Origin of the sequence: Achromobacter ruhlandii (assembly GCF_002082135.1) — a bacterium.
In the GTDB taxonomy this organism is placed as follows: Bacteria; Pseudomonadota; Gammaproteobacteria; order Burkholderiales; family Burkholderiaceae_B; genus Achromobacter; species Achromobacter ruhlandii.
In genome coordinates this window covers 5,010,048-5,066,209 of record NZ_CP017433.1, presented here as the reverse complement: position 1 = coordinate 5,066,209, position 56,162 = coordinate 5,010,048, and the positions used below count along the sequence as shown (strand labels likewise).

Annotated in this window: 51 protein-coding genes and 2 tRNA genes (1 of these 53 only partly in view); 29 read left to right on the top strand and 24 right to left on the bottom strand. The window is 67.2% G+C overall.

All coding sequences use genetic code 11. From position 1 onward, the window contains the following. The first annotated feature begins 159 nt into the window (after positions 1-159). The gene (locus AruCF_RS22920) at positions 160-549 is read left to right on the top strand and encodes a hypothetical protein (protein ID WP_144419168.1); all 390 of its coding nucleotides are present in this window, start codon (positions 160-162) and stop codon (positions 547-549) included. A gap of 197 nt (positions 550-746) precedes the next feature. Here the strand turns inward: AruCF_RS22920 and AruCF_RS22915 are convergent, their stop codons facing one another. The 3 genes from AruCF_RS22915 to AruCF_RS22905 form a co-directional block, all read right to left on the bottom strand. After that, the gene (locus tag AruCF_RS22915; RefSeq protein ID WP_080977498.1) at positions 747-938 is read right to left on the bottom strand and encodes a helix-turn-helix transcriptional regulator; all 192 of its coding nucleotides are present in this window, start codon (positions 936-938) and stop codon (positions 747-749) included. 397 nt (positions 939-1,335) lie between these two features. Continuing rightward, positions 1,336-1,420 (bottom strand) — tRNA-Leu (locus AruCF_RS22910). Positions 1,421-1,538: 118 nt separating this feature from the next. Further along, positions 1,539-2,930, bottom strand: a complete 1,392-nt coding sequence (locus tag AruCF_RS22905) for a nucleobase:cation symporter-2 family protein (RefSeq protein WP_049076423.1) — start codon at positions 2,928-2,930, stop codon at positions 1,539-1,541. Between the two features lie 149 nt (positions 2,931-3,079). Between AruCF_RS22905 and AruCF_RS22900 the strand changes: the two genes are divergently transcribed. From AruCF_RS22900 to AruCF_RS22880, 5 genes are all read left to right on the top strand, one after another. Then, positions 3,080-4,486, top strand: coding sequence for a DKNYY domain-containing protein (locus AruCF_RS22900; RefSeq protein WP_049076421.1), 1,407 nt, complete (start codon positions 3,080-3,082; stop codon positions 4,484-4,486). Between the two features lie 294 nt (positions 4,487-4,780). Continuing rightward, entirely contained in the window at positions 4,781-6,670 is a 1,890-nt protein-coding gene (gene htpG, locus AruCF_RS22895; RefSeq protein WP_049076419.1) for a molecular chaperone HtpG, read from the top strand. 93 nt (positions 6,671-6,763) lie between these two features. Next, positions 6,764-7,021, top strand: coding sequence for a type II toxin-antitoxin system Y4mF family antitoxin (locus tag AruCF_RS22890; RefSeq protein ID WP_049076418.1), 258 nt, complete (start codon positions 6,764-6,766; stop codon positions 7,019-7,021). 111 nt (positions 7,022-7,132) lie between these two features. Further along, a complete protein-coding gene (locus AruCF_RS22885; RefSeq protein WP_156524566.1) occupies positions 7,133-7,420 on the top strand; it encodes a HipA domain-containing protein in 288 nt (95 codons plus the stop codon). Positions 7,421-7,615: 195 nt separating this feature from the next. Next, on the top strand, positions 7,616-8,815 hold the full coding sequence (locus AruCF_RS22880) for an MFS transporter (RefSeq protein WP_049076414.1): 1,200 nt from the start codon (positions 7,616-7,618) through the stop codon (positions 8,813-8,815). Between the two features lie 33 nt (positions 8,816-8,848). On the opposite strand, the gene AruCF_RS22875 is transcribed toward AruCF_RS22880, so the two are convergent. The 8 genes from AruCF_RS22875 to AruCF_RS22840 all read right to left on the bottom strand — a co-directional run bounded on the left by AruCF_RS22875 (position 8,849) and on the right by AruCF_RS22840 (position 19,024). Beyond that, positions 8,849-11,032: a TonB-dependent receptor gene (locus tag AruCF_RS22875; RefSeq protein ID WP_063568609.1), complete on the bottom strand. Its 2,184-nt coding sequence runs from the start codon at positions 11,030-11,032 to the stop codon at positions 8,849-8,851. A 40-nt stretch (positions 11,033-11,072) separates the two neighbouring features. Then, the gene (locus tag AruCF_RS22870) at positions 11,073-12,533 is read right to left on the bottom strand and encodes an ABC transporter permease subunit (RefSeq protein WP_049076412.1); all 1,461 of its coding nucleotides are present in this window, start codon (positions 12,531-12,533) and stop codon (positions 11,073-11,075) included. A gap of 10 nt (positions 12,534-12,543) precedes the next feature. Continuing rightward, positions 12,544-13,932, bottom strand: a complete 1,389-nt coding sequence (locus AruCF_RS22865; protein WP_049076410.1) for an ABC transporter permease subunit — start codon at positions 13,930-13,932, stop codon at positions 12,544-12,546. Continuing rightward, the gene (locus tag AruCF_RS22860) at positions 13,929-14,639 is read right to left on the bottom strand and encodes an ABC transporter ATP-binding protein (protein WP_049076408.1); all 711 of its coding nucleotides are present in this window, start codon (positions 14,637-14,639) and stop codon (positions 13,929-13,931) included. Before AruCF_RS22860 ends, AruCF_RS22865 begins: the two co-directional genes overlap by 4 nt. A 230-nt stretch (positions 14,640-14,869) precedes the next feature. Continuing rightward, entirely contained in the window at positions 14,870-16,180 is a 1,311-nt protein-coding gene (locus AruCF_RS22855; RefSeq protein ID WP_049076406.1) for an MFS transporter, read from the bottom strand. 32 nt (positions 16,181-16,212) lie between these two features. Then, on the bottom strand, positions 16,213-17,361 hold the full coding sequence (gene dgoD, locus AruCF_RS22850) for a galactonate dehydratase (RefSeq protein ID WP_006391563.1): 1,149 nt from the start codon (positions 17,359-17,361) through the stop codon (positions 16,213-16,215). After that, a complete protein-coding gene (locus tag AruCF_RS22845; protein WP_049076405.1) occupies positions 17,358-18,011 on the bottom strand; it encodes a 2-dehydro-3-deoxy-6-phosphogalactonate aldolase in 654 nt (217 codons plus the stop codon). The genes dgoD and AruCF_RS22845 overlap by 4 nt, the downstream gene beginning before the upstream one ends. After that, the gene (locus AruCF_RS22840) at positions 18,008-19,024 is read right to left on the bottom strand and encodes a 2-dehydro-3-deoxygalactonokinase (RefSeq protein ID WP_049076402.1); all 1,017 of its coding nucleotides are present in this window, start codon (positions 19,022-19,024) and stop codon (positions 18,008-18,010) included. The genes AruCF_RS22845 and AruCF_RS22840 overlap by 4 nt, the downstream gene beginning before the upstream one ends. 395 nt (positions 19,025-19,419) lie before the next feature. On the opposite strand from AruCF_RS22840, the gene AruCF_RS22835 reads away from it, so the two are divergent. The 11 genes from AruCF_RS22835 to AruCF_RS22785 all read left to right on the top strand — a co-directional run bounded on the left by AruCF_RS22835 (position 19,420) and on the right by AruCF_RS22785 (position 33,538). Further along, a complete protein-coding gene (locus AruCF_RS22835; RefSeq protein WP_049076401.1) occupies positions 19,420-20,259 on the top strand; it encodes an IclR family transcriptional regulator in 840 nt (279 codons plus the stop codon). A gap of 191 nt (positions 20,260-20,450) precedes the next feature. Next, positions 20,451-20,960 carry an RNA polymerase sigma factor gene (locus AruCF_RS22830; protein WP_049076399.1) on the top strand — a complete coding sequence of 170 codons (510 nt, stop codon included), beginning with the start codon at positions 20,451-20,453 and terminating at the stop codon, positions 20,958-20,960. Between the two features lie 70 nt (positions 20,961-21,030). Next, positions 21,031-22,050 carry a FecR family protein gene (locus tag AruCF_RS22825; protein WP_049076397.1) on the top strand — a complete coding sequence of 340 codons (1,020 nt, stop codon included), beginning with the start codon at positions 21,031-21,033 and terminating at the stop codon, positions 22,048-22,050. Positions 22,051-22,184: 134 nt separating this feature from the next. Next, positions 22,185-22,445, top strand: a complete 261-nt coding sequence (locus tag AruCF_RS22820; protein WP_049076396.1) for a helix-turn-helix domain-containing protein — start codon at positions 22,185-22,187, stop codon at positions 22,443-22,445. Between the two features lie 3 nt (positions 22,446-22,448). Then, positions 22,449-23,804, top strand: coding sequence for a type II toxin-antitoxin system HipA family toxin (locus AruCF_RS22815; protein ID WP_049076394.1), 1,356 nt, complete (start codon positions 22,449-22,451; stop codon positions 23,802-23,804). Between the two features lie 197 nt (positions 23,805-24,001). After that, complete coding sequence (locus tag AruCF_RS22810) at positions 24,002-27,178, top strand: TonB-dependent hemoglobin/transferrin/lactoferrin family receptor (protein WP_235432704.1); 3,177 nt, start codon at positions 24,002-24,004, stop codon at positions 27,176-27,178. A gap of 142 nt (positions 27,179-27,320) precedes the next feature. After that, on the top strand, positions 27,321-27,917 hold the full coding sequence (locus AruCF_RS22805; protein WP_049076392.1) for a heme acquisition protein HasA: 597 nt from the start codon (positions 27,321-27,323) through the stop codon (positions 27,915-27,917). Between the two features lie 247 nt (positions 27,918-28,164). Beyond that, complete coding sequence (locus tag AruCF_RS22800; protein WP_049076390.1) at positions 28,165-28,776, top strand: heme acquisition protein HasA; 612 nt, start codon at positions 28,165-28,167, stop codon at positions 28,774-28,776. Between the two features lie 135 nt (positions 28,777-28,911). Continuing rightward, a complete protein-coding gene (locus tag AruCF_RS22795) occupies positions 28,912-30,834 on the top strand; it encodes a type I secretion system permease/ATPase (RefSeq protein WP_049076388.1) in 1,923 nt (640 codons plus the stop codon). Next, positions 30,831-32,183, top strand: a complete 1,353-nt coding sequence (locus AruCF_RS22790) for an HlyD family type I secretion periplasmic adaptor subunit (protein ID WP_053086027.1) — start codon at positions 30,831-30,833, stop codon at positions 32,181-32,183. The genes AruCF_RS22795 and AruCF_RS22790 overlap by 4 nt, the downstream gene beginning before the upstream one ends. Further along, a complete protein-coding gene (locus AruCF_RS22785) occupies positions 32,180-33,538 on the top strand; it encodes a TolC family outer membrane protein (RefSeq protein ID WP_049076385.1) in 1,359 nt (452 codons plus the stop codon). The genes AruCF_RS22790 and AruCF_RS22785 overlap by 4 nt, the downstream gene beginning before the upstream one ends. A gap of 157 nt (positions 33,539-33,695) precedes the next feature. On the opposite strand, the gene AruCF_RS22780 is transcribed toward AruCF_RS22785, so the two are convergent. Continuing rightward, positions 33,696-34,637 carry a LysR family transcriptional regulator gene (locus AruCF_RS22780; RefSeq protein ID WP_049076383.1) on the bottom strand — a complete coding sequence of 314 codons (942 nt, stop codon included), beginning with the start codon at positions 34,635-34,637 and terminating at the stop codon, positions 33,696-33,698. A 91-nt stretch (positions 34,638-34,728) separates the two neighbouring features. Here AruCF_RS22780 and AruCF_RS22775 point away from each other — a divergent pair, with 91 nt between their 5' ends. The 3 genes from AruCF_RS22775 (at position 34,729) to AruCF_RS22765 (ending at position 38,423) form a co-directional block, all read left to right on the top strand. Further along, positions 34,729-36,204 carry an aldehyde dehydrogenase gene (locus AruCF_RS22775; RefSeq protein ID WP_049076381.1) on the top strand — a complete coding sequence of 492 codons (1,476 nt, stop codon included), beginning with the start codon at positions 34,729-34,731 and terminating at the stop codon, positions 36,202-36,204. Between the two features lie 5 nt (positions 36,205-36,209). Continuing rightward, complete coding sequence (locus AruCF_RS22770; protein ID WP_049076379.1) at positions 36,210-37,244, top strand: NAD-dependent epimerase/dehydratase family protein; 1,035 nt, start codon at positions 36,210-36,212, stop codon at positions 37,242-37,244. A gap of 219 nt (positions 37,245-37,463) precedes the next feature. Next, positions 37,464-38,423 (top strand): tripartite tricarboxylate transporter substrate binding protein, encoded by a 960-nt coding sequence (locus tag AruCF_RS22765; protein ID WP_049076377.1) that lies wholly within the window; start codon positions 37,464-37,466, stop codon positions 38,421-38,423. A gap of 8 nt (positions 38,424-38,431) precedes the next feature. Here AruCF_RS22765 and AruCF_RS22760 read toward each other — a convergent pair whose 3' ends face one another. From AruCF_RS22760 to AruCF_RS22745, 4 genes are all read right to left on the bottom strand, one after another. Next, entirely contained in the window at positions 38,432-39,052 is a 621-nt protein-coding gene (locus tag AruCF_RS22760; protein ID WP_049076375.1) for a glutathione S-transferase family protein, read from the bottom strand. 18 nt (positions 39,053-39,070) lie between these two features. Then, a complete protein-coding gene (gene ampD, locus AruCF_RS22755) occupies positions 39,071-39,649 on the bottom strand; it encodes a 1,6-anhydro-N-acetylmuramyl-L-alanine amidase AmpD (RefSeq protein WP_083036889.1) in 579 nt (192 codons plus the stop codon). A gap of 264 nt (positions 39,650-39,913) precedes the next feature. Next, positions 39,914-40,180: a PP0621 family protein gene (locus AruCF_RS29280; RefSeq protein WP_049076373.1), complete on the bottom strand. Its 267-nt coding sequence runs from the start codon at positions 40,178-40,180 to the stop codon at positions 39,914-39,916. Position 40,181: 1 nt separating this feature from the next. After that, entirely contained in the window at positions 40,182-41,024 is an 843-nt protein-coding gene (locus AruCF_RS22745; RefSeq protein WP_049076371.1) for a cytochrome C assembly family protein, read from the bottom strand. Between the two features lie 106 nt (positions 41,025-41,130). Here AruCF_RS22745 and ffh point away from each other — a divergent pair, with 106 nt between their 5' ends. After that, the gene (gene ffh, locus AruCF_RS22740; protein ID WP_049076369.1) at positions 41,131-42,537 is read left to right on the top strand and encodes a signal recognition particle protein; all 1,407 of its coding nucleotides are present in this window, start codon (positions 41,131-41,133) and stop codon (positions 42,535-42,537) included. A gap of 181 nt (positions 42,538-42,718) precedes the next feature. Here ffh and lysM read toward each other — a convergent pair whose 3' ends face one another. The 4 genes from lysM to trmB form a co-directional block, all read right to left on the bottom strand. Continuing rightward, complete coding sequence (gene lysM / locus AruCF_RS22735; RefSeq protein WP_006385755.1) at positions 42,719-43,165, bottom strand: peptidoglycan-binding protein LysM; 447 nt, start codon at positions 43,163-43,165, stop codon at positions 42,719-42,721. A gap of 306 nt (positions 43,166-43,471) precedes the next feature. Continuing rightward, positions 43,472-43,672 (bottom strand): sulfur carrier protein ThiS, encoded by a 201-nt coding sequence (gene thiS, locus AruCF_RS22730; protein WP_006391536.1) that lies wholly within the window; start codon positions 43,670-43,672, stop codon positions 43,472-43,474. Between the two features lie 12 nt (positions 43,673-43,684). Beyond that, complete coding sequence (gene pip / locus AruCF_RS22725) at positions 43,685-44,626, bottom strand: prolyl aminopeptidase (protein WP_049076367.1); 942 nt, start codon at positions 44,624-44,626, stop codon at positions 43,685-43,687. After that, entirely contained in the window at positions 44,626-45,396 is a 771-nt protein-coding gene (gene trmB / locus AruCF_RS22720; protein WP_100504879.1) for a tRNA (guanosine(46)-N7)-methyltransferase TrmB, read from the bottom strand. Before trmB ends, pip begins: the two co-directional genes overlap by 1 nt. 178 nt (positions 45,397-45,574) lie before the next feature. Here trmB and AruCF_RS22715 point away from each other — a divergent pair, with 178 nt between their 5' ends. The 5 genes from AruCF_RS22715 to AruCF_RS22695 all read left to right on the top strand — a co-directional run bounded on the left by AruCF_RS22715 (position 45,575) and on the right by AruCF_RS22695 (position 50,092). Continuing rightward, on the top strand, positions 45,575-46,486 hold the full coding sequence (locus tag AruCF_RS22715) for a LysR family transcriptional regulator (protein ID WP_049076363.1): 912 nt from the start codon (positions 45,575-45,577) through the stop codon (positions 46,484-46,486). Between the two features lie 203 nt (positions 46,487-46,689). Continuing rightward, entirely contained in the window at positions 46,690-47,883 is a 1,194-nt protein-coding gene (locus AruCF_RS22710; RefSeq protein WP_049076361.1) for a CaiB/BaiF CoA transferase family protein, read from the top strand. A gap of 40 nt (positions 47,884-47,923) precedes the next feature. Then, a complete protein-coding gene (locus tag AruCF_RS22705; RefSeq protein WP_083036888.1) occupies positions 47,924-48,886 on the top strand; it encodes a hydroxymethylglutaryl-CoA lyase in 963 nt (320 codons plus the stop codon). 66 nt (positions 48,887-48,952) lie between these two features. Beyond that, complete coding sequence (locus tag AruCF_RS22700) at positions 48,953-49,939, top strand: Bug family tripartite tricarboxylate transporter substrate binding protein (protein WP_049076356.1); 987 nt, start codon at positions 48,953-48,955, stop codon at positions 49,937-49,939. A gap of 79 nt (positions 49,940-50,018) precedes the next feature. Next, positions 50,019-50,092: transfer RNA gene (locus AruCF_RS22695), tRNA-Gly, on the top strand. 103 nt (positions 50,093-50,195) lie between these two features. Here AruCF_RS22695 and AruCF_RS22690 read toward each other — a convergent pair. Both AruCF_RS22690 and AruCF_RS30010 read right to left on the bottom strand, forming a co-directional pair. Further along, positions 50,196-51,464, bottom strand: coding sequence for a type II toxin-antitoxin system HipA family toxin (locus AruCF_RS22690; RefSeq protein ID WP_049076354.1), 1,269 nt, complete (start codon positions 51,462-51,464; stop codon positions 50,196-50,198). Then, the gene (locus AruCF_RS30010) at positions 51,461-52,000 is read right to left on the bottom strand and encodes a helix-turn-helix domain-containing protein (protein WP_080977496.1); all 540 of its coding nucleotides are present in this window, start codon (positions 51,998-52,000) and stop codon (positions 51,461-51,463) included. Before AruCF_RS30010 ends, AruCF_RS22690 begins: the two co-directional genes overlap by 4 nt. Before the next feature lie 216 nt (positions 52,001-52,216). Between AruCF_RS30010 and AruCF_RS22680 the strand changes: the two genes are divergently transcribed. Together AruCF_RS22680 and AruCF_RS22675 are read left to right on the top strand one after the other, a co-directional pair. Then, entirely contained in the window at positions 52,217-53,272 is a 1,056-nt protein-coding gene (locus AruCF_RS22680; RefSeq protein WP_049076351.1) for a DUF72 domain-containing protein, read from the top strand. 83 nt (positions 53,273-53,355) lie between these two features. Next, on the top strand, positions 53,356-54,411 hold the full coding sequence (locus AruCF_RS22675; RefSeq protein WP_049076349.1) for an RNA methyltransferase: 1,056 nt from the start codon (positions 53,356-53,358) through the stop codon (positions 54,409-54,411). Between the two features lie 43 nt (positions 54,412-54,454). Here the strand turns inward: AruCF_RS22675 and AruCF_RS22670 are convergent, their stop codons facing one another. Further along, positions 54,455-55,027, bottom strand: a complete 573-nt coding sequence (locus tag AruCF_RS22670) for a GNAT family N-acetyltransferase (protein ID WP_049076347.1) — start codon at positions 55,025-55,027, stop codon at positions 54,455-54,457. 112 nt (positions 55,028-55,139) lie between these two features. Next, positions 55,140-55,916, bottom strand: a complete 777-nt coding sequence (locus AruCF_RS22665; RefSeq protein ID WP_231891503.1) for a Crp/Fnr family transcriptional regulator — start codon at positions 55,914-55,916, stop codon at positions 55,140-55,142. 138 nt (positions 55,917-56,054) lie between these two features. On the opposite strand from AruCF_RS22665, the gene AruCF_RS22660 reads away from it, so the two are divergent. Further along, positions 56,055-56,162, top strand: partial view of an ABC transporter substrate-binding protein gene (locus AruCF_RS22660; protein ID WP_144419167.1) — the start only. 1,116 nt of this gene lie beyond the right edge of the window; 108 of the gene's 1,224 nt are visible here — the first part of the coding sequence; its start codon is at positions 56,055-56,057; its stop codon lies beyond the right edge, outside the window.

The window sequence follows — 56,162 nt, the reverse complement described above, 5'->3', positions numbered from 1 at the left end:
ATTGCCTATTTTGTAATCGGGCACATGCCCAATCACGTATAGGTCGCATTGGCGCCTATCCTTCAGACGCCAATAGCGTGATTCTGCCGCCTCAGGCGATAGCTTCACCACATCAGGCACCGAAAAGTACGCTCCAAGCTTTTTGTCATGGAGTGTCTGATGACCGATTTTCACCCAAAAGCGTTTGATACTGATTGCCTGAGCGAGTCAGCAAAACGAATCCTTCGTACTTTGATCTTGTTGGGCATTCAGCGAGGTACCGGGGGGATTCTTACTGTGTCTATTGAGACGCTGAGTGCTGCCGCTGGCCTCGACCAGTTGGAGAGATCTGCCTCTTCTATTCAGGCTCTGCTGGCCGAGTGCTCGAAGGCGCTTACGTTGCTCAACCCTAATGATGGCGATGGCGAGGAGGCCCCTGAAGCCAGTTGTCCAGTATTTCTGGCTGTTCGGCTCATCGATGACCAGGTCTTTTTTGAATTGGATCGGCCGGTCTACGGCCTTTCAATGCGCGATTTGGACGACCTATTGCCCATGCAGCCGCTTAGTTAGTCTGGCGGGTGGCCGCAAGGTATGTCGCTAGCCCCGCAGGGGTTATGACGGAAGGTAGTCGCATCATCCGTAAGTACGGTGCCCGTCAGAGAAGATTCACACTCAGGTCCGAAGCAGTAGTAGCCGCTTCGGGCTTTTCCATTTCTCGGTTGGGAAGAGGCGTTGGCCAACCGATTCCCACTCACCTGAGCGCGGCGTTACTCTGCATTCTCGCTCAGTGTCGCAACCAGGCGCTCAATGTCACTGCGTCGCCAAGCCGAGGCCCGAGGGCCTATCTTCACTGGCGCCGGATACCGGCCTGCCTGGATACCTACGTACCAGGTCGCCCTGGAAACGGGGATGATCGCCAGTACATCACGGATGCGCAAAAAAGATTCTGTTGTATGCATTACTCACTTCCTTCCCCAAATGTGAAGCCGAAAGATTTTCCTCGATACCTTTATGTATTCCTCTACCAAACGATAGGGGAGCATCGTTGGGTCCGGTGGCGTCCTCTGACGTCCGGCTGAGTATAGGAAGGCAAGGGTAGGATGATGGGGGCAATTGTGGAGAAAGTGCGTCAGTGCCCGAAAGATGCTTGTCCGGGTAAGCAACTGCTTGCGTAGCGAGTAGAGGGTGCGTACCAGGTGAGATGCAATCGAAACTCGCAACCTGGGTGCAGGAATTTGCAAAGGCAAGAATACTGTGCACAGGGCTGTACACAAGCAAAATCTGAGAACAGCGGGAATCTAGCCAGACAGTGAGTGTTGTCTGGAAATTGCCTTGAGAATCAAGGGTTTATTTAAGTGGTGCCCGGGGCCGGAATCGAACCGGCACGCCTTGCGGCGGGGGATTTTGAGTCCCCTGCGTCTACCAATTTCACCACCCGGGCAGGCTGGTCGCGGAGCCGTCCAGGCGACGGTCGCGGGTAAAGCGAAGACCGCGATTATATGCGGTCTGGGGAAAATTGTCAGGCAAGGGGCCGGCGCGGGGCGCGCCGGCCCGCGTGCTTACTTCTTTTCCGGCAGGAACCAGTTCATGACCAGCGCGCAGATGCCGCCGGTGGCCACGCCCGATTCCAGCACGCTTTTCACGGCGTGCGGCAGGTGCGACAGGATTTCCGGCACCTGCGACACGCCCAGGCCCAGGGCCAGCGACACGGCGATGATCAGCAGGGCGCGGCGGTCCAGGTGGATGCCGGCCAGGATGTTGATGCCCGAGGCGGCCACGGCGCCGAACATGACCATGGCGGCGCCGCCCAGCACGGGTTCGGGCACGGCCTGCAGCACGCCGGCGACGGCGGGGAACAGGCCCAGCAGGATCAGCATGCCGGCGATCCACACGCCGACGTGGCGGCTGGCGATGCCGGTCAGCTGGATGACGCCGTTGTTCTGGGCGAAGACCGAGCTGGGGAAGGTGTTGAAGACGCCGGCCAGCAGCGAGTTGGCGCCGTTGACCAGCACGCCGCCCTTGATGCGCTGCATCCACAGCGGGCCTTCGACCGGCTGCTTGGACACCTTGCTGGTGGCGGTGACGTCGCCGATGGCTTCGAGCGAGGTGACCAGGTAGATGATCAGCATCGGCACGAACAGCGCCCACGAGAAGCCCAGGCCGAAGTGCAGCGGCATCGGCACCTGGAACAGGGCGGCTTCGCGCGCGCCGGTGAAGTCCAGGCGGCCCATGTAGGCGGCGGCGATGTAGCCGACAGCCAGCGCCAGCACCAGCGCGGTGCTGCGGATCCACACCACCGGCACGCGGTTCAGCAGGATGATGGTGCCCAGCACCAGGCCCGACAGCGTCAGGTTCTCGGCGCTGGCGAAGGTGCCGTTGGCCATGGCGCCGTAGCCGCCGCCCATGCTGATGAGGCCGACCTTGATCAGCGTCAGGCCGATCAGCAGCACGACGATGCCGGTGACCAGCGGGGTGATGAGGCGCTTGACAAAGGGCAGGATGCGGCTGATGCCCATTTCGACGAAGGAGCCGGCGATGACGACGCCGAAGATCGCGGCCATCACGGCCTCGACCGGCGTGCCCTGCTTGACCATGACCGAGCCGCCGGCGATCAGCGGGCCGACGAAGTTGAAGCTGGTGCCTTGCACGATCAAGAGGCCCGCGCCCAGCGGACCGAAGCGCTTGCACTGCACGTAGGTGGCGATGCCGGAGATGACCAGCGACATTGACACGATCAGGGTGGTGTCGCGGCTGCTCACGCCCAGGGCCTGGCAGATCAGCAGGCCGGGGGTGACGATGGGCACCAGGATGGCCAGCAGGTGCTGCAGGGCGGCGACGAAGGCGACGGGGGCGGCGGGACGGTCGTCGGGGCCGTAGACCAGGTCGTGGCGGGGTTCGGCGTCGTCGGACGCGCCGTGGGAGGCAGGTTGGGTCAGGGAGGCGGGTTGCATGGCAGGGAGCCGGCCGGGGAGGGGTAGGGGAGGAAAGTGCGGCATTTTAGCGGGGAAGGCCCTCGGGCGCAGCGCGTCTGCCTGGGGCGGCGGCAGGGGGCTTGATAGAATCTTGGTCCGCCAACCAGGGGCCGCCGGCCCGGGAATCGATGCACAAGCGCACCCGAGGAATCCTGATCGTCCTGGTCTTGTTGACGGCCATCCTGCCGATGCTGCTGCTGTTCTGGCTGATTGATGGCGGCGACGATTTCGCGGCGATCGACCATGGCGAGTCCTACGGCAGCAGTATCTACAAGCGCTACCAGGGCGAGGTCTACGCGGCCGTGCCCAGCAACGGCTATTACCGGATGCGCGAGGCGGACCCGGCGGGTTTCGAGACCTTCGACACGGGCCGCTACGACGGCCGGCAGGCGGCGCGTGACGGCCGCCACGTGTATTGCGGCAACCTGGTGCTGCCGGGCATGCGGCCCGCATCGACGCGCTATCTGGGCAACAGTTATTTCAGCGACGGCTCGGCCACCTACTTTTGCGACTTCGCCTCCGAGCGCAATCTCGAACTGGGCCGGCTGGATGAACTCTGGCAGCGGATCCTGTACCGCGCCGGCAAGGGCGACAAGCCGCAGACCTACCTGTATCCGTTCCTGGCCCTGCCGGCCAGCGCGCAACCCTACCGGCCGCTGCTCGATCGCCAGTTGGCCACCGACGGCGCCCGCGTCTTTTACGAAGGCCGCGCAATGCCGCAGGCGGATCCGGCGCGGTTGCGTCGTATCGCCGCGATCCAGCGCGGCGAGACGCGGCCGGGCAACGACTTCTTTGCCGATGGCCGCCGGGTCTATTACCGCGAGACGCCGCTGCCGCTGTCGGACGATCCGGCGCTCTACACCTTCATGGTCGGCAATCTCCACAATCAGCCCTATCTGTTCGATCCGCGCGACGGCATGGTGTACCTGGGCGCGCTGGCCTTCGACCCGGCGCATGCGCCGTACCGGCTGCTGGACGAGGCCGGCGGCCATGTGCTCCATGCGCTGTTCGCCAGCAAGGATGGCGTCTATTTCTACAACAGCGAAAAGCGCGCGGTGGAGCGGGCGGGCGACGATCCGTTCGCGGCGGGCGGCTTCACGGCGCTGTCGCCCTACGTGTTCCGGGACGGCCGCCAGGTGCTGTTCTTCCAGAGCAAGGAAGTCTGGAACCGCTCGCGCGGGGGCGGCGGCCTGCTGTCCCGGTCCACCCTGATCCTGCGGCTCAAGGATGCGCCGGCGGGGCCATGGGCCAAGCTGGGCGATGTCTATCACGGCTTCGGTTCGGTCTGGCGCAATGGTGACGCGCTCTATTACCTGGACGAACTGGGGGCGACCCAACTGATCCACAGCCCGATATATCGCATCCTGGATCCGGCCGCGGCGGATTTCCTGCTGCGCTCCCAGGAGACCCGGCAGATCAAGGCGGATGACATCCGCAAGCTGGTGCGCGGCGGCAAGCTGGCGGCGCCCGAATCCGACGCGGTGCTGGAGGCCAAGACGCGTTATCGCAGCGGCATCTGGTCCCTTTTTGATTGAGGCCGGGGCGGCGGTCTGGGCTTGTTTGCGCGCGCGCGGCGGGGCGGGAGCCGTGGCCTTGTTGCCGGGCTGAGCGCGCTTTGGCCGCTTTCGCCCGTTTTCCCGCCGGGCGACTCCGCGCCGGTCGGCCGCACCGCGCGCCGGGCAGGCGCCAGGACGGCCGCCGCATCCCTGCGGGCCTTGAAATATTTCAGATGGCCCCCATCACAACAGGGTTTCCCGGAAAACGCCTGGGCCATGTGCCCCGCGGTCCGGCTTCCTTTTGTCCCTAATTTTCCGACTTTTCATACAACGATGAGCCAGAACGCCACGTCCGAAACCCTGGGATTCCAGGCCGAGGTGAAGCAACTGCTGCACCTGATGATCCATTCGCTGTACAGCAACAAGGAAATCTTCCTGCGCGAGCTGGTGTCGAACGCATCCGACGCCTGCGACAAGCTGCGCTTCGAGGCCATCGACAACCCGGCGCTGCTGGAAGGCGATGGCGAGCTGGCCATCACCGTCAGCTATGACAAGGATGCGCGCACGATCACCATCTCCGACAACGGCATCGGCCTGTCGCGCGAAGAGGCCGTGGCCAACCTGGGCACCATCGCCCGTTCCGGCACGCGCGAGTTCTTCTCGCAGCTGACCGGCGACAAGCAGAAGGATGCGCAACTGATCGGCCAGTTCGGCGTGGGCTTCTATTCCTCGTTCATCGTGGCCGACAAGGTCACGGTGGTCAGCCGCCGCGCCGGCGCCACCGACGCCATCCGCTGGGAGTCCGACGGCCAGGGCGAATTCACCATCGCCGCCGCCGACAAGGCCACGCGCGGCACCGACGTCACGCTGCACCTGCGCGCCGACGAAGACGAGCTGCTCAACGGCTGGAAGCTGCGCGAGATCCTGCGCCGCTACTCCGACCACATCTCGCTGCCGATCCGCATGGCCAAGGAAGAGTGGGATTCGGAAAAGGGCGAGCAGGTCAAGAAGGACGAACTCGAAACGGTCAACCAGGCCAACGCGCTGTGGGCCCGCAACAAGGCGGATGTGACCGAGGAACAGTACCGCGAGTTCTACAAGACGGTGTCGCACGACTACGACGACCCGCTCGCCTGGACCCACAACCGCGTCGAAGGCCGCAGCGAATACACCCAGCTGCTGTACGTGCCCAAGCACGCGCCGATGGACCTGTGGGACCGTGACGGCCGCCGCGGCGTCAAGCTGTACGTCAAGCGTGTCTTCATCATGGACGACGCCGACCAGCTGCTGCCGTCGTACCTGCGCTTCGTGCGCGGCGTGATCGACTCGGCCGACCTGCCGCTGAACGTGTCGCGCGAGATCCTGCAGGAAAGCCGCGACGTGCGCGCCATCCGCGAAGGTTCGGCCAAGCGCATCCTGTCGCTGCTGGAAGACCTGGCCGAGAACAAGCCGGAAGACTACGCCACGTTCTGGTCGGAATTCGGCCAGGTGCTCAAGGAAGGCGCGGGCGAAGACCACGCCAACCTGGAACGCATCGCCAGGCTGATGCGCTTTGCCTCGACGCACACCGGCGACCAGGCCCAGACCGTGTCGTTCGCCGACTACGTGGGCCGCATGAAGGAAGGCCAGGACAAGATCTACTACGTCACGGCCGACACCTTCGCCGCCGCCAGCAACAGCCCGCACCTGGAGATCTTCCGCAAGAAGGGCATCGAGGTGCTGCTGCTGTCCGACCGCGTCGACGAATGGATGCTGTCGTACCTGCGTGAGTTCGACGGCAAGTCGCTGGTCTCGGTGGCCAAGGGCGGCCTCGACCTGGCCGAGCTGGCCGACGAGGAAGAAAAGAAGCACCAGGCCGAAGTGGCCGAGGACTTCAAGCCGCTGGTCGAGCGCCTGCAGAAGACCCTGGAAGACCAGGTCAAGGAAGTGCGCGTCACGCTGCGCCTGGTGGATTCGCCGGCGTGCGTGGTGGTGGGCCAGAACGAACTCAGCCCGCACCTGCTGCGCATGCTGAAGGCCGCCGGCCAGGAAGCGCCCAACGTCAAGCCGATGCTGGAAATCAACCCGGAACACCCGCTGCTGGCCCGCATCCGCGCCGCCGACGACGGCGAGTTCGACCAGTGGGCCCGCCTGCTGCTCGATCAGGCCCTGCTGGCCGAAGGCGCGCAGATCGCCGACCCGGCGGCGTTTGTGAAGCGGCTGAATGCGCTGCTGCTGAAGTAAGCGCGGCGGTACGAAGGCAGGAAAAGGGCGCCCGCGAGGGCGCCTTTTCATTGGCCAGGACGGGACTTCCCGTACGGTAATTCGGAGAGTCCCATGCCCTCGCCACCTTCCGCCGATGCGGCGGCCACCGTCATCCACACCTCTGCCGAACTCGGTGAACTGGTGAAGGAGGTGCGCCGCGCGCAAGGGTTGCTGCAAACAGACCTGGCCGGCTTGTCCGGCACCGGCAATCGCTTCGTGGTGGACCTGGAGCGGGGCAAGCCGACGCTGCAGTTGCAGAAGGTGCTCGACATGCTGGACCTGCTGGGCCTGGAAGTGCGGGTTGGTCCCAAGCGCGTGGGCCGGCCATGAGCATCGACGCGCTCGATCTTTACCAGGCGGATCGCAAGGTCGGCCGCCTGTTCGACGAACGGCCCCTGCGTTTCGTCTATGACGACGCCTGGCTGGGATGGCCCGCGGCGCATGCCATCGCGCAATTTCGCGTTCACCGTGGGGGGCGAGTCCAGGCCCGGCCACATCGGCCGCGGACACCTGGATGCCATGGCCCGGGAGCTGGGCTTCAGTCCCCGCTATGTCGCTGGCGTGGCGCAGGCGCTGGTGACGGCACTGCCGCCGGCGCTGGAAACGGTGCAGGCCGACCTGGCGCGGCAGGCTACGGCGGGGACGGAAAGCACGCTGATCGAGCGTCTGGGCCAGTGGATCCGGGCCAATACCCGCAAACTCGCCAAGCGCTGGGAATTGCCGGGCTGATCCTGCCCGCTTCCTGGAAACCCCACGTCATTCATGACTCCAGGTCAAAAGTCTTTCCCCGTTTTGTCGCTTTTTCCGTAAGGGTATACCCGTCATACTGGCCGCCTGTCTTCCGATCAGACGCGCCCCATGCGCCCGGCCTTTGCCGCGACGCCTCTGGATTCCCTGGTCGGCGCATCCAACCAAGGAACCCGTATGTCCTCCCATGAAACCCCGCCGGTGAAAGCCGGCCTGCCCTTGCTGGCATTGGCCGTCGGCGCCTTCGGCATCGGCGTCACCGAATTCTCGCCCATGGGCCTGCTGCCCGTGATCGCCGACGGCGTGGGGGTATCCATCCCCAGCGCCGGGATGCTGATCAGCGCGTATGCGATCGGCGTGATGGTCGGCGCGCCGCTGATGACGCTGGCGCTGTCGCGCTGGTCGCGCCGCAAGGCGTTGATCGTGCTGATGGCGATCTTCACGCTCGGCAACCTGTTGTCGGCGCTGTCGCCCAACTACACCACGCTGCTGCTGGCGCGTCTGGTGACCAGCCTGAACCATGGCGCCTTCTTCGGTCTGGGCTCGCTGGTGGCCGCCAGCGTGGTGCCGCGCCACAAGCAGGCCAGCGCGGTGGCAACCATGTTCCTGGGGCTGACCATCGCCAACGTCGGCGGCGTGCCGGCGGCGACCTGGCTGGGCCAGGTGATCGGCTGGCGCATGTCGTTCGCCGCGACCTCGGTGCTCGGCCTGGTGGCGATGCTGTCACTGTGGTTCGCGCTGCCGGCGGGCGAAGCCGGGCGGCGCCCGGACATCCGTCACGAACTGGCGGTGCTCAAGACCCCGGTGGTGCTGGTGGCGCTGTTGACCACCGTGCTGGGCGCGGGCGCGATGTTCACGCTGTACACCTACGTGGCGCCGACGCTGGCCGAACTGACCGGCGCGTCGCCCCACTTCGTGACCGCGATGCTGGTGCTGATCGGCATCGGCTTCACCGTCGGCAACACCGCCGGCGGCCGCTTCGCTGACCGCTCGCTGGATGGCAGCCTGATCGCCTTCCTGGTGCTGGTGATCGCCGATCTGCTGGCGTTCCCGTGGCTGGCGCAGACCCCGGTGGGCGCCGCGATCGGCCTGTTGATCTTCGGCTTCGGCACCTTCGCCGTGGTGCCGCCCCTGCAGATGCGCGTGATGCGCGCCGCTACCGACGCGCCCGGTCTGGCCTCGTCGGTGAACGTGGGCGCGTTCAACCTGGGCAATGCGGTAGGCGCGGCCGCCGGTGGCGGCGTGATCTCGGCCGGGATGGGCTATGCCGCGGTGCCGATTGCGGGCGCAATCATCGCCGCGGCGGGGCTTGTGCTGGTGCTGTGGCAGCGCGCCGCCAACCAGCGCCAGCGCAAGCTGGCGGTGCAGGGCTGCTGAGCGTGAAGCGGGGCGACATCGCGATTCGTCCCGTCAGAACTCGAACGTCGCGCCCAGCTCGTAGGTGCGACCCGGCGCCAGCAGCACCTGGCTGGTGGCGCGGCCGCCGTAGTAGGCGTAGAGCTTGTCGGTCAGGTTGCGCACGCGGAAGGTGATCAGCGCCGGCCGGATGCGGTAGCTGATCGCCGCGTCCACCGTGGTGTGGCTGTTGATGCGGATCTGGTTGGCGTTGTCGGTGTAGATCTTGCCGGTGTGGTTCAGGCCGACGAACAGGTCCATCGGCACCTCCTTCAAGCGGTAGGTGGCGTACAGGTTGGCGACTCGCTCGGGCACGTTGGGCGGGGTGTTGCCCACGCGCGAGGTGCCGTCGGCCTCGGTCAGTGAATCGAAGCGTGCGTTCAGCGCGGCGACGTTGCCTGACAGGGTCAGCTGCGGCGTGATGCGCCAGTCGGCCGACAGTTCCACGCCGCGCGAAGACTGGCGGCCGTTGTTGACCGTCACGCGCGGGTCGTTGGCGTCGCGCGTCAGCACGTTCTCCAGTTTGATGTGATAGACCGCCGCGGTCCATTCGACGTCGCCCAGGCTCTGCTTGAAGCCGGCCTCCCATTGTTCTCCCTTGGCCAGGGGGAACGAGGCGTTGGACTGCGACAGCAGGAACAGCGAGCCGACCGGGATGGTGGCGTTGGTGTATTGCGCGTAGACCGAGGACGCCGGCGTCAGGTCATACACCGTGCCCAGGCGCATGGAGTTGGCGCCGTAGCGGGTGCCGAAGGCGGTGTGGGTGCCGGCGTTCAGGTCGGTGATGCTGCGCTCGACGCGGATGCGGTCGTAGCGGTAGCCGCCCACCACGGTCCAGCGATCGGTCAGCTTGAGCGAGTCTTCCAGGAACAGCGCGGCGCCGCGCACGTCGGTGGTGTAGTCGGTGCGGTTGCCGGCGCCGCTCATCAGGGCGGGGTCGTCGTTGTAGTAGCCCACGTCCGGGTTCCACAGCGACACGCGCAGGGCGTCGGCGGTGCTGGCGGCCCGGTTCGAGAAGCGCCGTTCGCTGTCCAGGGTGGTCTTGCTGAGTTCCCCGCCGATGACGAACTTGTTCGACAGGCCGCCGAGGGTGCCGTTGTGGGTCGCGTCGAAGCGGTCGATCAGGTAGCGCTGGTGGTGCGTGATGATGGTCTGGTCGCGGTTGATCGAGCCGGGCGCACTGAAGGTGGCCGACTCCGAGTTCTTCCACAGCCGGTCGACCTTGTTCATTGCCAGCTCATTGCGCAGCGTCCACGATGGCGTCAGCTGGTGGGTAACCCGTGCCCGCACCCAATAGGCCTCGGCCTCGTTGCGATCGTCGAGCACGTTGTAGTTCTTGCCGGCCAGCGCGCGGTCCAGGACGCGGCCATCGGGCGTGCTGACCACGCCGGTGGGGTCCTTGGCCAGTTCGCGCGGAATCAGCGGCGTGCCCCAATAGGCATGGCCGGTGTCGCGCGAGTAGTCGAACGACAGGTCCAGGCGGGTGGCGGGCGCGACGTCAAAAGCCACGCCGGTGGTCAGGTGGTCCAGCTTGTTGCTGTTGCGGGCGATGGTGCCGACGCGGCTGTCGTTGTGGCTGTAGTCGATGCGGTAGGCGCCGGTCTCGCCGAAATTGTCGCCCAGGCCAATGCCGGTGCGCGTGCTGCCATAGCTGCCATACGAGAACATTGCTTCGCGCGAGGGGTTGTCGCGGTCGGGGCGCTTGGTCTGGAAGTTGACGATGCCGCCGATGGCGCTGTCGCCCTGCAGCACCGAGGCCGGGCCTTTCAGGACCTCGATGCGCTCGTAGTTCCAGGTGTCCTCGACCCGGTTGGTCGAGCCGGCGCCCGACATGCGCAGGCCGTCGTACAGATACAGGATGTCGGTGAAGCCGCGCGAGGTCAACGTGGTGGGCGAGGACGGCGGGCCGCCGCCGGCCAGCCCGGTGGCGCCGCGCAGCGCTTCGCTGAGGGTGGCGGCGCCGCGTTCGCGCATGGCCTGCTGCGACACGATCTCGACCGAGGCGGGCGTTTCGCGCAGGGTCAGGCCCAGGCGCGAGGCGCTGCTGCTGCGGCTGTCCAGATGCAGGCTGTCCGCGTCGCTGGCGGCCTCCACGCGGATGCTGGGCAGTTCGGCCTCGCGCGCCTGGGCCTCTTGGGCCTGGACGTTGGGCACGGCGGTGCAAGCCGCGAGCGCGGCGGTGGATACGACTCTTCTCATGACGCTTTCCCGAAACTCGATGGGGGTGAAAAACCTGTGTCTAGACCACGCGATAGCGGCGCAGGCGCCAGCCGGCCAGCGCCAGCAGCAGCGCGGCGGGCGCCAGCAGCTGCAGCAGGGCGCGCAGGGCACGGCCGCGGACGGCGGCGGGGTCCTCTTCCTGCCACTGGAAGACCGGCATGCCGGGGAAGTCCTCGGGCGTGATGGCGCGGCTGGCCTCGATGCGGGGCAGGAAGAAATCCTTCCAGGCCCGGTGATAGGCATCGATCTGACGCATGAAGTGCGCGTGGCGGCGCTGCCCCGTGCCCGCCAGCGCGGTGATGCCTTCATAGGCCACCGCCGCCGGCGACAGCACGCTGTACCGGGCGACCAGCGCCTGCTGGCGCGCCATCTGCGCGTCGAAGCGATCCAGCTCGGGTTGCATCGCCGCGTCCACCTGGCGCTCGACCCGCGCATGGCCCAGCGGGCGGCCGGTGATTTCCAGGTGGCCGTCGCGCGGGATCAGCGCGTCGGGTCTGTCCATGTGCCCATAGTCGGTCGACAGCAGGGCGGCGTTGTCGCGCATGGCCAGCGCCGTGGCCACGCGGGTGCGCGTGGCCAGCTCGGCGCGCGACGGCGCCGGACTGGCATAGGCCGCCACCAGGTTCAGGATCACCGGCACCACCAGCACCAGCAGGACCCAGCCGACCATCAGGATCATGGCGTTGGCGGCCGAGGACTTGCCGTAGGCATTGACCGCCACCACGGCCGCGAACCAGAACAGCGCGTAGGCGCCCACCAGCAGCGCCCACCACAGCGTGGCGCTGGCGGCCTGCAAGGCCTGGGGGCGGGCGATCAGCAGCGCCACCACCGGCAGCAGGACGGCCGCGCCGAGCAGCACCGCCGCGCGCAGGACGATCTTGCCGCTGACCAGCGTCAGCAGCGACAGCGGCTGCGACAGCAGCAGGCGCAGCGTGCCGTCTTCTTTTTCGCCGGACAGCAGGTTGTGACCGAGCGCGAAGATCAGCAGCGGCAGCAGGTAGACCACCACGAACGCCAGGTCAAAGTGTCCGCTGAGCAGGTGCCAGGGATTTTCGATGTCGTTGTTGTGGATGAAGTTGACCTTGCTGTCGTAGGTCACCTTGAACTGCGAAGGGAACAGGTCGGTCTGGCCCAGCGCCACGGGGGCCAGCGGCACGCTGGGCATGATGGCGTAGTGCGCGCCCAGGCCGCCGCCCATGTTGGCGGGGCTGGCCGGGTTGCCGAACGGCGTCGGGGTTTCGCTGCCGTCCATGATGCGCTTTAGCTGGGCCAGCTGGCTGGCGCGGTTCTGCGCATCGGCGCGCGCCAGCGCGGCCTGGGCCTCGTCGCGCAGCGAGGTCTGCAGCAGGCCGTTGAAGACGGCATAGCCCACCAGCAGCAGGAACAGCAGGCCGCACAGCCACAGCGCGCGCTCGCGCGTCAGCAGGCGGAGTTCGTGCCGCAGGACCATCCCGAAGCGGCGAAATTGCGTATCGTGCACCAGGGGTCTCCTACAGGGCGGTCTGGCGGGCCACGGCGCGCCAGGCAAAAAGCAGGCTCAGCAGCAGCGCGGCGCCCAGCATCAACAGGCTCAGGCGCGCCTGGTGCAAGGCCCAGCCGGCCTCGGGCGGCTGGTAGCGGAATGGCGGCACGCGGGCCCACAGCGACGGGCTGGCCTGATATGAGAAGTGCTGGTGTTCCAGCGTGTCGGCGTGCGCCACCAGGTCGGCGCTGACAATGTCCTGGATCACGCGGCGCTGTTGCTCGGCGGCGGTGGTGAAATCGCGGTGATGGGCGAAGTCGGTGCCGGCCATGGCGGCCGACAGCGCGCGCACCGCCAGCAGCGGCATGAGCCAGCCGGCCGATTCCTGCACGGTCTGCTGCCGTTCCCAGGTGTCCCACAGGCGGCCGAAATGGCGGTCGTAGACGGCATAGCTGGATTGGTCGTCCAGCTTGAGCGCCAGGCCCCATTTGTTCAGCGGCACGTCGCGGCTCCAGCGTTCGGTGGTGCCGAAGGCCTGCATCCAGACGCGGTCGGAGGTGGCCTTGAGGTCGTCCTGCAAGGCCTGGTTGAATTCGAGGCGCGTGGGGCTGGGATACAGGCCGCGCGACAGCTCGGCCATGACGCGCGGCGCGATGACGGTATTGGCGATCCACAGCGCCAGCAACACCGTGATCGCCACGCGCGACGAGCGCGCCGTCGCCGACACCCCCAGCGTGACGAAGATGAAGGCCGCCAGGTACATCGCATAGCCACCCGCCAGGACGCCGAACCGCAGCAGCGCGTCGAGCCGTCCTCCCGCCAGCCACACCACGGCAATGGCGACCAGCGCGGCGGGCGCCAGCAGCAGGCCGAGGCTCATGGCCAGGGCCGTGGCCTTGCCCCACAGCAGCCGCCAGGGCGCGACGCCCAGGCTCAGGGTCTGGCGCAGGATGCCTTGCTCGCGTTCGCCCGAAAATGCGTTGAAGCCCAGCACGATCACCAGCAGCGGTCCCAGCGCCTGCAGGATCCACGCCGCGGACAGGTCGCCGAAGCGTTGCAGTCCCGTGGCATCCTGCGCCGGCCGGAATTTGACTTCGCTCTGCCGGTGCGCTTGCAGCCACACCGTGCTGCCGATGTACGGATTGATGCCGGGGTCCAGCAGCGCCAGCGTGGTGTCCGGCTTGAAGACGTGCATGCCCTGGTGCGCGGCGTCGTGCGGGTGGCGCGCGCCCTGGCGCAGCCAGTCGCTGTAGTCGGTGTTCTGGGCGGCCGCCTGTTCGGCCCGCGCTTCCTGCTGATGCAGGTAGCCGACGGCCAGGGCTGTCATCAACAGCACCGCGACGATGCCGCCGGCCCAGTAGAGCCGGCCGTCGCGCAGGCGTTCGCGCAGGTCCTTGAGAGCGATCAGGAGGATCATGCCTCTGTCCTCATGTGCGTCAGGTAGAGGGCCTGCAGGTCGAGGTCGCCGAGCTGGCGGGCGTCCAGGTTTTCGACCAGGCGCCCGCGTTTCATGATGCCGATGCGGGTGGCGGTCTGGCGCGCATGGAACAGGTCGTGCGTGGTGGCGAGAATGGCGACGCCGCGCTCGGCGGCGCGTTGCAGCAGGCGCGTGAACTCCGCGGCGGCGGAGGGATCCAGGCCCGAGGTCGGCTCATCGAGCAGCAGCGCGCGGGCATTCTTGGCCAGCGCCACGGCGATCCACACCTTCTGGCGCATGCCCTTGGAATAGGCGGCCACCCGCTTGTCCGCGGCGGCCTGGTCCAGTCCGACCTCGGCCAGCAGTTCCAGCAGCCGGGCCCGTGGCGGCGCTTCCCCCAGCGCCAGCGCCGCGAAGTAGCGCAGGTTTTCCAGCCCGGTCAGGGTGCCGTACAGATTGACCTGTTCCGGGATGTACGCCACGTGGCGCTTGCTGGCCAGCGGCTCGCGCGCCACGTCCAGCCCATGGATCAGGGCCTGGCCGCCGTCGGGCGCGATGAAGTTCAGGAACAGGTTGATGGTGGTGGTCTTGCCGGCGCCATTGGCGCCCAGCAGGCAATAGATTTCGCCAGGCTCGATGCGCAGGTTCAGCGGGTGGAGGGCGATCTGGTCGCCGTAGCGTTTGGTCAGGCCGATGGCTTCGAGCACTGCAAATCCTTCTTCGTCCGAAGATGCCGGAAATTCAAGGGAGGGGGTGGGGGAGCGGGGGCGCCGGCGCGGGGCTTCCGATCCATTGGGAATTTCTATCGTTGGGGATGATATAACATAACGTGATTATATTGCCATTCCTCGCGCGGAACTCTGGCAAAAACAACGACCCAAAGCAGAAGGGCGCCCACGTGGGCGCCCTTCGTCATTGCGGCAGCGGTGCGCGCCGGTCAGGCCTCGATCCGCTCCACCTTGCCCACCAGCAGGATGTACGACAGCGCGCCCAGCAGCGCCAGCGACGACACATACACGATGGCCGGCGCGAAGCTGTCCTTCGACACCAGGAAGCCGATCACGATCGGCGTGCAGATCGACGACAGGTTGCCCACGAAGTTGAACACCCCGCCGGTCAGCCCCAGCAGCCGCACCGGCGCCAGCGCCGACACCAGCGACCAGGTGATCGACGCCAGGCCGTTGCCGAAAAACGCCACCGCCAGGAAGAAGATCACCCATGGCGTCGAGTCGGTGAAGTTGGCGCCGATCATCGACGTCGAGATCAGCAGCCCCAGGATGATCGGCAGCTTGCGCGCCAGGCCCACGGTGGCGCCGCGGCGGATCAGGAAGTCCGACAGCACCCCCGAGCACAGCACGCCGATGAACGCCGCCAGGAACGGCACCGACGCCAGGAAGCCCGACTTGATGAAGTCCATGCCGCGGTACTTCACCAGATAGGTGGGGAACCACGTCAGGAAGAACCACAGCGTCGAGGTCAGGCAGAACTGGCCCAGGTACACGCCCCACAGCTTGCGCTGGCTCATCACCAGGCCCAGGTCGTTCCAGTTGAAGGGGGCCTTCTTCTCGGTCACACGCTTGTCCAGGTCCACGACGCCGCCGCCTTGCTGGATCAGCTCGATTTCGGCCGCATTGGCGCCCTTGAACTGACGCGGTTCACGGTAGATCAGGTACCACAGCACGCCCCAGACGATGCCCAGCAGGCCGGTGCTGACGAACACCATGTGCCAGCCGTAGTGATGCTGCAGCCAGGCCAGCACCGGCGTCAGGAACGCCAGGCCGACGAACTGGCCCGAGGTGTAGAAGCCGATGGCGGTGGCCCGTTCCTTTTCCGGAAACCAGGTCGTGACGACGCGGTTGTTGATCGGATAGGCGGGCGCTTCCAGCGCGCCCACGGCCAGGCGCAGCACGAACAGGATCACGAAACTGCCGGCAAACCCCATGAAGAACGTCGCCGCCGACCACAGGATCAGCGCGGCCGCGTACAGCACGCGCGGCGACACGCGGTCCACCAGCCAGCCGCCGGGGATCTGCATGGCGGCGTAGGTCCAGCCGAAGGCCGACAGGATCAGGCCTTCGTGCACCGTGTCCAGGCCGAACTCGTCCTTGAGCGCGGGCGCGGCGATGGACAGGTTGCTGCGGTCCAGGTAGTTGATGACGACGGTGATGAACAGCATCACCATGATGAGATAGCGGCTGCGCGTCGGCCGCTGGGCGCTTTGCAGGCCCGGGTGGGTGGCGGTGGTCAAGGGGGTCTCCTCTTTCGCTTTTTTCTACCGGCTTACCACTCGGCGAAGCTGCCGTCGGCGTGGCGCCAGATGGGGTTGCGCCAGCGATGGCCCACCGCCGCGCGTTCTTTCACGTATTCCTCGTTGACCTCGATGCCCAGGCCGGGGCCCTGCGGAATCGCGACCATGCCGTTCTCGTAGGCGAACACTTCGCGGTTGCTGACGTAGTCCAGCAAGTCGTTGGCGGCGTTGTAGTGGATGCCCAGGCTCTGTTCCTGGATGAAGGCGTTGTAGCAACCGGCGTCGATCTGCAGGCAGGTGGCCAGCGCGATCGGGCCCAGCGGGCAGTGCAGCGCCAGCGCCACGTCGTAGGCCTCGGCCATGGCGGCGATCTTGCGCGTTTCGGTGATGCCGCCGGCGTGCGACGGATCGGGCTGGATAATGTCGACGTAGCCGTCGGCCAGCACGCGCTTGAAGTCCCAGCGCGAGAACAGGCGCTCGCCCAGCGCGATCGGCGTGGACGTCAGCGGCGCCAGTTCCTTCAGCGCCTCGTAGTGTTCGCTCAGCACCGGCTCTTCGATGAACATCAGCTTGAACGGGTCCAGTTCCTTCATCAGCACCTTGGCCATCGGCTTGTGCACGCGGCCGTGGAAGTCGACGCCGATGCCGACGTTGGGGCCGACCGCATCGCGCACGGCGGCCACGTTCTCCAGGCACTTCTCGACCTTGTCGAACGAATCGATGTACTGCAGTTCCTCGGTGCCGTTCATCTTGACGGCCGTGAAGCCGCGCTCGACCGCGCCCTTGGCGGCCGCGGCGGTATCGGCCGGCCGGTCGCCGCCGATCCACGAATACACGCGGATGCGGTCACGCACGTTGCCGCCCAGCAGTTGCGACACCGGCACGCCCAGGTCCTTGCCCTTGATGTCCCACAGCGCCTGGTCGATGCCGGCCAGCGCGCTCATGTGGATGGCGCCGCCGCGGTAGAAGCCGCCGCGATACAGCACGGTCCAGTGGTCCTCGATGTTGCGCGGGTCTTTGCCGATCAGGTAGTCCGACAGTTCCTCGACGGCGGCGGCCACGGAATGAGCGCGGCCTTCCACCACGGGTTCACCCCAACCGACGATGCCGGCGTCGGTCTCGATCTTCAGGAAGCACCACCGCGGCGGCACGATGTAGGTAGTGAGCTTGGTGATCTTCATGCTTGGGTCTCCTGGGCGGGATAGGCGCGTTGCCAGGCGGCGATGAAAGCGCGCGCGTTCTGGCCGACTTCGGTGGCCGACAGGCCGGGTTTGTACAAGGCGGAGCCCAGGCCGAAGCCGCTGGCGCCCGCCTGCGCGTAAGTGGAAAGGTTGTCGGGGGTGATGCCGCCCACCGGCACCAGCGCGATCGGCGGGCGCATCACCGCGCGCCAGGCCTTGAGCACGGCCGGGCCGAGCTGTTCGGCAGGGAACATCTTGAGCACGTCGGCGCCGGCGGCCAGCGCGGCGAAGGCTTCGGTCGGCGTGGCCACGCCGGGGCACGAGGCCAGGCCGGCGGCCTTGGCCGCGCGCACCACGGCCAGGTCGCTGTGCGGCATGACGATCAGCTCGCCGCCGGCGTCCTTGATGCGGGCCACGTCATCGGGGTTCAGCACCGTGCCGGCGCCCACCAGGCAGTCGGCTGGCAGCGCGTCGCGCATGGCGCGGATGCTCGCCAGCGGTTCCGGCGAATTCAGCGGCACCTCGATCAGGCGAAAGCCCGCCTCGTACAGCGCTTGCGCGACGGGCACGGCCTCGGCGGGCGTGATGCCGCGCAGGATGGCGATCAGGCCGCAATGGGCCATGGCGGTTTGCAGTCCGGTATGGGTCATGATGTGGTCTCGGAAGAAGAGGGGACGGGCACCAGTCCGGCGGAAACCGCCAGGTGCCACAGGCCGCGTTCGGTGGCGTGTTGCGCCAGTCGCGGCGTGCCCAGGCCGTAGTGCCGCAGCGCCAGGATGTAGCGCTGGCACAGCGCGTCGTCGCCGCACACCACGATGCGCGGCAGCTCGCCCTGCAGCCGCAGCATGTCGGCCAGCGCGGAAATCTCATGGCCGATCAGCAGGCCCGACAGGTAATCGGCCTGCGACACGCCGGCCAGTTCGCCGGTCAGCCCCAGCGCGCGGGTGCTGAAGATCGTCGACAGCACGCCGGCGCGGCCGGCCGGCACGCCAGCCACCTTCAGGCCGCGCTCGAAGGCCGCCATGTCGGAGGTCGGCGCCTCGATCATGGTGCGGCCCAGGATGGTGTGGCCGCGCAGCGCGGCGTAAACCTCGCCGGTCATGAAGGTGTCGAAATGCGTGACCTGGCCGCGACGCGCGTTGACCCATTTCGAATGGGTGCCGGGCAAGCCGATCAGCACGCTGTCGGCGGGGTCGTCGGCCTGGTCGAACAGCACGCCGAAGACCTGCGTTTCTTCGCCGCGCATGACGTTGGGCAGGCCATGTCGCTGGATCAGGCCCGGCACGATGTGCACGGGCGTGGCGCCGTTGCGCTCGACGCGGGTCAGCAGGGTGCCGATGCGTTCAAGGTCCACCGGCACGTCCAGGTAGGCGGCTTCCCGCCAGCCTTGCGCGCTGCCGACCATGCCGCAAGCGATCACGGGAAGATGGGGCTCTGCCCGCAGCCAGTCGCCGCAGGCCTGCTCGAACGCCAGTTCGAAGCCCGATTGGCCGCTGGGCGTGGCCGCGCCGTCCTGCAAGGGTTGCGGCAGGCGCATGATGCCCCACGGCAGATGGCGGGTATCCAGCGTGCGGCCGGCGCCATCGAGGCGGTAGGCGCGCAACGAAGAGGTGCCCCAGTCCAGCGCTATGAGAGCCGCGCGGGCAGGCGATCCGGTTGTCATCAGAATCTGTCTCGTCTCGGGCCGGCGGCGCGCTGGGCGCGCGGGCGCGCGCATTCGCGGCGTACGCGGCAGTCAGGGGCTGGCCAGCCTTGTTGTCGTCAGGCCCGCGACGGCGCCGGGGCGGCGGCGGACGGGCTGGGAAAAATTCTAGATCAGCGCTTGAAAAATCTCAAAATATAGAATTAAATCCCATATATAGGGAAAAACAGCGAGTGGCAAAAATTCCCCATGCCGCGGCTTTGCGCAGCCAATCCGGCCGCTTGCCGCTTGCCGCTTGCCGCTTGCCGCTTGCCGCTTGCCGCTTGCCCCTGGCCGTCTGCCGCGTAATACCGCTTGCCATGCCCTCCCGCCGGTCTTCGCCGCCCGGTCCACGTTTCGATTCACACTCCTTTCTCATGTCCGATTCCTCGCCCGCCTCTCCCGCCTACGATCCCGACGCCGCGGCGCCCGCCGGCACGCAGACCCTGATGCGCGGGCTGGGCGTGATCCAGGCCGTCGCCTCCGGCGCGCGCGACCTCAAGGACATCTGCGCCCACATCGGCGTGGCGCGCAGCACCACGCACAGGCTCGCCAGTTGCCTGGTGCAGGAGCGCTACCTGCGCTCGCTTCCCGGCGTCGGCTACGTGCTGGGCCCCAAGCTGATCGAACTCGGCTTCCAGGCGCGCGAAGCCTTTCCCATGGCGACGTTGGCGCGTCCGTACCTGGACGGCCTGGCCGCCGAGACCGGCGACACCATCCATCTGGCGGTGCGCGACAACGACGAAGTGCTGTACCTGGAAAAGATCCCCGGCAAGAAGGGACTGGAGATGCGCTCGCGCGTCGGCCACCGCATGCCATTGGCCGCCACCGGCGTCGGCAAGGCGCTTCTGCTGGACGCCGACGAGCCGCAATGGAAGGCGTTGCACCGCGTCGGCGCGCCGGTGTCCTCGCGCGCGCCGGGCGGCCGCCAGACCTGGGAAGCCTTCCGCGACCGCATGCGCGACTACGCCGCCAACGGCTACGCCTTCGACCTGGAAGACAACGAACCCTCGATCCGCTGCGTGGCGGCGCCGGTGCGCGACGCGTCCAGCGGCATCGTCGCCGCCATCAGCGTGTCCAGCACGGTGCCGTACATGTCGTTGGAACGCATGAACGAGATGGTCGACGTGGTGAAGGACGCGGCGGCGCGCATCTCCGCCGAGCTGGGCTGGAAGGTGCAGGGCGGGCCCGCCAAGACGCGCGACGCCGGCACATAACGCGTCGCGCTGGCAAAAAAAGGGCGACCTCGGCGCATGGCGCGGGCCGTCCGCCGGCACCGCCGGCGTCGGTCAAATCTCCGACCAATCCATATGCCGCCGCGACCGGCGGGGCGGCCTATCGGTGCTAGTCTCTTGCTCAATCATCAATGACGCTCATCACGATTGAGTAGACCCCTGGCGACGAGCAAGTGGCGCCCCAACCTGATGTCGAGCGCCTGTATGCCGCCCATGCCGAGCGGCTGCGCCGTTACCTGTTCCTGAAAACCGGCGAAGCCGAACTCAGCGCCGATCTGGTGCAGGACTGCTTCGCGCGGCTCCTGGCCCACCACGAAGACCTCCCGCCGGACGACAGCGCGCTGGCCTACCTCTACGCCATCGTCAATCGCCTGCTCATCGACCATCGCCGCAATCACCATCAATCCCGCACCGACATGGCGGCGGACGACCTGCTGGAAGGCGTGCGCGATCCGCGCGCCGCGCCCGACGTGCATGCGCACGTGCGCCGGCAACTGGCGCGTCTGGCCGCGACGCTGGCCGAACTGCCGCCGCGCACGCGGCAGATTTTCAGGCTCTGCCGCGTCGAGGGCCTGAGCCATGCGGAGGCCGCGCGCTATCTGGATATCTCGCCCAGTTCGGTGCAGAAGCACTTGGCCATGGCCCTTGAACTGATGCGTGAACGCCTGGGGCGCGATCCGTGAGCCTGCGCAATGAACGTGCGCTCTGGCCACTTTTTTTACTGTCTTTCGCGTCTGGCCCGTTATCCCTTTCATGAAGATCCCATCACGTATCCATCGCGAACGACGCCTGCGTCGCCAGGCCAGTCTGTGGGCCGTGCGCCTGGAGGCCGGCGCGCTCACCCGGGCTGAACGACGCCGCCTCGATCATTGGCTGGCGCGCGACGCGCGCCACGGCCCGGCCCTGGCCGATGCCGAAATGACCTGGGCCCTGGCCGGCGCCTGCCGCGATGCGCCCTTGCTCGCGCAGCCGGCGCCGACGGCGCGGCGCTTCTCCTGGCGTGCCTGTGCCGAGGCATGGTGCCAAGCGCATCTCATGGCGCCCCGACGGCGCGCGTTGGCGCTGGCATGCGCCGCTTTGGTCGTCGCCGGCACGATCAATGGGCCGGACCTCATCGAACCCTGGTTGGTCGACTATCGCACCGACGTCGGCGAAATCCGCTCCCTGGCGTTGCCGGATGGCAGCCGCGTATTGCTGGGCAGCAACAGCGCGCTCGATGTGGCATACGACGCCTCGAACCGCCGGGTGCGCCTGCTGCGCGGCGAAGCGGTGTTCTTGCCGGCGCCCACGGGGGCGGCCGAGCCGCGCAGGTTCGTGGTGGAAAGCGCGGGCGCCAGCATGACCGCGCTGGGCACGCGCTACGCCGTGCGACGCCAGGATGCCGGCCACGGCTGGATGGGCGTGTTGCAGCATCGTGTCGAACTCGCGCTGGATCGTCCGCCCACTGCTGGCGTTGCCCACGCGGCGCTGACAGCCGGCGATAGCGCCACCTTCAGTCACGCCGCCGGGATCGGCCGCAGTCCCGTCGCGCCCGCGCGCGGGGCCGCCTGGGCCGACGGCTATCTCATCTTCGAAGGCGAACCCCTGGAGCAAGTCCTGCAACGCATCGGCGATTTCCGGCCGGGCCTGTTGATCCTGGCGAACCGCGCCGCGGCGCGCAGGCCGGTCAATGCGCTGTTCCACCTGGATAACCTTGAGGGCGCGCTGGCCACGCTCTGTAGCGAGCTGCGGCTTGCGCGGTTGCGGCTGCCGGGGGTGACACTGCTGTACTGAATTCTCGAATACAAATCATGTGCTGTAAATTCAAAAAACAAATCATGATTTGTATGTGTGAAATACAGCCTATATTGCGTATACGCCATTTACAGCCTATGCTTTGTAAACCTGAAAAACAGCGTGAGACGTGTATGGCCGACTACACCGTACGCACCGCGGAGCAATTGCCGGCATTGCTTCAGGCATTCCGAAAAAAGGCCGGGCTGACCCAGGCCGCCGCTGCTTTGCGGCTGGGTATCACGCAACAGACGCTTTCCGCCTTGGAGCGCAATGCGGAAAAGGTCGGTGCGGATCGGCTCCTGCAATTGCTGAGCATCCTGGGCGTGGAACTGGTGTTGCGCGAACCCGATGAACCGCCGGCAAGCCGGCAGGTGTCCGATCAGGACTGGTGAGCCATGGGACGTCGCTCGCACACACAGTCCCTGCACCTCTGGATGAATGGCGCCATGGTCGGCACCTGGAGCGTGCAGCCCCGCGCCGGCGACATCCTGCAATACGCCGACGCCTGGGTCAGCGCCGATCAAGGCAGGCCGCTCTCGCTGTCGCTTCCCTTCACGCCCGGCAACCCGCCGCATCGCGGGGAAGCGGTTCGCACCTACTTTGAGAACCTGCTGCCCCACAGCCGGCAAATCCGCGAGCGTGTCGCGCGGCGATTCCATGCGACCGCAACCGATGCGTTCACGCTGCTTGCCGAAGTGGGCCGTGATTGCGCGGGCGCATTGCAGGTGCTGCCTGATGCCACGCCGCCCCAGGACGCGCGCGTGCTTAACGCGACGCCGCTGAGCGAGGCCGAAGTGGCGCAGGTACTGCGCAACACCCTTGCGCCGACGCCCTTCGGCGGCGCCGGCGCCACCGATACCGACGACTTCCGCATTTCCATCGCGGGCGCCCAGGAGAAGACGGCTTTGCTGTGGTTCGATGGTCGATGGTGTCTGCCACATGGCGCGACCCCGACCTCGCACATCCTCAAAATGCCCTTGGGTCGGGTCGGCAATCTTCAGTACGACATGAGCGACTCGGTCGAGAACGAATGGTTATGCTCGGAGATCCTGCGCGCCTACGGCCAGCCGGTGGCGCGCACGCAACCGCTGTTGTTCGAGGACATGAAAGTGCTGGCCGTCGAGCGCTTCGACCGGCGCTGGGCCCGTCGGTCGACGGGGCAACCTTGGCTGCTGCGGCTGCCGCAGGAAGACATGTGCCAGGCGACGGGCACACCGCCGCATCTTAAATACGAGGCGGATGGCGGGCCGGGCATGGGGCCCATCATGAGGCTGCTGTCCACGTCCCTGGATCCTGACCGTGATCGGCGGATCTTCTTTCAGGCACAGGTTATCTTCTGGATGCTGCGCGCCACGGATGGGCACGCCAAGAATTTCAGCATCTTCCTGCGCCCGGGCGGCGCTTACGAGCTTGCGCCGCTCTACGATGTGCTGTCCGCCTACCCCGTCATGGGAGCGCGCGCGAATCAGCTGTCGCCGTTCAAGGCAAGAATGGCCATGGCCGTGCGCACCAGGAATCCGCACTGGAAGATGCAGGACATTCAACGCAGGCACTGGCTGGCGCTGGGCGCCGAGCATGGCGTCGTCACGCCGGACGGGCGCGACGCGCGTTTCGTGATCGACGACCTGGTCGCCCGGACCGGGCAGGTGATACGCACCGTCAGCGAACTGATTCCAACCGGATTTCCCGAAGCGCTCGCGGACAGCATTCTCGGCGGGCTGCAAGCCGCGGCGGAAAAACTGGCTGGGTAATCACCGGCCGCCGCGAGATACGCTTGGCCCGGATGCACGGCCCTGAGTAAGACGAAGTCAGGACGCCTTCGCACCGCTCTCCCTCTGGGAACTGCCTTTTTCGAACTTTTTTTACTGAACTTCGATTCTCAAACGTTAATGGTAATGATGCGCGTTTGCATCAGAGGCAACCAGAGACGAAAGTGAAGAGAAGACAGGTGACGTTCCGTATTGTGAGTCGCATGCTGGCCGCAGGCGCGTTGACGCTGCCGTGCGTGTCCATGGCGCAAACCCAGGAGCGTGCCGCGGGCATGGCGGAGCCCGCCGATCGGCAGGACGATGAACGTCAACGGACGTTCGTTTTCGACATCCCGGCTCAAGCGATGGCGCAGGCCGTGCTGGCATTCGCGCGTCAGGCTGGCGTTGACCTGTACATGAACGACGTCGATTTGTCAGCCTACACCAGTGTCTCCCTCAAAGGCAGCTTCAACGTCGAGACCGGCCTGACCCGGTTGCTGGGAAACAGTCCTATCGGCTACCGCTATCGCCGGACCGCGGGCGCTGTCCGACCGAACGTGCAACTGGTCGACAACGGTCCCGGCGCGCGTGCGCGGGTGTACTCGATGGCGCCCGTTGTGGTGCGCGGCAACGATGTCAACGAGCGCGTCTATCAGGCCCCCCGCGCCGTCAGCATCGTCACGCGTGAAGAAATGGACCGTGTGCCGGTGCGCCACGCCGCCGAACTCATCCAGGACACCCCCGGCGTCGCCAGCGCCGTCAACCGCCAGAACCCCGGTCTGTCGATCAACATCCGCGGCATGCAGGACTTCGGCCGCGTCAACATGATGATCGACGGCATGCGCCAGGATTTCGTGCAGAACGGGCACATGCAACGTAATGGAGAAATGTATGTCGATTCGGAACTCCTGTCCGAGGCCGTGGTAGAGCGAGGCGTGGTGCGTGGGGTGCATGGCACCGGCGCGATGGCGGGAAGCGTGGATTTCCGCACGCTGGATTTTGGGGATGTGCTGCGCGAGGGCAGGGATATCGGTCTGAAACTGCGCGGCACGTCCGGGATGGGATACCAGGGTAACGGGGTCAATTTCATCGGCAGCGCGGCGGGCGCGGCGCGTGCGGGTGAGAACCTGGAAGTGATGGCGGCGGTGTCGCGGCGGTCGATCGGGGATTATCGGATTGGCGCATATGGCGGCGCTTCAGGCCAGAACTCGGTTTGGGTAACTGACAGCGAGGGCAGAGGCATCGGCAAGGTCGAATACAACGACGTGAAATTTGCCGCCCAGGAGCAGGACTCCAGCCTGTTCAAGGCGCGCTGGAAATTGAATGACGCCTCGTCCCTGCAATTCAGCTATGTCGGCACGCAAGTGGGTTATTCCTACACCATGGACGCCAATCTCGCTGTGCAGGAGAGCGGCACCGCCTGGCGCAAGCTGGGATCTTCCAACGCGCAATCCAACAGCTTCGCGCTGGACTACAAGCTCAAGCCGGCCGACAACCTGTGGCTGGACTTGAACGTAAAGCTCTATGCCGTCGATACCCGCATCAAGAACCATACGACACCGAATTATCCGAAATCCGCCGCATTTGGCTCGGTCACCGATCCAGCGCTGATCCGCGAGAACATCAACACCGAGTACTGGAACAGCGCCGGCACCGGCACGTGCGACAACACCAAGACCAAGTTCTCGTCTTATGCGAAGGACATCTGTTCACAGTACGGATTCGATCGGGACAGCCGCCTGCGCACCCAAACCACAGGTTTTCAACTGGACAACACATCGCGGTTCACGGTGGGAGAGAAAGCGCTGCTCAGCGCCAACTACGGCATCGAGTACTTCACGGATCGCACCACCTCTACCCAGCGCTGGCACGTCGAGGGGCGTGAGGTCCAGCCCTTCGGCCTGGATGGCAAGGACGCGCTAAATCCGCGAGGCCGTCGCAGCATGGGTAGCCTCTTCGCCGAGCTAAAGCTGGAACACGATTTCTATACGATCTCCGCGAGCCTGCGCTATGAGCGCTACCAGGCCAAGGGCAGGACTCAGACGCCGGGTACGACGCGGATTTACCAAAGCACCGTCGATAAGGTTGAGCAGTCGGCGTGCGCACAGGCGGCCGGCGGCACGAATCTGACGCGCGACGAAAACTACAGAGAGATTTATAGGGAAGGCTGCCGCATCGCGCGGACTGGTGACCTGGCGGCCTTGAAAGCGTGGTGGGACGCCGATCCGGCCTACCTTTTCTACTCTCTTGAAAAGAAGATCGACCCGAGCGGCAAGGTGACGTGGGTACGTACGGGCAAGACCTCGGTGGAGCACCTCAGCAGCATTGGCGGTCGCAAGCGCGAACTAGAAGCTGCCTATCCATCCCGATGGCTGGAGGACCAGCCTGCCCTATACGATTACGACGTTGACCGTAGCGCCGGCAAGCTGCTGCCGGCGCTGTCCGTCGCTATCCGTCCCGCCCGTTGGCTGGAGTTGTATGGCAGTTGGGGAAAATCGTGGCGTCCCCCGGCCATCAATGAATTGCTGATGGTCGGCAGCCATCCCACGCAGGGATTCGCCACGATCCTGCCCAATCCCCTGTTGGATGTCGAGACCTCCCAAACCTGGGAGGTGGGCGTCAACACCATATTCAAGGATGTTGCGCTGGATGACGACAATTTGTCGCTCAAGGTCGGGTATTTCGACACGCGAGCCGACAACTATATGTTCTCCTCGATGGATGTGGTGCAGCCTGGCGCTGGACTGGAAAGGCTACCCCTGCCGGGGCTGACCGCCTTCGTCAACAATCGCACCCGCACCCAGTTCCGCGGGTTGGAGCTGGAAGGGCGCTATGACGCCGGCTGGCTCTACGGTGGCGTGAGCTACACGCATTACCTGGGTGGCGCCAACAAGTTCTGCGAAGACCTGTACTTCCTGGGGTCGGGGCCCAACAAATATGACCAACCCAATGCGGACGGCAGCTACCCATCGCAGCACAACGACGCCGTTGCACAGGGGTATGACTCTTGGCGGGCGTGGGCCGACGACCGGGTCGAGTGCGGCAACTTCGTCTTCAACAGCGCCATCGCCAAGCCGGTTGACAAGGGCATGGTCCTGGTTGGCGTGCGGCTACTGGAGCGCAAGCTGGATACCGGTGTGCGCTTCAACTACAGCGGCGAAGGTTGGTACAACCGCGACGCCGGCGGCTCCCAAGTCTGGTTCAAGTACACCACTTGGGATTGGTACGCCAGCTACCAGGCCAACGCCAACGTCAAGCTGATGGCCTCGGTCGAGAACCTGACCAACCGCATGTATGTGGAAGGGTATTCCGACGCCCTGGCACGTACCTTCGCGCCAGGCCGCGCGGTGACGCTGGGGATGGAGGTGCGCTTCTAACACAGGAATCGTTGCGGGTCCGCTCATCGCGACCCGCGCAAGGAACATGCGTTGTCGCATGTACGGCGTTCGCAGGCTGCGACGCCGGCCTCGCCGGGTAGGCTGTTCCCGGTGCAATCTTTATCTATAGGAAATTTCAACCATGACTGCTTTCATCAGCTATATCGATGACCACCTCAGCGCTGCAACGATGGAGGGCTCGCTCATGGACATGCTGCTTGCGTTCCAGAGCACGGGTGTGGAAGGCGAACACACCAACATGCCGAATTCGGGAGGCTTCTTCGGCGGCAACATGTTCAACGGCACCGAGTACGCCTACACCAGCAAAGCGGTCCCCAACTATGCCTTCGTGGCCGAGGGCAACATACATTACTTCTTCCCCCCGTTCAGCGGCCACGCGGGTGATGGCCCGACCGCGCATACGGTATGGGGCGAGTTGGACTCGATCACGCTGGGTGCCGGCGTGGACAAGGCAGGTCACATGGTGGACCCGCTGATTACGTTCACGTTCGATGGACCGATTTTCGGCGACGTTGCTGAAGGGCGAGGTAACGACGTGCACGACATCATCTGGGGTTTGATGAACGGTCACGTCGATGGTATTGACGACACCAAGGCTGGTGTTGATACCCATGGTGGTCTGCTCGCGGCCTTGGGGAACGACTTCGTTACTCACTCCGTCGCTGATTTGGTGGCCCACAATTTCGCCACCGAAACTGACCTTGCCTTGGCGGCTTGATCCGGCTGCTGCTGCCTTGCACCCCGTGGGTGCAAGGCAGCAGCTCAGAGGGGTCGATTATTCCAAGCCTAGACCGTACTACGCAGTCTGCCCCTCTCCCGGGGTAAGCGGTGATGCGGTAGCTAGAGAGTGACCCCATCAGAAATCGTGCGATTCACTCGCATGGGCGACGTATGAGCAGTACTTCGCCGTTCAGGCCGGCCATGGCGCGGCACAAGTTCACTACCGGAAATCCAGGAGTATCGATATGACCGTAAGCATCAGTAATTTCGACGAGCATCACCTTCCAGATGGCTCGACGGCGGAAAGCTCGCTGAGTGAGGTACTACATGCCTTCGAAACGAACGGCGTAGCGGGGGAACACGTCTCCGCGTCGAACTCGGGCACGTTCTACGGCGGGGGCTGGTTCAGTTTTTTCAGCGGCACGAGTTATGCGTATAGCAGCACAGACCCTGCACACTATGCGTTTGTGGCTACGGGCGATCTGCACTACTACTTCCCGCCATTCAGCGGCTCCATGAGCGATGGTCCGACCTCGCATACGCTGTGGGGATCGATCGAATCCATTACGTTGGGGGGCGGCGTGACGAAAGGTCAGATCGTGGACCCTCTCATTACGTTCACGTTCGATCAACCCATTGTTGGTGATGTCTCCGAGGGACGAGCCAATGACACCCATGACGTCATCTGGGGTCTGATGAACGGTTCGGTTGACGGTGCGGATGACAGGCTTGGCAGCGGCACGCATGGCGGGTTGACTACCGCCCTGGAAGCCAACGGCCTGGATATCACCATGTCCATCGCCGACCTCGTCGGCCACAATTTCGCCACCGAAACCGACCTCGCCCTGGCGGCATAACCCTTCCGTGAGTTTCCCCGCGGCGTCTCGGCCACGCGGGGCCACGGTCGCGGCGGGCCTATCCCCGCCGCGACCGTCTTTTTGTTTATTCATTCCGCAACTCCCGGCCCTCCAGCCGGACAAGGACACACGACCATGCAGCAAGACCAGAAGCGCGCGGGCGCGGCACCGGAAGGGGGCGCGCTGGATATCAAGGCGCTCCTCGCGCGTTTTCGCACGGGCTGGTACAGCGTGGCCGCGTTCAGTGTCGCTGCCAACCTGCTGATGCTGGCGCCGTCGCTCTACATGCTGCAGGTCTATGACCGCGTGCTGGCGTCCGGCAACGTCTTCACGCTGGTGATGCTGAGCCTGATGATCGTTGGGTTGCTCGCGCTGATGGGCGCGCTGGATTACGCGCGCAGCGCCGTCATCATCCAGATCGGCGCGCGCTTTGACGCGGCGCTGGCCGGGCGCGTGCACGAAGCGGCGTTCCAGCGCGGGCTGGCGGGTGTGCCCGCCAATGCGGGGCAGGCGGTCAATGACCTGAACACCGTGCGCCAGTTCCTGACCGGCAGCGCAGTGTTCGCGTTCTTCGACGCGCCGTGGTTTCCGCTGTTTCTGCTGGTGATGTTCCTGTTCCATCCCTGGATGGGAACGCTGGCGTTGGCGGGGACCATCATCCTGGTGGCGCTGGCGTGGCTCAACGAGCAGGTGTCGCGCAAGCTGTTGGCCGAGGCGGGCGGGTTGTCGGTGCGGGCCGGGGTGGAGGCCGAAGGGCAACTGCGCAATGCCGAAGCCATTCAGGCCATGGGCATGCTGGACCGGTTGCGCGCGCGCTGGCAGCGGCTGCATGTGGGCTATGTGCGGCGCCAGGGCGTGGCAAGCCAGCGCTCGGCGATGATCGCGAGCCTGTCGAAGACGGTGCGGATGGCGCTGCAATCGCTGGTGCTGGGGCTGGGCGCGTGGCTGGTGCTGCAAAGCCATGTCAGCGCCGGCATGATGATTGCGGGCTCGATCCTGATGGGGCGCGTGCTCAGCCCGATCGATCAGGTGATCGGCGCCTGGCGGCAATGGGCGGGCACGCGGCTGGCGTGGCGGCGCCTGCAGGAGCTGCTGACGACGTATCCGAAGCCGTTGACGGGCCTGACGCTGCCCGACCCGAAGGGCGCATTGCGCTTGGAGGGCGTGACGGTGACGCCGCCGGGCGCGGCGCAGCCGACGCTGGTGAACGTGTCGTTCGCGCTGGAGCCGGGGCAGGTGCTGGGCGTGGTCGGCCCGTCGGGCGCGGGCAAGTCGACGTTGGCCCGATTGGTGGCGGGTGTGTGGCCGGCCCGCCTGGGCACGGCGCGGCTGGATGGGGCCGACCTGAAGCAATGGGAACGCGCGCGGCTGGGGGAGTGGCTGGGCTATGTGCCGCAGGACGTGGAGTTGTTCTCCGGAACCGTGGCCGAGAACATCGCGCGTTTTCCTGGTCCGGACAGCGATGGCGAGGGGTTGGCCCGGCGGGTGATCGACGCGGCGCGGCTGGCCGGCGCGCACGACATGATCCTGGCCCTGCCGCGCGGCTATGACACGCCGTTGGGCGCCGGAGGCCAGGGATTGTCGGGCGGGCAGCGCCAGCGTATCGCGCTGGCGCGGGCGCTGTACGGCACGCCGCGCCTGGTGGTGCTGGATGAGCCTAACGCCAGCCTGGACGACGCGGGCGAGCAGGCCTTGCTCGATGCGTTGGGCCGGCTGCGCGAGATCGGCGCGACGGTGGTGCTGGTGACGCACCGGCCCAAGGTGCTGGCGGCGACCACGCACTTGCTGTTGCTGCGCGATGGCCGCGCGCAGCGCTTCGGCGCCACCCATGACGTGTTGCGGCCGGGGCCCGAGGGAGCGCCCGGGGCGACGCCATCACCGCCAACGGCATCCGTCGAGCCGGGCGGTCGTGCGGCGACGATGGCCGGCGCGACGGGGGCGGCGGCGTCCGGCGTGACTGGCTCGCCGCGACAGATGCGCCCGGGCGGGTCGGCGGCGCAGGTCTATCCGTTGGCCGGTGGCGCGTTTGCGGGGCGAATCCTCGGAGGCAAGGCATGACGGGGCGCGCCGCGGGCAATCGGGTGGTGGTGTTGCGGCCCGAGCTGAACAACGGCGATGCGGGCGCGGTCGATGCCGAAGACCATGGCGGCTGGTCGGCCCGCTTCGGCTGGTGGGTGCTGGCGCTGGGCTTTGGCGGCTTCCTGGCATGGGCGGCATGGGCGCCGCTGGACAACGGCGTGGCGATGCCCGGCATCGTCGTCGTGACCGGCGAGCGGCAGGCGGTGGACAGCATCGAGGGCGGCGTGGTGAGCGCCTTGCTGGTGGCCGAAGGCGACCAGGTCCGGGCCGGCCAGGCGCTGGTGCGGCTGGACGACACCCGGGTGCGTGGCGAGGCGCAAAGCCTGCGCGCGCAGCAGGCGGCGGTCATGGCCCGCGAAGCGCGCCTGCTGGCCGAGCGCGATGGGCGGGATGATCTTGCGCCGCCCGATGCCCAAGCGAACGCCGAAGCGGCGGCCGCCTACGCGATGGAGCGCCAACTGTTCGCCAGCCGGCGGGCGGCGCTGGCGGGCGAGCTGGCTGGCATCGACGCGACGCTGGCCGGCAGCCGGGCCCTGGCCTCCGGCCTGGAATCGACGCTGGCGCACAAGCGCACGCAACGCAGCCTGTTGCGGGAACAGGTGGGCAACCTGCGCGATCTGGCGCGCGAAGGCTACGTGCCGCGCAACCGGGTGCTGGACCTGGAGCGCAGCCTGGCGCAACTGGACGGTGACATGGCCTCGGACCGGGGCGCGCTGGGCCAGACCCGCCAGCAGATCGCGGAACTGGCGCTGCGCGGGCAGCAACGCCGCGACGCATTCCAGCGCGAGGTGCGCACTGATCTGGCGGAAACCCGCGTGCAGCGCGAACAGTTGACGCAGAAGCTGGCGGCGGCGGAATTCGATCTGGCGCACAGCGAGATCCGCGCGCCGGTCAGCGGCACCGTGGTGGCGCTGGCCGCGCACACCGTCGGTGGCGTGGTGCAGCCGGGCGCGCGCCTGATGGAGATCGTGCCCGAGGACGTGCCGCTGGTGGTCGAGGGGCGCTTGCCGGTGGAGTCCATCGACAAGGTGCGCACGGGCCTGCCGGTCGAGCTGATGTTCACCGCCTTTGATGCCAGCCGCACGCCACGGCTGGAAGGCACCGTGACGCTGGTGTCGGCGGACCGGTTCGATGATGACCGCAACGGTCGTCCCTACTATCGCCTGCGCGCCGATGTGGCGCCGGGTCAGTTGCGCCGCATTGGCGATGCGCCGCTGCGCGCGGGTATGCCGGTGGAGGTGTTCGTGCGAACGGGCGAGCGCTCGCTGCTGAATTATCTGTTCAAGCCCTTGCTCGATCGTGCGCGGCTGGCGTGGGGGGACGCATGAATCGCTGGCGGGGCGCGCGCGCGGCGGCGTGGATGGTGATGGGGGCGCTGTTGCTGCCCGCGTTGGGGGCGGCGCAGGCGCTGGATTTCCAGCAGGCGTACACGATGGCGTTGGCGTCCGATCCCACCTGGCAGGCGGCGCAGGCCCGCCAGCGGGCCGATGCGCAGGAAGAGGCGCTGGGGCGCGGCGGCTTGCTGCCGAACCTGAGCTACCACTACAGCGGCGCCCGCAACGATACGTCGTCGCGCCAGGAGACGCGGTTTGGCACGCTGGAGCAACGGTCGCGCTACGCCAGCTCCACCTCGGGCTTCACGTTGAGCCAGCCGTTGTTCGACGCGGCGGCCTTTGCGCAGTACCGGGCCGGGCGCGAGCGCGCCGAGGCGGGGGGATTGACGTTGCAGCGCGCCCGCCAGGCGCTGGCGGTGCGCGTGCTGCAGGCGTATACCGCCGTGCTCTACGCGCAGCAAGCCTTGGCATTGACGCAGTCGCAGGGCCGTTCGTTGCTGGAGGACGCGCGCCGCAGCGAACGCTTCGTGGCGGCGGGCCAGGGCACGCGCACGGATCAGTTGGAGATCGAGGCGCGCGCCCGCGTGGTGCAGGCGCAGGAGATCGAGGCGCGGGACAAGTTGCGCGATGCGCGCAATGCGCTGGGCGCGATCGTCGGCCCGGCGCTGGCCGAGCAGCCGCTGGCGCCCTTGCGGGCGGCCGCGCTGGCCGGGCTGGCCGTGGAGGGGCGTGACCTGCCGGCGTGGCGCGAGCTGGCGCTGGCAAGCAACCCCGAATTGCTGGCGCAGCGGCACTTGCTGGAAGCCAGCCGCCAGCGCTACGAGGCCGCCCGCGCGGGACATCTGCCGACGGCCAGGCTGGTGGCCCGCAAGCAGTTGACGCATTCCAATGGCGATAACCAGATCGGGCAACGTTATGACACCGGGTCGGTGGGCATCGAGGTCAGCATTCCGCTGTATTCCGGCGGGCGCACGTCGGCGGCCAGCGGCCAGGCGCTGGCCGAGCAGGAAGAAGCGCAGCACAAGCTCGATGCCGCCACGTGGGCGTTGCTGGATGACCTGGCGCGGCAGTTCCATACCTTTGCCAGCAGCCGCGCACGCATCGCGGCCTACCGGCAGGCCGCCGAGGCCGCCGCATTGCGCGTGCAGGCCACGCGGCGCAGCGTGCTGGGCGGCGAACGCACCAACCTGGACGTGCTGGACGCGGAGCGCCAGCGCTTCGAGGCGCTGCGCGAACTGGACCGCGCGCGTTATGACAATCTGTTGGCGTGGCTGACGCTGCGCTGGCAGGCGGGGGTGCTGGACGATGAAGACGTGGCGCGCATCGGCGCGCTGTTCGCGGCGGGCTGATTCCGTGTTTGAACGGAAGCCGCGGCCGAGAAAGCCCCCGCGACCGCGCAACGAGCGCGTGGCAGGTCGCGGCGGCTTGGCGTGGCGCGGTTCGTCATCCGCCGTGCCCGCCTTCCTGGCCGCTTGCGCTGGCTGACAGGCGCCGCCGGCGGCCGGCTCACTTTACGGGCGGCAACGGCAACAGCCGTCCTGCGATCTGGTCCATGGCCGTTTCCAGCTGCGCCGCCAGCGCCTGAGCGGCCGGCGAGAGCGAGCGGTCGCGCCGGTGCAGCAGGCCGATGGCGCGGCGCGCCGAGGCATCGCACAGCGCCGCCGCGCGCAGTCCCGACAGGTTCAATTCCGGCAGCGCCAGGCGCGGCAGCACGCTCACGCCCAGGCCCTGGCGCACCATGCCGGCGGCGGTGCCCATGTTGGTCACGTCATAGCGCAGCGCGGTGGCGGGCGCGCCGGTTTCCTCGCGCACCGCGCGGTCGAACTGCTGGCGCGCGTTCGAGCCTTGCGACAGCAGGATCAGGTCATAGCGCAGCACGTCGCGCCAGTGCAGCGGGCCGCGCTTTTTCTCCAGGGCATGGCCGGCCGGGTAGATGGCGCAGAAGCAATCCTCGGCCAGCGGCGCGAACGACAGGTCCGGCGCCGGCTCGGCCAGCGCGCCGACGGCGAACTCGATCTGGTTGGTGCGCAGCATGGCCACCAGTTCGTCGTTGTGGGCCTCGACCACGCGCACCTTCAGCGCCGGATGCAGTTGGCGTAACGCGCCGACCGCCACGGGCAGCAGCGCCAGCGCGGTCGAGGGCAGGGCGCCCAGGGTGACGTTGCCGCGCCGCACCGCCGCCAGGTCGGCCAGGCTGCGATAGGCTTCCTCCAGGTCGGCGATGGGCCGCTGCGCGCGGGCATGGAAGTCCTGCCCGGCCGAGGTCAGGCTGATGCTGCGGGTGGTGCGTTCGAACAGGCGCAGGCCCAGCACCTCCTCCAGATCCTGGATCAGCGCGGTGAACGAGGGCTGCGTCACGCCCAGCTGGTTGGCGGCGTGGGTGAACGAGCCGGTGTCGACCGCCAGCAGGAAGGCCTTGAGCGATCGGTACTTGATATTCATAGCCATGGACTAAGAATATAAGAAAAATATCGAATTGTGCCTAATAGTCGGCCGGCCGATGATGCGTCTACCGAGACCTCTGGATTGCCCCGACCTTATGCAAGCATCGAGCCCAAAGCCCTTCCGGTTGGGCGCCGAATGGCGCCACGGCCAGGACGGCGACGCCGTCATCACCTCCATCAATCCCGCCGACGGCAGCGTGGCCGGCATCGTTGCGCGCGCCTTGCCGCGCGACGTGGATGCCGCCGTCGCCATCGCCTGGGACGCGTTCCAGCGCCAGCCGTGGCGCAAGCTGCGCCCCGACCAGCGCGCCGCCACGCTGTACGAGATCGGCCGGCGTCTGGCCGCCGAACGCGAGCCGCTGGCGCGGCTGCAGATGATCGACAGCGGCAAGCCGTGGAAGGAATGCCTGAACATGGTCGACAGCGCGGCCGGGCATTTCCGCTATTACGCCGCGGTGTGCGAGACCTGGCAGAACGAGATGACCTCGCCGCGCGGCGAGTATTTTTCGATGGCGCTGGCCGAACCGTTCGGCGTGATCGCGGCCATCACGCCGTGGAACTCGCCCATCATGAACGAGGCGCAGAAGGCCGCGCCGGCGCTGGCGGCCGGCAACGCGGTGCTGCTCAAGCCGTCCGAGGAGACGCCGCAACTGGCGCTGGAACTGGCGCGCATCTGTGCCGAGGCCGGCCTGCCGGAAGGGCTGCTGACGGTGTTGCCGGGCCACGGCGAAGACGTCGGCGCCGCGCTGGTCAAGCATCCCGGCGTGCGCATGGTGTCGTTCACCGGCGGCACCGAGACCGGCCGCGCCATCGGCGGCATCGCCGGCCAGCGCCTGATTCCCGTGGGCCTGGAGCTGGGCGGCAAGTCGCCGCACATCGTGTTCGACGACGCCGACCTGGACCGCGCCGTGGCCGGCGTGGTGTCGGGCATCTTCGGCTCGGCCGGGCAAAGCTGCGTGGCCGGTTCGCGCCTGTTCGTGCAGAAGTCCATCTATGGCCGCTTCATGGAGGCGCTGGTGCAACGCACGCGCCAGGTGCGCGTGGGCCTGCCCGATGATCCCGCCACGCAGATGGGGCCGCTGGTGTCGCGCGCGCATCGCGACAAGGTGGCCGGCTATGTCGACATCGGCCGTGCCGAAGGCGGCCGCGTGCTGGTCGGCGGCGCCGCGCCGGATCGCGCCGAGCTGGCCAACGGCTGGTTCTACCTGCCCACGGTGATCGACGGCCTTGGCAATGGCGCGCGCGTCTGCCAGGAAGAGATCTTCGGGCCGGTGCTGGTGGCGCTGCCGTTCGAGGATGAGCAAGATGTGATCGAACAGGCCAATGACACGCCCTTCGGCCTGGCCGCCGGCATGTGGACCTGCGACTATGCCCGCGCCTGGCGCGTGGCGCGCGAGATCGAGGCGGGCTCGGTCTGGATCAACACCTACAAGCAATCGCACATCGCCACGCCGTTCGGCGGCTTCAAGGCCAGCGGCATCGGCCGCGAGAAGGGCCTGCATGGCCTGCGCCTCTACAGCCAGGTCAAGAGCCTGTACTGGGGCATGCACAATCAACCGATGGGACTGTGAATCACATGACGACCGACAAGAAAAGCGCGGCGCTGCCGCTGGCCGATGCCCGCATCCTGATCGCCGGCGCCGCCAGCCTGGTGGGCTCGCATACCGCCGACGCGCTGCTGGCCGCCGGCGTGCGCGAGGTGATCCTGCTGGACAACTTCGCGTTTGGCACGCCCGAGGCCATCGCCCACCTGCAAGACAATCCGCGCGTGAAAGTGGTGCGCGGCGACCTGATGCGCCTGCCCGACCTGCTGGCCGCGACCGAAGGCGTGGACGGCGTGCTGCACCTGGCCGCCTACATGACGCTGGGTTTCGCGCAGACGCCGTGGCAAGCGGTGGACGTGAACATCCGCGGCGCGCAGAACATGCTGGAAGCGTGCCGCGCCAACAAGGTGAAGAAGTTCGTGTTCGCCTCGTCCAACGCGGTCTATGGCTACGGCAGCGGCATCGCGGGCGCGCTGGCCGAGAACGGCCCGTTCCATTCCGTTGGCGCACCGCCGGCGGCGATCCTGTACGGCGCCTCCAAGATCATGGGCGAACAGCTGTGCCGCCAGTACTTCCAGAAGTGCGGGCTGGACTATGTGGTGTTGCGCTATTCCACCGTGTATGGCGAGCGCCAGCACTACCGCGCCGCGAATTCGCTGTACATCATGGAGACCTATGACCGCGTGCGCCAGGGCGAGCGTCCCCTGCTGCCCGGCGACGGCAGCGACACCAAGCACTTCGTGCACGTCTCGGACGTGGCGCGCGCCAACGTCGCCGCGTTCCAAAGCGACGCGACCGATGTCGCGGTGAACGTGTCCGGCCCGGCGCCCATCACCACCGGCGAGCTGGTGCGGCTGGTGCTCGACTACTGCAAGAGCGACCTGGAACCGGAGATCCGGCCGGACCCTCCGAGCACCGTGCGCCTGACCTCGGGCGGCGCCTTCCATATCCCGCACGATCTGGCGGGACAACAGATCGGCTGGCAGCCGCAAGTGGGCATGGCCGAAGGCGTGACGCGCCTGCTGGCGTGGCGCGAGGCGCAGGAAGGGGGCAAGAAGGGGGGGTAACCGCGATGCCTGGCGCGTGTTCCGGCCTAGGCGGCTTGCCGATGGCTGCGCAGAATGCCGGCGCGCGTCGAGGAGGGAAGGCGTCTGCCTGCAGTCCCTGCCTGTCGGCGAGCGAACAATTTGACCCGAGGCGGCCGTCGCAGCCGTCCCGCGTGACTGGCCGGCCTGTCCGGCTCATCACAACGCATAACAACAGCAGTACCCACACAGGAGACAACCATGTTCTTTACACGCAAGGCGGCCGCTCGCGCCGCGCTGTCCGTGGCCGCGCTGTGCGCCGCGTGGCCGGCCTGGGCCTGGCCCGACCATCCCATCGAATTGGTGGTGGGCTTCGCGCCCGGCGGCGGCACCGACCTGACGGCGCGTTCGCTGGCGGTGTTCCTGGAAAAGGAGCTGGGCACCACCATCGTGGTGCAGAACAAGCCGGGCGCGTCCAGCGCCATCGCGCTGTCGTACGTGGCGCGCGCCAAGCCCGATGGCTACACGCTGGCCATGACCAACATGCCCGGGCTGGTGTCGCTGCCGATCGAACGCAAGGCCGGCTTCACCACCGCCGACTTCACCTACCTGGCCAACCTGGTGCGCGACCCGAGCGCCTTCAGCGTCGCCGCCGACAGCCCGTACCAGACGCTGGATGCCTTGATCAAGGCGGCGCGCGAGAAGCCGGGGTCGATCAGTTATGGCTCGACCGGCGTGGGCACCGATGATCACCTGGCGCTGGTGCTGTTCCAGAACCTGACCGGCACCAAGCTCAACCACGTGCCCTACAACGGCGCGGGTCCGCTACGCAGTTCGGTGCTGGGCGGGCATACCGTGATCGGCGGCCTCAATCTGGGCGAAGTCATGCCCTATCACGGCAAGAACATGCGCGTGCTGGCCCAGGCCAGCGCGACGCGTTCGCCGCTGGGGCCGGACGTGCCGACCTTCAAGGAGCTGGGCGTGAACCTGGTGTTCGCGTCCGAGCGCGGCATTGTCGCGCCCAAGGGCTTGCCGGCGGATGTCGCCGAGAAGCTGCGCCAGGCGCTGGGCAAGGTGGCCGCCAATCCGGAATTCCAGGCGCAGATGAAGCAGCAGTTCACCGAGATGGATTACCTGGATGGGCCGCAGTGGCAGGAACGCTTGAAGCAGGATGATGGGCGGCTGCGGCAGATCTGGGCGAATACGCCTTGGGTGGAGTAGGGCGCGCGCTACTCCAACGGCAACGTCAACACCCCCTGCGGCGCCGGCCGCATCATCACGCGCCGGTACCACGCCGACAACGCCGGGGTGTCCGGCCGCTCGATCGGCAGCGCCAGCCAGCGGTGCGCCGAGCACACCAGGGCGATGTCGCCCATGGTGAGGTGGCGGCCGGCGATGAACTCGCGGCCTTGCAGCGCCTGGTCCAGAATCTGGGCGCGGGCATTGCTGCGCTTGACCGACAGGTCGATGGCGGCGTGGTCGCGCTTTTCTTCCGGCGTGCGGATCAGGCCCAGGAAGGCCGGGCCCATGGCGCCCTGCCATTCGGTGGTCTGCCAGTCCATCCAGCGGTCGGCGTCGGCGCGCAGGCAGACGTCCTCGGGCCAGAGGGTGCCGGCGCCGTAGCGGGCGGCCAGGTAGCGCACGATGGCGTTCGATTCCCACAGCACGAAACCGCCGTCGTCGATGGCGGGCACGGTGCGGTTGGGGTTGATTTTGGCGTACTCGGGCGTGTCGACCACACCGAACGGGCCGCCGGCCTCGATGAAGGTGTGCGGCAGCGCCAGTTCGCGCACGGCCAGCATCACTTTCTGCACATTGACGGATGTCAGCCGTCCCCAGATCTTCAACATAACCGGTCCTTGTAAGGGTCAGACGGGCGGCAACTGCCGCCGCGCAAAGCCGCTGTCGCGCCCGAAGCGCGTCCAGTTGAAAGCGGGCCCCGGGTCGGTCTTGCGGCCCGGCTCGATGTGTTCGTGGCCCCAGGCGGCCGCTAGGGGGTAGCGTGCGCGCAGCACCGGCGTCAGCCGGCGCAGGGCCAGGTACTGTTCGTCAGTGTAGGGCAGCGTGTCGGTGCCTTCCAGCTCGATGCCAATGGAGAAATCGTTGCAGCGCTCGCGGCCGGCGAAGCGCGAGACGCCGGCATGCCAGGCGCGCGCATCGGTGGAGACGAACTGCACGATGCGGCCGTCGCGGCGGATGAAGAAATGCGCCGATACCCGCAGGCCGCGCAGGCGTTCCAGCCAGGGGTGCGAGCCGTAGTCCAGCGTGTTCAGGAACAGGCCGGCGACCTCGGGGCCGCCGAATTGGCCGGGCGGCAGGCTGATGTTGTGCAGCACCAGCAGCGACACCTGGGCGTCCTGGGGACGCGCGTCGCAGTTGGGGGAGGGCAGCCGGGAAACGCCCGGGGCCGGCGCCAGCCAGCCATGTCGATCCAGAAGCAGGGGCATGGGAGGAAAGCAGGTTGGTATCCAACGTGCATTATGCCGTGCGTGTGAAAAGGGGGCGAATGAGGGCGGGGCCCACCGGGGGGCGGTGCTGTCGTTGCGTCCTGTGATGGGCGAGCCTCTCCTGGCTGGCTGGCGGGCTAGCGGGCTGGCGGAATGGCGGAATGGCGGAATGGCGGAATGGCGGGATGGCGGGATGGCGGGATGGCGGGAGGGCGGGAGGGCGGGCCCGCGGATCCGGGCCGGCCCGTCGTTCAGACCCGCCTTTTATTTCGCCGCCGGTCCCAGCCGGGCGTGTTCCTGGCTGCACCAGGTCTGGCCGCCCTGCAGCAGGGCCTCGGAACGCGGCAGGTGGATGCCGCAGTGGGCGCAGCGGACCATGGCCTCCGGCGCGCCGGTGGCGGGCGGGTTGGGCATGGCGCGCGGCTTGGCGCTGGCGGGGGAATCCTGGCGGGCGGCGGCCATGCGGCCGGCGATGCGCGCCACAAAGAGCACGCCGATGATGATGACGATCCAGAACAGCAGTTTGCCCACGTCAGCCTCGATGCAGAATGACTTCCAGCACGAACCGGCTGCCGGTGTAGGCCAGGATCAGGAAACCGAACCCCGTCAGGGTCCAGCGCAGGGCGACGCGGCCGCGCCAGCCCCAGATGTGGCGCCCGGCCAGCAGCACGCCGAAGGTGAACCAGGACAGCAGGGTGAAGACGGTCTTGTGGTCGAACGGCAGGATCTGGCCGGTGAGCTTCATGGAGGCGATGGAGCCCGAGCCGACGGCCAGGGTCAGCACCACGAAGCCGATCCAGATGATGCGGAACAGCAGTTGTTCCTGCACCAGCAGCGGCGGCTGCGAGTCCAGCACGCGGCCGATGATGCTGCGTTCGGCGGGGGCGTCCAGGGGGCGGTGCAGGTGGCGGTCGAGCAGCGCCATCAGCATGGCGTGCAGGGCGGCGATGGTGATCAGCCCGTAGGCGCCCAGCGCGATCAGCAAATGCACGCGCAGCCAGGCGTTGTCGGCGTGGGGCACGAATTGTCCCTGGGGGAACAGGGCGGCCAGGCCGCTGGCCAGGGTGGCGGCCGGCAGCAGCAGCAATTGCAGGCCGTCGATGCGCACCAGCAGGCTTTCGAGCCAGAAGACGACCATGCCCAGCCAGATGGCGGCCGACAGGGCCAGCGCCCACCCGATGAACAGGTGCGGGGCCCCCAGCATGGATTGTTGCAGCCCGATTCCATGGAGAACCAGGGCTCCCAGCAGGCACAGACGGGCGACTTTGCCCGTTTGCTCGACTTCCCCGGCGCCCGCCAGGCGGATCCAGAGGGACCCTCCCAGCACGGCGTACGCCAAGGCGGCCGCTGTGTGAAATACAATGCCTAGTGACATAGAAACCGTTGTCTGGATGGGGCCTGGGGGCGCATGCCGCCCGACAGCGCAGAATCCGCGCCTGCGGCCACCGTTCAATCAACTAGTTTAAGCGGAAACGCCTCTCATGCTCGATAACCTAACTCAACGCCTGTCGCGCGTCGTCAAGACACTGCGCGGCGAAGCCCGCCTGACCGAGGCCAACACCCAGGAAATGCTGCGCGAAGTGCGCATGGCCCTGCTGGAAGCCGACGTGGCGCTGCCCGTGGTGCGCGATTTCGTCGCCCGGGTCAAGGAAAAGGCGCTGGGCGAAGAAGTCGCCAGCAGCCTCAGCCCCGGCCAGGCCCTGGTGGGCGTGGTCCACAAGGAACTGACCGCCCTCATGGGCGGCGACCTGGGCGCCGATTCCGGCGAACTGTCGCTGGCCGTGCAGCCGCCCGCCGTCATCCTGATGGCCGGCCTGCAGGGCGCGGGCAAGACCACCACCACCGGCAAGCTGGCCCGCTGGCTGAGCGAAGGCCAGCACACCCAGCACGGCCGCAAGACCGGCAAGAAGAAGGTGCTGGTGGTGTCCGCCGACGTCTACCGCCCGGCCGCCATCGACCAGTTGAAGAGCGTGGCGGCGCAGGTCGGCGTCGATTTCCTGCCGTCCGATCCCAGCCAGAAGCCCGAGGACATCGCCCGCAACGCGGTCGACCACGCCCGCCGTCACCACTACGACGTGCTGATCCTGGACACGGCCGGCCGCCTGGGCATCGACGAGGCCATGATGCGCGAGATCCGCGCGTTGCATGACCTGGTCAAGCCGGTCGAAACGCTGTTCGTGGTCGACGCCATGCAGGGCCAGGACGCGGTCAACACCGCCCGCGCCTTCGCCGAGGCGCTGCCGCTGACCGGCGTGGTGCTGACCAAGCTGGACGGCGACGCCCGCGGCGGCGCGGCGCTGTCGGTGCGCCACGTCACCGGCAAGCCGCTCAAGTTCGTCGGCGTCTCGGAAAAGCTGGACGGCCTGGAGCCGTTCTACCCCGAGCGCATGGCGCAGCGCGTGCTGGGCATGGGCGACATCGTCTCGCTGGTCGAGCAGGCCCAGAAGAACATCGACATCGCCGAGGCCCAGAAGCTGGCGGCCAAGATCAAGTCGGGCAACAAGTTCGACCTGAACGATTTCCGCGACCAGCTCGGCCAGGTCAAGAAGCTGGGCGACATGGGCTCGCTGCTGGAAAAGCTGCCGGCCCAGTTCCAGCAGGCCGCCGGCCAGCTGCAGGGCGGCCAGGCCGAAAAGCAGCTGCGCCGCACCGAGGGCATCCTCAATTCCATGACGGCTGCCGAGCGCGCCAAGCCGGAACTCATCAAAGCCTCGCGCAAGCGCCGCATCGCGGCGGGTTCGGGCGTGCCGGTGCAGGAAGTCAACCGCCTGCTGGCCCAGTTCGAGCAGATGCAGGGCATGATGAAGCAGATGAAGAAGGGCGGCATGGCCAAGATGATGCGCGCCATGGGCGGCATGAAGGGCATGGGCCGCTTCATGAAGGGCTGACCGGCACGCCGGCGCCCGGCGGCGGGGCCGGTCCCTCGGGGCTGCCGCTGACTGCCGGCGCTTGCCCGCGGGGATTTCCACCAAAAAAATGGCCAGGCGTTGCGCCTGGCCAAATCATCGCGGCAGGCAGGGGGTTCTGCGCCGCGACACGGGCCCGCGAGGGCCCATTCTGTTTCGTGGCTTACGACAGGGGCGGGATGCGCAGCACCTGGCCCGGGTAGATCTTGTCGGGGCTGGTCAGCATCGGCTTGTTGGCCTCGAAGATCAGGGTGTTCTTGGCGCCCTGGCCCTTGCCGTATTGCGCCTCGGCGATCTTCCACAGGTTGTCGCCCTTCTGCACCGTGTACATCTTGGCCTCGGGCGCGGCCTGCTTGACCTTCAACTGGTTGTCCACCGCGGCCACGCCAACGGTGTTGCCCAGCGCCAGCGCGATCTTCTCGGCGGCCTCGGTGTTGGCGGCCTCGCCCGTCACGGTGACCTTGTCGCCGTCGACCGAGATCTGCAGGCCATCGGCATTCAGGCCGTGCTTGTCGAGTTCCTTCTTCAGCTCATCCGGCGTGGCCGCCTTGGCTTCGCTAGCGCCGAAGAGTTTTTCTCCAACGTCCTTGATGAAATTGAGCAGACCCATCGTGTTTCCTTTGTCTATGTTGCGGTGAGAGAAAGAGCGATGCGTGTCAGGGCGCGCGGTCCCTGGACTTCTGCGCACGATGCCGGCGTTGCCGTGGTCCCGCGGGCGGGGCGGCGGCGTTCAAGCCTGTTTGCCGGGCCGGGCCCGGACGCGCCAGCATCAACGATTATGACTCGCCACGTCGTCGCCTGAGGGGGGTAATCGTGTAACAGGTTGCTAGCCATCCGTCAGGATGATGAAAAAAAGGGCTGCATTGCTGCAGCCCTTTTGCAGGGGGCGATCGCCGCTTGCCGGCCGCGCCGCGGCTCAGCCGCCGCCCACCGCCACCACGATCTCGACCTGGTCGCCGTCGGTCAGCGCGGTCTGCGCGTGCTGGCTCTTGGGCACGATCTCGCCGTTGCGTTCCACCGCCACGCGCTTGCCGGCATAGCCCAGCGTTTCGAGCAGTTCGTTCACCGTGGTGTCCAGCGGAAATTCACGGGCGTCGCCGTTCAGGGTGATGTGCATGGGTCGGTCTCCTCAGCGTTTGGCGTAGGCGTCGGTGGCGGCGATCAGGCGCGCCAGCGTGCCGGGTTCGTCGAAGGCGTGGCCCGCGTCGGGCACGATATGGAATTCGGCCTCGGGCCAGGCGCGGTGCAGGTCCCAGGCGGTGCGCGCGGGGGTGCAGGCGTCGTAGCGGCCCTGCACGATGGTGCCGGGGATGCCGCGCAGCTTGTGGGCGTCGCGGATCAACTGGCCTTCTTCCATGAAGCCGGCGTTGACGAAGTAGTGGTTCTCGATGCGGGCGAAGGCCAGCGCGGCGCGGTCGGCGGCGTGGCTCTGCTGGTGGCGCGGGCTGGGCAGCAGCGTGATGGTGCTGTCTTCCCATTTGCTCCAGGCCTTGGCGGCGCGCAGTTGCTCGGCGGGGTCATTGCCCGTCAGGCGCTTGTGGTACGCCGCCACCAGGTCGCCGCGCTCGGCTTCGGGGATGGGGGCCAGGTACTCTTCCCAGCGATCGGGGAACAGCCACGACGCGCCTTCCTGGTAGAACCATTGCACTTCGGCGCGGCGCAGCGTGAAGATGCCACGCACCACCAGTTCGCTGACGTGCCGCGGATGCGTTTCGGCGTAGGCCAGCGCCAGCGTCGAACCCCACGAGCCGCCGAACACCAGCCATTGGTCGGCGCCCATGATTTCGGTGCGCAGGCGTTCGATGTCGGCCACCAGGTGCCAGGTGGTGTTGTTGTCCAGGCCGGCGTGCGGCGTCGAGCGGCCGCAGCCGCGCTGGTCGAACAGCAGCACGTTGTAGCGCTTGGGATCGAAGAGTTGTCGATGCACCGGCGAGCAGCCGCTGCCGGGGCCGCCGTGCAGGAACACGGCGGGCTTGCCCTGCGGGTTGCCGCAGAGTTCCCAGTAGACCTGGTGGCCGTCGCCGGTATCCAGGATGCCGTGGCGGTAGGGTTCGATCGCGGGGTAGAGCATCAGGCGACTCGCTTGAAGATCAGGTCCCAGACGCCATGGCCCAATCGCAGGCCGCGCGTCTCGAATTTGGTCAGGGGGCGGTAATCAGGGCGCGGCGCGTAGCCGTCCGTGGTGTTCTTCAGTTGCGGCTCGTTGCCCAGCACGTCGAGCATCTGCACCGCATAGTCTTCCCAGTCGGTGGCGCAATGGATATAGCCGCCCGGCGCGATGCGGCTGGCCAGCAGCGCGATGAACGGCGGCTGGATCAGGCGGCGCTTGTGGTGGCGCTTCTTGGGCCAGGGGTCGGGGAAGTAGATGTGCACGCCGGCCAGCGAGTCCGGCGCGATCATGTCGCGCACCACCTCGACCGCGTCGTGCTGGATGATGCGCAGGTTGGGGATGCTGGAATCCTCGATGCGGCGCAGCAGCGAGCCGACGCCGGCGTTGAACACTTCCACGCCCAGGAAGTTGTCGCCGGGACGGGCCAGCGCGATCTTCTCGGTGGTCTCGCCCATGCCGAAGCCGATTTCCAGCACCGTCGGCGCTTCGCGGCCGAAGGCGGCGGCGGGGTCCAGGCGCCTGGCGGCGTAGGGAATCGACCATTTGCCCAGCAGTTGCTCAAGCGCGGCCAACTGGCCCTGGGTGATGTGGCCGCGGCGGTGCACGAAGCTGCGGATGTGGGTGGCGCCCGGGCTGTTGGGGGCGTGCGCGGCGCTGGCCAGCGCGGCTTCGGTCTGGGGGGAAACCGGCGCGGGCGCGTCGGGGTTGCCGGGTGTTGCGGGGGTGTTCACGGGGGGAGTCGCAGAGCTGTTCGTTGTCATAGGCGGGATTGTAGTGGCAGCCCCGCCGGGCTGCAGTCCGCCTTTTGGTTTAAATGGGGACTTATCGCGGACGGTCAGCGGGGGCGGGTGCCCCGGGCCTGCGCGCTATAGTGCAGCCGCGGCGTCCGCCTGGCGCCGCGCGTCCATCATGAATATCGCCCGCATCGACCTCGTCACGCTCTCGCTTTTCGTCTCGGTGGCCCGCCAGGGCAGCATCTCGGCCGGCGCGCGCGCGTCGCACCTGGCGGTGGGGGCGGCCAGCAAGCGGATCTCCGACCTGGAGGCCGCGCTGGACACCCAGCTGCTTTACCGCAACGCGGCCGGCGTCGAGCTGACCGAGGCGGGCCAGGCCTGCCTGGTCCATGCCCTGCGGGTGCTGCAGGAGGTCGAGCAGATGGCGGGCACCCTGTCCGACTATGCCCTGGGCGTGCGCGGGCAGGTGCGTATCGCCGCCAATACCTCGTCGCTGACCCAGTTCCTGCCGGAAGACCTGGCGTCCTTCATGGAAGCGCATCCGGCCGTGCGCATCGACCTGGAAGAGCAGAACAGCAGCGACATCGTCACGGCCGTGCTGGAGAACCGCGCCGACATCGGCGTGTTCGCGGACCGCACCCCGGCGGCGGGCCTGGCCACCGTGCCGTACCGGCTCGACGAGCTGGTGCTGATTGTGCCGCAGCGTCATCCGCTGGCGCGCCAGGCCAGCGTGGCGTTCGCCGATACCCTGGCCTACGACTACGTCGGCCTGCCGCCCGCGACCTCGCTGGCCACCCGCCTGGCCGACGAGAGCGGCCGGCTGGGCCGCGACATGCGGCTGCGCATCCAGGTGCGCAGCTTCGACGCCATCTGCCGCATGGTGGCCGCCACGCGCGGAGTCGGCATCCTGCCGCGGCTGGCGGCCGAGCCGCATGCGCGCTCCATGCCGATCCGCCTGATTGCCCTGTCCGACGACTGGGCGCGTCGCTGGCTGCTGTTGGGCGTGCGCGATGCCGATGCGCTGCCGGTGGCGGCGCGGCTGCTGCTGGCGCATCTGCGCGGCGCGCAGGACTCGGGCACGGCCTAGAGGCCTGCTCGCACGCAAAAAAGCGCTTCGTGGCGGCCGGCAATCGGTTGGCCTGTCCGGGTTGGCCTGTCCGGCCGGGGCGCGGCCGCCGCGCCGGGCTTTCTCGATCCGGGAATGCCCCCTTCCCGAATCGTCCATTCCGCCGCCCCGGGCGATGACGCACACTGCGGGCCATCATCGGTTGGATGCGCCCGGGAGGCGACATGGCAGGGCAGATACTCGCCGGCATACGCGTGCTGGAACTCGGACAACTCATCGCGGGGCCGTTCGCCGCCAAGACGCTGGCGGACTTTGGCGCGCAGGTCGTCAAGATCGAACCGCCGGGGCAGGGCGATCCGCTGCGCAAGTGGCGCCTGCTGCACGAGGGCACCTCGGTGTGGTGGGAGGCGCAGTCGCGCAACAAGCAGTCCGTGTGCGTGGACCTGCGCCAGCCCGAAGGCCAGGACATCGTGCGCCAGCTGGCAGCCGAGGCCGACGTGCTGATCGAGAATTTCCGCCCCGGCACGCTGGAGAAGTGGGGCCTGTCGTGGGAGACCCTGCACGCGCTGAACCCGCGCCTGATCATGCTGCGCATTTCCGGCTATGGGCAGACCGGGCCGAAGGCGCGCGAGCCGGGCTTTGCCGCGATTGGCGAAGCCATGGCCGGCCTGCGCTACCTGAATGGCGAGCCCGGCCGCGCGCCGGTGCGCGCCGGCCTGTCGCTGGGCGACACCATCGCCGGCCTGCATGGCGCGCTGGGCGTGCTGCTGGCGCTGTACCAGCGCGATGCCCGTGGCGGCCAGGGGCAGGTCATCGACGCGGCGCTGTACGAGAGCCTGTTCAACCTCAGCGAAAGCCTGCTGCCGGAGTATTCGGTGTTTGGCGCGGTGCGCGAACCGGCCGGCGCATCGCTGCCCGGCATCGCGCCGTCCAACGCCTATCCGTGCCGCGACGGCTACGTGCTGATCGCGGGCAATGGCGACGCCATCTACACCCGGCTGATGGCGCGCATCGGCCGCGACGACCTGGGCCGCGATCCCGAGCTGGCGCACAACGACGGCCGCGCCCGCCGCGTGGCCGAGATCGACCAGGCCATCGGCGCCTGGACCGCCGAACGCAGCATCGACGAGGTGTTGCAGGCCATGCGCGAAGCCGACGTGCCGTCGGGCCGCATCTATTCGGTGGCTGATATTGCCCACGATCCGCACTATCAGGCGCGCGGCGCCATCACCCGCCTGGAGGCCGCCAGCGGCATCGCGGTGGACATGCCGGCGGTGTTTCCGTGCCTGTCGGCCAACCCGGGCGCGGTGCGCGAGCGCGCGCCGACGCTGGGCGAGCACACCGACGCGGTGCTGGCGGCAGCGGGCCTGAGCCCGGAACAGCGCGAGGCGCTGCGGGCGCGCGGCGTGATCGCATGAACCGCGCCATTCCCCTTAATCCGGCAGCGAGGATGCGCTCATGAACACCGGTTCCCCCGTCCTGGAAATCAACGAGGTCGGCCCGCGCGACGGCTTGCAGATCGAGGCGCGCATGGTGCCGACCGAAGACAAGATCGCCTTCGTCGATGCATTGTCCGATTGCGGCTTTGCCCGCATCGAGGTCACCAGCTTCACCTCGCCCAAGGCCATTCCGGCCCTGGCGGACGCGGGCGCCGTGATGCAGGGCATCCGCCGCCGGCCCGGCGTGATCTATACGGCGCTGGTGCCGAATATCCGCGGCCTGGAGCGGGCGCTGGAAGCCGGCGTCGACGAGATGAACCTGGTCATGTCTTGCAGCGAGACGCATAACCGCGCCAACCTGCGCATGACCCGCCAGCAATCGTTCGACGAACTCAGCCAGGTGCTGGCCGCCGCCGCGCGCGCCGGCGCGCCCTGCAATGTGTCGCTGTCGACCGCCTTCGGCTGTCCGTTCGACGGCGACGTGCAGGCGGAACAGGTCTTGGACCTGGCCGCCCGCCTGGTCGATGCCGGCGCCGGTGGCATCACGCTGTGCGACACCACCGGCATGGCCTATCCCAATCAGTTGGGCGAACTGTGCGCCGCCGCGGCGCGGCGCCTGCCGGGCGTGGCGCTTACCGTCCACCTGCACAATACGCGCGGCATGGCGCTGGCCAACGCCGTCACCGCCTGGCAGGCCGGCATCACCCGCTTCGACGCCGCCGCCGGCGGCCTGGGCGGCTGCCCGTACGCGCCCGGCGCCAGCGGCAACGTCAACACCGAAGAACTGGTCCACATGTTCGAGTGCATGGGTGTGCGGACGGGCGTGTCGCTCGAATCGCTGCTTGCCATCCTGCGCGGACTGCCGGGGCTGGTCGGCCGCGAGCTGCCCATGGCGTTGTTGCGCGCCGGACCGCGCCTGGCCGCGCATCCGCCTCCCGCGTGGCTGGCGGAGCGGTTCGGGCCGGCCGGCGACGCCGCCTAGGTTTTGCTTCACACCACGCGCCCGGCCCTCGGGCGCTTCATACAAAAACAGCAAGGAGACAACCGCATGACCGCTTTCCGTTTCGTTCCCGTTCTACGCGCCTGCGCCATCGCGCTGGGCGTGGCCGCCGCTGGCGCCGCCCACGCCCAGGCGGATTTTCCCAACCGTCCCGTCACGCTGATCGTGTCGGCCGCGCCCGGCGGCACCACCGACATCGCCGCGCGGCTCATCGCCCAGCCCCTGGGCGCCGCCCTCGGCCAGAGCGTGGTTGTCGAGAACAAGCCCGGCGCCTCCGGCGGCATCGCCGCGCAGGCGGTGGCCCGCGCCAAGCCCGACGGCTACACGCTGTTGCTGCAATATTCGGGCTTCCAGGTCATCACCCCGCACGTCACGCCGACCTCCGGCTGGGATCCGATCAAGGATTTCGCGCCGGTGGCCAATGTGCTGTCCGCGCCCCAGGTCGTGGTGGTGCGGCCGGACCTGCCGATCAAGTCGCTGAAAGACCTGGTCGCGTACGCCAAGGCCAACCCGGGCAAGCTCAACTACGCCTCGTCCGGCAATGGTTCATTGCAGCAGGTCGCCACCGAACTGCTCAACCAGATGGCGGGCACGCAGATCACCCACATTCCCTACAAGGGCACCGGCCCGGCGCTGAACGACTTGCTGGGCGGCGCCGTCGACATGACCATCACCACGCCGCCGCCGCTGCTCGGCCAGATCGCCGCCGGTAAGCTGCGCGCGCTGGCCGTCACCGGCAACACGCGCCTGGCGTCGCTGCCGGACGTGCCCACCGCCGCCGAGGCCGGCTATCCCGACCTGATCGTCTCGTCCTGGTTCGCCATGTACGCGCCCAGGGACACGCCCGCGCCGGTGGTGGACAAGATCGCCGCTGAAATCCAGAAGATCATGCAGACCGACGCCTTCCGCCAGAAGGCGGCCGAGCAGGGCGCCGAGGCCGAATTCATGGGGCCGAAGGCGCTGGGCGACTACACCCAGGCCGAGCTGGACCGCTGGGGCAAGGTGGTGAAGGCGGCGGGGATCACGGCGAACTGATGGCGCTGGCCTGGGGCGGAAAAACCCAGGCTATAATTCCTGCCTCTGCTCCGGTCTTGTGCCGGGGCACGACACCCGAGCGGGTGTAGTTCAATGGTAGAACGGCAGCTTCCCAAGCTTCATACGAGGGTTCGATTCCCTTCACCCGCTCCAATTCTCCAGTTCCTTGTCTGACTCGCAATGGGCCGTGTGCCATGCTCGCATGGGCCGCCGCGCCAGCCGGTGTGCGCGGCGTGATATCCGCGTCAATCGCGCATCATGCGGCAAGGCGGAAGGCCTCTGCCATTCGGTCCTGTTCCCATGCGGATAGGCCCAGTCCTTGGGCCAGGGTTCGCCATTGGCCGACAACGTCCCGGAAATCGTTGATGATCTCGTCCGCTTCATGAAGGGGCAGGCGGAAGTAGCTGGCAATCTGTCGAGTCAATTCCAGGTCCAGGGCATTATCCGCATCGGTAATGTTCAGCTTGAGACCGTCGGCGTAAGGGACGGGGTTCATGTCGTACGCCGGGGAGAGTTTCCAGCCCAGGCCCGGCACCAGGATGAAGCCATGGTTGCGAAGGTGATCGTCAGTGTTGGATACGAGGATGTTGAAGACGATTCGCGACCATAGTTCTCGCAGATCTTGATTGGGTTGCGCGCCCTGGTTCATGAGCGCCTCCGCCAGTTCCAGGTAACTGGCCCCCGTCGAGGCGTCGTCGCCATCGCTGTGGCCAGTCAGGGTCATCGCAGAGGCGAAATGCAGGCGATGGCTTGCCTCGGTGCGATCGAAGCGGCGCACAATGAAGCAGTGATGATCGCTGGCAAACTTCCGGGCTTGAGCCGCCGCGACATTGAGGCCGCAACCGCTGGCCAAGGCGTTGACCACCATTTCCCATCCGCCGACGTCATGGGTATCTCGTGTGCTCGGAAACTTGGCGATGTACAGACGACCCGCGTCGTCCACGACGCTCGCCTTGGGCCTGGCGCCGCCGAGTGAGCCACCTGGCGCGATGAGCATGCGCAGCCAGTCCTGTCCCCGGACCGCGACGTTGTCGGGGTCTCGCTCAAGCGCACGGCTGGCCTGCTCCAGCGCGCGGATTTCTGTAAACGGCGGGGCCGCAAGGTTGATGCGATTGTCGAGGAAATCTCCAGTGTCCTCGAGTCGGTACCGCAGCGCGCCCACGCGGTACACATCATGCACGCCAAGCAGGTAATCCGACTCGTATAGACGGGCCCCCGCCGGCACCAGACCTTGGCGTTTGTCACGCTCGAATCTTCGATCCATCAAAAGGCGTCCCCAACGGTCGGGGCTGGAATCTTTGAAGACCCCGAATTGGTCTCTTGGCGCGACGGGGTACTGTGGTCCGCCGAAGGCTTGAATGCCCGGGTCCAATTGCAGCCCGTGGAAAAGCGGGGAGGTGAGCGCGGCTTCGTCATATTCGAATTCGAATCGCTCAGTCGCCCGGGTCTTGCGGCTGTGCAAGAAGCCGAGTCGTTGGGGGCCGGGCAGTCCATCCCAATCCGCATATACGGCGATCATGCTCATGACGGCGCATTCCCTTTACGTTTCGGTTTCCGAAGCAAAGAGGCCAGGCTGTCCGTACTCGCGATGTCGACGCTTTTCCCTGGTTTGCCTTCCACCGGCTTCCCCGCGCTTGCAGCCGCCGGCTTGCGGACCTTCGTCTTCGCGCTATTGGTCTGGGTTGAGGGGGCGTTGTCCGGCGCTCGGGCGTTCGGTGACGGGCGGCCGACCGTCTCCGGGGCGGTCCTGTGTTGGCGATGCACAGAAGCATTCCTGATCAAGCGAGCGTCCTGAAGTTGTCGGCCGAGTTCGTCGGCGCCCGCAAGCTTGGCGAGATCGTCGGCCAGCCCCAGGACTTGCATGACGGACAGGTAAGCCCCGATGGTGACTCCCGACCCGCCGGCCTCCAGGGAACGCAGGGTCATGGGAGACATCCCCGCTCGCTCGGCGACTTGTTTGGCGGACAGCTTGCGGCGCAGGCGCGCAAGCTTGAGCCGCCCACCAAATTCGACGAGGAGCTTGCTGGTTCCTGGCAGGAGAGGGGCGGTCTTTTTCGCCATGGCTAATATTTTAGCTATTTAAGGTATTGGATGCCAAAATATTAGCATTTATGAGGTGTTTTCAAGGAGTCAGGGAGCTGCTGACGGCTTTTCCAGCAATATGGGGCTGAAAATATTTCATTCTTTTTGGAAAAGAATGGCCAAAATAATTACATCCAAAGTGCCAGCGTGATTCAAGTACCCTATAGCCCATCATCCGCGCCAGAATGACAAGTAATGCAAGAAGATCTTTTCGGCGACGCGCTGCCCGTCCCTCCGGCCGAGGCCCCGCGGCAGGCAACGCCTCCTGACATCCCCGAGCTTTCCGCCCTCCGGGGCATGGCCAAAGTGCTTCCCGCGCCCGCGGGGCAGGAATGGCGCGCGCTCGCCCAACAGCTGCCCGCCCAATTGCGCTTTGGCGTCTCCACCTGGTCGTATCCCGGCTGGGAAGGGCTGGTCTGGGACGGCGAATACGATTCGAGCACGCTGTCCAGGCACGGCCTGGGCGCCTACCACCAGCATCCGCTTTTGCGCACGGTCTGCGTGGACCGCACGTTCTGGCAGCCGTTGACGGCGAGCCAGTACGCCGCTTATGCGGGGCAGGTCGATGAGGAGTTCCGTTTCGTCGTCAAATGCCCCGCCAGCGTTACCGATGCCCAGGTGCGTGGCGAAGCAGGCAGGACGCGGCAGGCCAACCCGCTTTTCCTCGATCCGTCGGTGGCTGTCCAGGAATTCGTGCGTCCGGCGCTCGAAGGCCTGGGGGCCAAGCTCGGCGTGCTGGTGTTCCAGCTGAGTCCGTTGCCTCTGGGCATGCTGAGCCGTTCGGCATCGCTGTTCGAGAAACTGGGGCGCATGCTGGCCGCCGTGCGGGAGGCATTGTCCGCGCATGATGCCGTGATCGTCGCCGTGGAAGTGCGCGACCCGGAACTGCTGGGTCAGGCGCTGGTCGATACGCTCAAGGCGCATGGGGCCACGTTCTGCCTGGGGCTGCATGGCAAGATGCCGCCGATCGACGCGCAACTGCCGATGCTGCGCGCGCTGTGGCCGGGGCCGCTGGTCTGCCGTTGGAACCTGAACCGCGTGTTCGGCGCATACGGTTATGCCGACGCGCAGAAGAAGCATGATCCGTTCAATGCCCTGCTCAGCGAGGATCTTCCCACGCGCACGGCGCTGGCGCGCACGATCCGCGGCATTACGGGCGCGGGGCAGCCGGCCTACGTGACGGTCAGCAATGACGCCGAGGGCTGCGCGCCGCTGTCCATCCAGAAACTGGCCCAGGCCATCGCCGGGTAGATCGGGCCTGTCCGGCTCGCCCCGCCCCGCCCGGCATCGAGCGTGCCGGGCGCCCCTGCCGGGCGCGGTAAAATCCGCTCCCCATGCGCTACGCCGATTTCCACCAACGTCTCGCCGCCCTAGGCGCCCAGCCTGCCCATCGCGGGCGGGTCATGCGCGCCTGGCTGACCGGTCAGTCGTTCGACAGCGACACGTGGCGGCGGCGCTTCGACAACTATCTGCCGCTGGCGCTGCGCGAGGCGCTGCCCGCCCTGGCGGCGGAACTGGACGGCCTGGCCCGCGTCCGTTCCGAACACGCAGGCCACGATGGCTCGCGGCTGCTGGTCGACCTGGCCGACGGCCAGATGGTGGAAAGCGTGCTGCTGCCGCGAGACGGGCTGTGCGTGTCCACCCAGGTCGGCTGCGCGGTCGGCTGCCGGTTCTGCATGACCGGCAAGAGCGGCCTGATCCGCCAGGTGGCCAGCATGGAGATCCTGGCGCAGGTGGTGCTGGCGCGGCGGCTGCGCGCGGTGAAGAAAGTGGTCTTCATGGGCATGGGCGAACCGGCGCACAACCTGGACAACGTGCTGGAAGCCATCAACCTGCTGGGCACCGAAGGCAATATCGGCCACAAGAACCTGGTGTTCTCCACCGTGGGCGATCCGCGCGTGTTCGACGCGCTGCCGCGACAGGCCGTCAAGCCAGCCCTGGCGCTGTCGCTGCATACGACCCGCGCCGAGCTGCGCGAGCACCTGCTGCCGCGCGCGCCGAAGATCGCGCCGCGGGACCTGGTGGAAATGGGCGAGCGCTACGCCCGCGATACCGGCTACCCGATCCAGTATCAGTGGACGCTGCTCAAGGGCGTCAATGACGGCGACGACGAACTCGACGCCATCCCGCGCCTGCTCAAGGGCAAGTTCGGCGTGCTCAACGTGATCCCGTTCAACAGCATGGAAGGCGACGACTACCAGCGGCCCGAGGCCGAACGCATCCGCGAGATCGTGCGCACGCTGCATCGCCGTGGCGTGCTGACCAAGATCAGGAACAGCGCCGGGCAGGATGTGGACGGCGGCTGCGGCCAACTGCGTGCCCGCGCGGCGGGGGCGGAGCAGGTGGTGGAACTGCGCCGCAACCGCGCCGCCACGCGGCAAGCCGCGTAGACGCGGCCTTGCCCGGGACGCGGCGGCGCGTCGTGACGGCCGGTCAGGCGTCGGCGGGATTGATCAGCGACGTCAGCACGTGGTCCGCCCAGCTTCCGTCGATTTTCAGATAGGCCCGGGCCGTGCCTTCGCGCTCGAACCCCAGGCTGCTCAGCAGGCGCGCGCTGCGCGTGTTCTCGGGGCGGTGGTTCGCCATGATGCGGTGCAGCCCGTGCTCGGCAAACATGAAATGGGTCGCCGCGAGGAGGCATTCCCGCATCAGGCCCCGGCCTTCGCGGTCTTGCGCGACAGAGAAGCCCAGATGGCAGGCCTGGAAGGCGCCCCGCACGATATTGGTGAAGTTGCAGGTGCCGACCAGGCTGTCGTCGGTCCTGTCGAACAGCAGCAGGTGCACCGCCTGCCCGGCGGCGGCACTGGCTTCCATCGCGGCCAGCCGTTCTTCGGTCGACGCGGCGGTGTAGAACGCGTCGGACCGGGCGGGCTCCCAGGGCCGCAGGTGGGCCCGGTTGGCAAGGTGGTACGCCAGCAGGGCCGGGGCATGCTGGCGAGTCGCTTGCCGCAGCGACAGGCGGGGCGTGAGCAGGGGACCGGCCGGGGCCGTCGGGGTGGGGATCATGGGGCGCGGGATGAGCGGGAATGGAAGGCGAGAAGATACCGCGGACAGGTGAACCGTGGAAACAGTGAACGGCGGAAACGCGTGGCGTTGACCGCCCGGGTCGACTGGCGGGCTATGCGGGCATGTCGGCCGGGTGATCAGCAGGCTCGCGGTTGAGCTTCGCGTGCCGGTACAGGCCCTCCCGATCCAGGATCGTCATGCCGCCATAATGCGTGCGCAGCACCCCCGCCCGCGCCAGCTTCGTCAGCGCGGCGTTGCAACGCTGGCGCGACACGCCGCACAGGCCGGCGATCTCTTCCTGCGAGATCTTGAGGCGGCCGTTGGTGCCGGAATGCTGCTCGGCGTTCAGTTGCGCGGCGACGGCGCGGGCCACCGTGGTGTCCACGTCCAGCAGCACGTTGCCGGTATAGCAGGCCATCAGCCAATTGACGCGCTGCGCCAGGTGGGTCATCAGCGCCTTGGTGAACGCGATATTGTTGTTCCACAGGCGCTCGCAGGTGTCGCGCGGCAGGATCACGACCTGGCTCGGGCGCAGCGCCACCACCTCGTATTCGAACGGCTCGCGGCGGATCATGGTGGCCTCGCCGAACCAGCTGCCGGTGCTGAAACCGGCCAGCGACAGCGACCGGCCGTCCGAGCCGCGCGACGACCATTTCACCAGGCCGTCCACCACGCCATACCAGCCCAGCGATTTCGAACCCTCGCGGAACAGGCGTTCGCCCGCCTGCAATGACACCACCCGCAGCTCGGCCCGGACCACGTCGCGTTCCAGGCGCGGCAGGCCGTTGTACCAGGGCACGACGGCCAGCATCCGGTCCACCGGGTCTTGCTTGGCTCGCCGCTTCGGGCTGGCAGGTTCATGGCCGGTTCCGGCTGCCGGTGCGCGCATGGTTGTCCCCGTTCCGCCGTGGTGAGGGCGCCCAGGTAAACCCTAGGGCGCTTTGTCAACATGATGACTGTTCGCTGGCGGGGCCAGTCCGAGAATATTCGGGGCCCCAGAGCCAAAAAACCATAAGAGGAGACAGGTATGTTGTCAATGCCACGCAGGTTTTCGCGCGCTGTCCTGGCCGGCGCCATCGCCGGCGCGCTGCTGCACGCGGGCGCGGCCCGGGCGCAGATTTCCGACGACGTGATC

What these genes read in the sequence shown, in the direction of transcription:
- AruCF_RS22920 (WP_144419168.1), top strand. Translation starts at nt 160, where the DNA reads ATGACCGATTTTCACCCAAAAGCGTTTGATACTGATTGCCTGAGCGAG.
- AruCF_RS22915 (WP_080977498.1), bottom strand. Translation starts at nt 938, where the DNA reads ATGCATACAACAGAATCTTTTTTGCGCATCCGTGATGTACTGGCGATC.
- AruCF_RS22905 (WP_049076423.1), bottom strand. Translation starts at nt 2,930, where the DNA reads ATGCAACCCGCCTCCCTGACCCAACCTGCCTCCCACGGCGCGTCCGAC.
- AruCF_RS22900 (WP_049076421.1), top strand. Translation starts at nt 3,080, where the DNA reads ATGCACAAGCGCACCCGAGGAATCCTGATCGTCCTGGTCTTGTTGACG.
- htpG (WP_049076419.1), top strand. Translation starts at nt 4,781, where the DNA reads ATGAGCCAGAACGCCACGTCCGAAACCCTGGGATTCCAGGCCGAGGTG.
- AruCF_RS22890 (WP_049076418.1), top strand. Translation starts at nt 6,764, where the DNA reads ATGCCCTCGCCACCTTCCGCCGATGCGGCGGCCACCGTCATCCACACC.
- AruCF_RS22885 (WP_156524566.1), top strand. Translation starts at nt 7,133, where the DNA reads ATGCCATCGCGCAATTTCGCGTTCACCGTGGGGGGCGAGTCCAGGCCC.
- AruCF_RS22880 (WP_049076414.1), top strand. Translation starts at nt 7,616, where the DNA reads ATGTCCTCCCATGAAACCCCGCCGGTGAAAGCCGGCCTGCCCTTGCTG.
- AruCF_RS22875 (WP_063568609.1), bottom strand. Translation starts at nt 11,032, where the DNA reads ATGAGAAGAGTCGTATCCACCGCCGCGCTCGCGGCTTGCACCGCCGTG.
- AruCF_RS22865 (WP_049076410.1), bottom strand. Translation starts at nt 13,932, where the DNA reads ATGATCCTCCTGATCGCTCTCAAGGACCTGCGCGAACGCCTGCGCGAC.
- dgoD (WP_006391563.1), bottom strand. Translation starts at nt 17,361, where the DNA reads ATGAAGATCACCAAGCTCACTACCTACATCGTGCCGCCGCGGTGGTGC.
- AruCF_RS22845 (WP_049076405.1), bottom strand. Translation starts at nt 18,011, where the DNA reads ATGACCCATACCGGACTGCAAACCGCCATGGCCCATTGCGGCCTGATC.
- AruCF_RS22840 (WP_049076402.1), bottom strand. Translation starts at nt 19,024, where the DNA reads ATGACAACCGGATCGCCTGCCCGCGCGGCTCTCATAGCGCTGGACTGG.
- AruCF_RS22835 (WP_049076401.1), top strand. Translation starts at nt 19,420, where the DNA reads ATGTCCGATTCCTCGCCCGCCTCTCCCGCCTACGATCCCGACGCCGCG.
- AruCF_RS22825 (WP_049076397.1), top strand. Translation starts at nt 21,031, where the DNA reads ATGAAGATCCCATCACGTATCCATCGCGAACGACGCCTGCGTCGCCAG.
- AruCF_RS22820 (WP_049076396.1), top strand. Translation starts at nt 22,185, where the DNA reads ATGGCCGACTACACCGTACGCACCGCGGAGCAATTGCCGGCATTGCTT.
- AruCF_RS22815 (WP_049076394.1), top strand. Translation starts at nt 22,449, where the DNA reads ATGGGACGTCGCTCGCACACACAGTCCCTGCACCTCTGGATGAATGGC.
- AruCF_RS22805 (WP_049076392.1), top strand. Translation starts at nt 27,321, where the DNA reads ATGACTGCTTTCATCAGCTATATCGATGACCACCTCAGCGCTGCAACG.
- AruCF_RS22800 (WP_049076390.1), top strand. Translation starts at nt 28,165, where the DNA reads ATGACCGTAAGCATCAGTAATTTCGACGAGCATCACCTTCCAGATGGC.
- AruCF_RS22795 (WP_049076388.1), top strand. Translation starts at nt 28,912, where the DNA reads ATGCAGCAAGACCAGAAGCGCGCGGGCGCGGCACCGGAAGGGGGCGCG.
- AruCF_RS22790 (WP_053086027.1), top strand. Translation starts at nt 30,831, where the DNA reads ATGACGGGGCGCGCCGCGGGCAATCGGGTGGTGGTGTTGCGGCCCGAG.
- AruCF_RS22785 (WP_049076385.1), top strand. Translation starts at nt 32,180, where the DNA reads ATGAATCGCTGGCGGGGCGCGCGCGCGGCGGCGTGGATGGTGATGGGG.
- AruCF_RS22780 (WP_049076383.1), bottom strand. Translation starts at nt 34,637, where the DNA reads ATGGCTATGAATATCAAGTACCGATCGCTCAAGGCCTTCCTGCTGGCG.
- AruCF_RS22775 (WP_049076381.1), top strand. Translation starts at nt 34,729, where the DNA reads ATGCAAGCATCGAGCCCAAAGCCCTTCCGGTTGGGCGCCGAATGGCGC.
- AruCF_RS22770 (WP_049076379.1), top strand. Translation starts at nt 36,210, where the DNA reads ATGACGACCGACAAGAAAAGCGCGGCGCTGCCGCTGGCCGATGCCCGC.
- AruCF_RS22765 (WP_049076377.1), top strand. Translation starts at nt 37,464, where the DNA reads ATGTTCTTTACACGCAAGGCGGCCGCTCGCGCCGCGCTGTCCGTGGCC.
- AruCF_RS22760 (WP_049076375.1), bottom strand. Translation starts at nt 39,052, where the DNA reads ATGTTGAAGATCTGGGGACGGCTGACATCCGTCAATGTGCAGAAAGTG.
- ampD (WP_083036889.1), bottom strand. Translation starts at nt 39,649, where the DNA reads ATGCCCCTGCTTCTGGATCGACATGGCTGGCTGGCGCCGGCCCCGGGC.
- AruCF_RS22745 (WP_049076371.1), bottom strand. Translation starts at nt 41,024, where the DNA reads ATGTCACTAGGCATTGTATTTCACACAGCGGCCGCCTTGGCGTACGCC.
- ffh (WP_049076369.1), top strand. Translation starts at nt 41,131, where the DNA reads ATGCTCGATAACCTAACTCAACGCCTGTCGCGCGTCGTCAAGACACTG.
- lysM (WP_006385755.1), bottom strand. Translation starts at nt 43,165, where the DNA reads ATGGGTCTGCTCAATTTCATCAAGGACGTTGGAGAAAAACTCTTCGGC.
- thiS (WP_006391536.1), bottom strand. Translation starts at nt 43,672, where the DNA reads ATGCACATCACCCTGAACGGCGACGCCCGTGAATTTCCGCTGGACACC.
- pip (WP_049076367.1), bottom strand. Translation starts at nt 44,626, where the DNA reads ATGCTCTACCCCGCGATCGAACCCTACCGCCACGGCATCCTGGATACC.
- AruCF_RS22715 (WP_049076363.1), top strand. Translation starts at nt 45,575, where the DNA reads ATGAATATCGCCCGCATCGACCTCGTCACGCTCTCGCTTTTCGTCTCG.
- AruCF_RS22710 (WP_049076361.1), top strand. Translation starts at nt 46,690, where the DNA reads ATGGCAGGGCAGATACTCGCCGGCATACGCGTGCTGGAACTCGGACAA.
- AruCF_RS22705 (WP_083036888.1), top strand. Translation starts at nt 47,924, where the DNA reads ATGAACACCGGTTCCCCCGTCCTGGAAATCAACGAGGTCGGCCCGCGC.
- AruCF_RS22700 (WP_049076356.1), top strand. Translation starts at nt 48,953, where the DNA reads ATGACCGCTTTCCGTTTCGTTCCCGTTCTACGCGCCTGCGCCATCGCG.
- AruCF_RS22690 (WP_049076354.1), bottom strand. Translation starts at nt 51,464, where the DNA reads ATGAGCATGATCGCCGTATATGCGGATTGGGATGGACTGCCCGGCCCC.
- AruCF_RS30010 (WP_080977496.1), bottom strand. Translation starts at nt 52,000, where the DNA reads ATGGCGAAAAAGACCGCCCCTCTCCTGCCAGGAACCAGCAAGCTCCTC.
- AruCF_RS22680 (WP_049076351.1), top strand. Translation starts at nt 52,217, where the DNA reads ATGCAAGAAGATCTTTTCGGCGACGCGCTGCCCGTCCCTCCGGCCGAG.
- AruCF_RS22675 (WP_049076349.1), top strand. Translation starts at nt 53,356, where the DNA reads ATGCGCTACGCCGATTTCCACCAACGTCTCGCCGCCCTAGGCGCCCAG.
- AruCF_RS22670 (WP_049076347.1), bottom strand. Translation starts at nt 55,027, where the DNA reads ATGATCCCCACCCCGACGGCCCCGGCCGGTCCCCTGCTCACGCCCCGC.
- AruCF_RS22665 (WP_231891503.1), bottom strand. Translation starts at nt 55,916, where the DNA reads ATGCGCGCACCGGCAGCCGGAACCGGCCATGAACCTGCCAGCCCGAAG.